This is a genomic window from Nitratireductor sp. StC3 (assembly GCF_003015025.1).
In the GTDB taxonomy this organism is placed as follows: domain Bacteria; phylum Pseudomonadota; class Alphaproteobacteria; order Rhizobiales; family Rhizobiaceae; genus Mangrovimarina; species Mangrovimarina alexandrii.
The window spans coordinates 1-55,963 of sequence record NZ_PYBP01000009.1 but is presented as its reverse complement, the minus strand read 5'-3'; the positions used below and the strand labels follow the sequence as shown (position 1 = coordinate 55,963).

Below are 55,963 nucleotides of genomic sequence, written 5' to 3'. Positions count from 1 at the left end.
GCTGCCAGATGAATGTCTACGATTCCCAGCGCATGTCCGATGCGCTGGCGGCTGACGGCTACGTGCCGACCAAGACGCTGGAGGAGGCCGATCTCGTCCTGCTCAACACCTGCCATATTCGCGAGAAGGCGGCCGAAAAGGTCTATTCCGAGCTCGGTCGCATCCGCAAGCTCAAGGACGAGCGGGCCCGCGACGGACGCGAGACGGTGATCGGCGTGGCCGGCTGCGTGGCCCAGGCCGAGGGCGAGGAGATCATTGCGCGCGCGCCCGTCGTCGACATCGTCATCGGACCGCAAACCTATCACCGCCTGCCCGACGCCGTGCGCAAGGCGCGCGCCGGCGGCAAGGTGGTGGAGACCGACTACGCGCTGGAGGATAAGTTCGAGCGCCTGCCGCAACTCCACAAGGGCGAGGTCAGGCGGCGCGGCGTCACCGCGTTTCTGACTGTGCAGGAAGGGTGCGACAAGTTCTGCACATTCTGCGTGGTGCCCTATACGCGCGGCGCCGAGGTGTCGCGTCCGGTGAGCCAGATCGTGGCCGAGGCCGAAAGGCTGGCCGAGGCCGGCGTGCGCGAGATCACCCTTTTGGGCCAGAACGTCAATGCCTGGCACGGCGAGGGCCCGGACGGCAGGCAATGGGGGCTGGGCGAATTGCTGTTCCGGCTGGCCGAGATTCCCGGTATTGCACGACTGCGCTATACGACCAGCCACCCGCGCGACATGGACGATGCGCTGATTGCGGCCCATCGCGACCTCGACGCGCTGATGCCCTATCTGCACCTGCCGGTGCAGACCGGCTCCGACACCATCCTCAAGGCGATGAACCGGCGCCATACCGCCGCCGACTATTTGCGCCTGGTCGACAGGATCAGGGCCGCCAGGCCAGACGTTGCGCTGTCGGGCGATTTCATCGTCGGCTTTCCGGGCGAGAGCGATGCCGATTTCGAGGCGACGATGCAGATCGTGCGCGATGTCACGTTCGTGCAGGCGTTTTCGTTCAAATATTCGCCCCGGCCCGGAACGCCGGGTGCCGAGATGGGCGATCAGGTCGCCGAAGCGGTCAAGGATGAAAGACTGCAGCGTCTGCAGGCCCTCCTCACCACCCAGCAGCGCGCCTTCGCCGACACGCTGGTCGGGCGCAGGACCGACGTGCTGATTGAGAAGCCGGGTCGCGCACCGGGCCAGTGGGCCGGTCGTTCGCCTTGGTTGATGCCGGTGATTCTTGATGAAAAGCCGGGCGAAATCGGCGACATTGTCGATGTGCGAATCACGCGCACGGGCACCAACAGCCTGTTTGCCGTGACCGCTTGACCGTAGACACGCGGCAAGCCAGGGAGACGCGTTTGAACGCCGGCACGACTTTGAAGGCGAGCCCGTCCGGGGCCTCCGACATGGCCCATATCGTCCTGACCTTCGACAACAACAAACACGCCAGCGCGCTCTACGGCCAGTTCGACGAGAACCTGGCCAGGCTGGAGAAGCAGCTTTCCGTCGATATCCGCTCGAAGGGCAACCAACTCTCCATCCGCGGCGCCGCCTCGGCCGCCGAGCAGGCGCGCCGCGCGCTCGATTATCTGTATGACCTGGCGCAGAAGGGTGTCGATCTGACGTCGTCCGAAGTCGACGGCGCGGTGCGCATGGCGGTTGCCGCCGACGACCAGTTGACGCTGCCGACCCTGGAAAAGAAGGGCAAGATGGCCGCCGCCCAGATAACCACCCGCAAGCGCACGATCTACGCGCGCACGCCCAACCAGGACGCCTATATGCGCGCGCTCGACCGCGCCGAGCTCGTCTTCGGCATCGGTCCGGCCGGAACCGGAAAGACCTATCTCGCCGTGGCGCACGCCGCCATGCTGCTCGAGCGCGGTCTCGTCGAGCGCGTCATCCTGTCGCGGCCTGCGGTCGAGGCGGGCGAGCGGCTGGGTTTCCTGCCCGGCGACATGAAGGAGAAGGTCGACCCCTATCTGCGCCCGCTTTACGACGCGCTCTACGACATGATGCCGGCCGACAAGGTCGAGCGCGCGCTCGCCGCCGGCGTGATCGAGATCGCCCCGCTCGCCTTCATGCGCGGGCGCACGCTCGCCCATTCGGCGATCATCCTCGACGAGGCACAGAACACGACGACCATGCAAATGAAGATGTTCCTGACCCGTCTGGGCGAGGGCGGGCGCATGATCGTCACCGGCGATCCGAGCCAGATCGACCTGCCGCACAACGCCAAGTCCGGCCTGGTCGAGGCCCTGCACGTGCTCGACGAGGTGCCGGGCATCGTCATGGTGCGGTTCGAGGACAAGGACGTCGTGCGCCATCCGCTCGTCGCCGAGATCGTGCGCGCCTACGACCGTCACAGCGTCGGGCGCGACCATCGCGGGGGCGACGTGTGAGCAACCTGTTGCCGGGCGGGGCCGCAAGCGACCCGCTCGCTGTCGAGGTGACGGTTGTCGTCGCCGCCGGCGCGTGGGCGTCTCCGGAAAAGCTCGAACCGCTGGTCGGTGCGGCGACGGGGGCGGTGATCGCCGAACTGGATCTGCGTTCCGGCACCAGCGAGCTCGGCGTCACCTTCACCGACGATGAGTCGATCCGTGCGCTCAATCGGCAATGGCGCGGCAAGGATAAGCCCACCAACGTGCTCTCCTTTCCGGCGTTTCCCGATCCGGCTCCGGACCGGATCCCGCCCATGTTGGGCGACATCGTGCTGGCGTTCGAGACGGTGCGTCGCGAGGCGGCACTGGACGAAAAGCCTTTCGATCACCATCTCACTCATCTTCTGGTTCATGGTCTGTTGCATCTTTTGGGGTATGATCATGAAACCGACGACGACGCGGACCATATGGAAGCGGCCGAAAGACGCGTTTTGGCGCGCCTTGGCATTGCCGATCCCTATGCCGCAACTGACCGGAGCGAATGACCGACTGCGATGAACCAGCGTGAACAAGCCGTCGCCGCGCCCGAGGCGGGCGACGATGCGGGCTCGGGCGAACCGCCCGAGGAAAGCTCGAGTACCGAGGCGCCGCCGCAAAATGGCGGCCGGGGCCTGGTCCAGAGATTTGTGAGCCTTATTCGCGGGCGCAACGGGTCGACCTTGCGCGAGGATCTGGCCGACGCGCTTGCCGAGGACCAGCACGACAGTGCTCCGTTTTCGCCGGGCGAACGTGCCATGTTGCACAACATTTTGCGCCTGCGAGAAGTGCGGGTGGAGGATGTCATGGTGCCGCGCGCCGACATCGAGGCGGTCGAACTGTCGACCACGCTTGGCGAGCTTCTGAAATTGTTCGAGGAATCGGGCCATTCGCGTATGCCCGTTTATGCCGACTCGCTCGACGATCCGCGCGGCATGGTCCATATCCGCGATGCCGTCACCCAGTTGACGCGCTCCGCGCGCCCGAAAAAGCCCCGCGGCGCCAAGCGTGTGGCCGCAAAGACGGCCGACCTCGATCTTGGCCAGGTCGACCTGTCGCGTACGATCGGCGATCTGAGCCTGACGCGACCGGTCCTTTTTGTGCCGCCCTCCATGCTCGCCTCCGATCTGATGAACCGCATGCGGGCTGCCCGCACCCAGATGGCGCTGGTCATCGATGAATATGGCGGCACGGACGGGTTGGTTTCGCTGGAGGACATCGTCGAGATGGTCGTCGGCGACATCGAGGACGAGCACGACGACGAAGAGCCGATGATCACCAAGGCCGGCGACGGCGTGTTCGTCGTCGACGCCCGTGCCGAGATCGACGACGTCGCCGAGGCCATCGGCGACGGCTTCGCCGCCGAGGACCACAGCGAGGATGTCGACACGATCGGCGGCATCATCTTCAACACGCTCGGCCGGGTACCGGCGCGCGGCGAGGTCGTCCAGGCCGTTCCCGGTTTCGAGTTTCACGTGCTCGACGCAGACCCGCGCCGTGTGAAACGCGTCCGCATCGTGCAGTTGCGTGTGCCCGGACGCAGGGTGCGCTCCCTCAGGGAACATCCGGCCGACGAAGCCTGACGCAGGTTGCCGCCCGCAACGTGTCCGGCGGATGCGCCGGGCGCGCGGCAGGCTTTCCGCCGGCGCCGGTTTCGGGCAAGCCGCGTTTGGCAGTCTGGGGCCGGATTGCTAAGTCTCGGCCCCCTGATTCGCTGACTGGAAAGCTGGATGACCGACCTTGCCGCGCGTGTGATCTTGCTGTGGGGCTGGCGGCGGGCGGTCGTCGCCCTCCTGGCCGGCGCCTGTGCCGTGCTTGCGCTGCCGCCCTACGACTTCTTCCCGGCCGGCTTCGTCTCTTTCACCGTGCTCGTCTGGCTGCTCGACGGCGTGGCGCCCGACCCCGGAGACCGTCTCCTGCGGCGGTTGCGCGGCGCCTTCGCCGTCGGCTGGTGGTTCGGTTTCGGCTATTTCGTGGCCGGGTTGTGGTGGGTCGGGCGCGCCCTTTTGGTGGATGCCGACAATTTCGCCTGGGCGCTGCCGATCGCCGTGCTTGGCCTGCCTGCCCTGCTCGCGTTCTTCTATGGCCTGGCCGCCGCGCTCGCGCGCCTGGCCTGGGCTGACGGCATCGGGCGCATCGTCGCGCTCGCCGCCGCCTTCGGCATCGCCGAATGGCTGCGCAGCTTCGTCCTGACCGGCTTTCCCTGGAACGCGGTCGGCTACGCGGCCATGCCGTTGCCGGTGCTGATGCAGTCGGTGGCGGTGGTGGGGTTGTTCGGCATGAACGCGCTCGCCGTCCTGGTCTTCGCCATACCGGCGCTCGCCGGCTTTCGGCGCCACCGCCTTGTCGGCGTCGCCGTGGCATTGCTTTTGATCGCAGCCCATATCGGTTACGGCCTCTTTCAGATTTACGGCACGGCGCCGGTCGAGGACGGGCGGCAGCTCCAGGTCCGTGTGGTCCAGCCTTCCGTGTCCCAAAGCGGCAAGTGGGACCCGCAGGAGCGCGCCCGCATCATGAAGTCCTTGCTCGACCTGTCGGCAAGGCCGCCCGCCGAGGGCCGGGAGCGGCCGGAGCTGATCGTATGGCCGGAGACGGCGCTGCCTTTTGTCATCACCGAAAGGCCCGACGCGCTGGCCGCGATCGGCACCATGCTGGAAACCGGTCAGACCTTGTTCCTCGGTGCGGTGCGTTCCGAGGCGGCAGCGTCGGCCCAGGATGCGCCGCGCTACTACAACGCCGTCGTGGCTATCAATGACGGCGGCGAGATCGTCGATGCCGTCGACAAGCTGCATCTGGTCCCCTTCGGCGAATATCTGCCCTTCCAGGAGTTGCTGGAGGGGTTTGGCTTCGAAACCGTGGCCGAGACGATCGGCGGCTTTTCGGCGGGCTCCGCGCGCCGGGCTCTGTCCGCGCCGGGTGGGATCGGCGCGTTGCCGATGATCTGCTACGAGATCATCTTCCCGGACCTGCTGGCCGGCTCGAGCGCACAAGCTGACATCATCGTTAACGTCACCAACGACGCCTGGTTTGGCGACACGGCCGGCCCCTATCAACATTTCCGCCAGGCACAGGTGCGCGCCGTGGAAGCCGGCATGCCGCTGATCAGGGCGGCAAACAACGGAATTTCGGCGATCGTCGACGAAAAAGGCCGGGTCGTCGATGCATTCGCGCTCGATACGGTCGGCGTTCTTGATGCAGCGCTTTTCGTTGCCGACGGGCGACACCAGAACACGATTAATGCCGGGCGCAATGGCTTATTGATTATATTGTTCTTTGCAACCTTAGCTTGTGGTATGAATATCAGTCAGCGGTTACGTTCCAATTGAGGTGCGAAAGTCGCTAAAGGCAGGCATGAATTGCCAAATCGCCCTCTCTCTCGCCGCCCGTGATTCTGGGGCCATGGGCATCTGGCGGGAATTCGTTGGAGCCAACCGAAAAGCCCGTGATAAACGGCGAGGACATCATGCCTGACAACAAGAAGAAGCCGAACCCGATCGATATTCATGTCGGGAGCCGCGTTCGTCTGCGGCGCAACATGCTGGGAATGAGCCAGGAAAAGCTTGGCGAAAGTCTCGGCGTGACATTTCAGCAAATCCAGAAATACGAAAAGGGAACCAACCGGGTCGGCGCCAGCCGGCTTCAAGCGATCGCATCGATCCTGAACGTTCCGGTAGCGTTTTTTTTCGAGGATGCGCCGGTCGAACATCTGCCGGGAAACAAGGGTTTTTCCGAAGATCGCTCGACCAGCTACGTCGTGGATTTTCTCAGCAGCGCGGAAGGGCTTCAGCTCAACCGCTCCTTCGTGAAGATCTCCGACGCCCGCGTGCGCCGCAAAGTGATCGACCTGGTCAAGGCCCTGGCTTCCGAAGACGAAGTGTAGCCACGGAGCAGGCCGAACCGGACGGGGCGACCGCGCCGAAAAGGCGCGGCGAGGCCAGGTATTTTTCCGTTGCGGGCGGCAAAAGCGATTGGTTTCTTGACGATGGCGCGCTCGTTTCGCTAACAGATGCCCCCGCGAAGTAGGCAATCCTGCCCTTCGTGTTCATTCCAGAGGGGACACCCGTGGCACGCCAGAACTATCTCTTTACCAGCGAATCCGTTTCCGAAGGTCACCCGGACAAGGTCTGTGACCGCATCTCGGACGAAATTGTCGATCTCGTCTACCGCGAAGCCAAAAAAGCCGGCATGGACCCGTGGAAGGTCCGCGTGGCCTGCGAAACCCTGGCCACGACCAATCGGGTCGTGATCGCTGGCGAGGTTCGCGTGCCCGAAACCCTGATCAAGAAGGACAAGGCCGGCGATGTTGTGATGGACGCCTCCGGCAATCCGGCCATCAACCCATCCAAATTCCGTTCGGCCGCGCGCCGGGCGATCCGTTCGATCGGTTACGAGCAGGACGGCTTCCATTGGAAGACGGCCAAGATCGATGTGCTGCTGCACGCCCAGTCGCCCGATATCGGCCAGGGCGTCGACAACGCCTCCGACAACCAGGGCCAGGAAGGCGCTGGCGACCAGGGCATCATGTTCGGCTATGCCTGCCGCGAAACGCCCGATCTCATGCCGGCGCCGATCTATTATTCGCACAAGATCCTCGAACTGCTGGCCGAGGCGCGCAAGTCCGGCGAGGGCGACGCCGCCAAACTCGGTCCGGACGCCAAGAGCCAGGTGACCGTGCGCTATATTGACGGCCGTCCCGCCGAGGTTACCCAGATCGTGCTGTCGACCCAGCATCTCGATCCGTCCTGGGACAACAAGAAAGTGCGCCAGGTCGTGGAGCCTTATATCCGCGAGGCGCTGTCGATCGGCGACCTGTCGATCGCCGACGACTGCAACTGGTATATCAACCCGACCGGCAAGTTCGTCATCGGCGGTCCCGACGGCGATGCCGGCCTGACCGGCCGCAAGATCATCGTCGACACCTATGGCGGCGCGGCTGCCCATGGCGGCGGCGCCTTCTCCGGCAAGGACACCACCAAGGTCGATCGTTCGGCGGCCTATGCGGCACGCTATCTGGCCAAGAACGTGGTCGCCGCCAAGCTCGCCGAGCGCTGCTCGATCCAGCTTTCCTACGCGATCGGCGTCGCCCAGCCGCTTTCGGTCTATGTCGATATGCAGGGTGCCGGAAAAGTGCCGGAGGAAGTGGTCGAAAAGGCGATTCGCCAGGTGATGGACTTGTCGCCGGGCGGCATTCGGCGTCATCTCGATTTGAACAAGCCGATCTACGCCAAGACGGCGGCCTATGGCCATTTCGGCCGCAAGGCCGGTCGCGACGGGTCGTTCTCCTGGGAGAAGACGGATCTCGTCAAGGCGTTGAAGGACGCTGTCGCCGACGAGGAACGCAAAGCCAAGATCGCCGCCTGAGGCGATATCGCGATGACGGAAGAGGGGCGCGGCAGCCGGGCCACCGAGGCCTTTTTCGGCCGGCGTCGCGGCAAGACCCTCCGGTCGCGGCAGGCGGCCCTCGTCGACCGCCTGCTGCCGCGTCTGGCCCTCGACCTTTCGGCCGAGGCGCCGCCGCCGGCTGAACTGTTCGACGCCGACATTGCCGAGATCAGGCTGGAGATCGGCTTCGGCGGCGGCGAACATCTCCTGCATGAGAGTGGGCGTTACCCGCAAACCGGCTTCATTGGCGTCGAGCCGTTCGTCAACGGCATGGCCAAATTGCTGTCGGCGCTGGATGAGAACCCACGGCATAATATTCGCGTTCATGACGACGATGCGACCGAATTGCTCGACTGGCTGCCGCCGGCGAGCCTCGCCGGCATCGACCTGCTTTATCCCGACCCGTGGCCCAAGCGCCGCCACTGGAAACGTCGCTTTGTCAGTTCAGCCAACCTCGACCGTTTCGCGCGGGTGCTGCGGCCGGGAGGGCGTTTCCGTTTCGCCTCCGACATCGACAGCTACGTCAACTGGACGCTGCTGCACTGCCGTGCCCATCCCGCCTTCGACTGGCAGGCGGCTTCGGCAGAGGACTGGCGTACGCCCTATGAAGGCTGGCCGGGCACGCGCTACGAGGCCAAGGCCGTGCGCGAGGGCCGCGTTCCGGCCTATCTGACCTTTACGCGGCGTTGAGCGCCGTCAAAGCCGTGCCTTCGTCGAGCGCGGCGTCGCAAGCAACAGGCTGGTCTCGCTGCCGGTGATGCCGGGTATCAGCCGGATGCGCCGCAGCACGGCGTCGAATTCGCTCAGCGTGGCCGTGCCGAGCTCGACCACCAGGTCCCAGCGCCCGTTGGTCGTGTGCACGGTGGCGACTTCGGCAAACCCGCCCAGCACCCGGATCACCCGGTCGGCGGCGTGCCCCTCGATTTCGATCATCATGATGCCGCGAATGCGCTGGTCGACCGCGTCGGCGCGCAGGATCACCGTATAGCCCAGTATTTCGCCGCTCCGCTCCAGGCGTTCTATATGGGCGCGCACGGTCGCCCGCGAGACGCCGAGTTCGATGGCGAGATCGGAGATGCTGCGCCGGGCGTCGTGCCGCAGCAAGGTGATCAATTTCTGATCTAACGTGCCCATATTTTGACCGAAATGAAAAAATTCTCTGCCGAAACGATAAAATATTCTGCAAAATATGCCAAATAAACCTGTTCACTCTGCCGGAATCCCGGGCTTCACTGCCAAGATGAGGCTTAGCGGGAGTTTTGGCGATGCGCTGCAGGATCGTGGGCGCGCCGGTCGAGGACGGCGCCGGCCGCATGGGCTGCGAGATGGGGCCGAGCGCGCTGCGCACGGCCGGCCTGCTGGCGGCGCTGCGCGAACTCGGCCACGAGGTGATTGACATGGGCGCCGCGCGCCGGGCGCCGACAAGGACGCTGCACCACGCCAATGCCGCGCTCAAGGCCCTGCCCGAGATCGCCGCCTGGACCGAAGGCCTCGGCGAGGCCGCCTATCTTGCCAGCGCCGACGCGATGCCGATCTTTCTCGGCGGCGATCATTCGATCTCCGCCGGCACGATGTCGGGCGTGGCGCGGCGGGCGGCCGAAAGCGGGCGCCCGCTCTTCGTGCTGTGGCTCGACGCCCACCCCGATTTCCACACGCTCGACACCACCGCCAGCGGCCATCTGCACGGGGTCCCGCTCGCCTATGCCAGCGGCCAGCCCGGTTTCGAAGGCTATTTCCCCGATTTGCCGGCGCCGGTCGATCCGGCGCGAATCTGCGCCTTCGGCCTGCGCAGTGTCGACCCGGCCGAACGCCGCGCGCTGACGGCCGCCGGCGTCACGGTACACGACATGCGCGCCATCGACGAGCACGGCGCCGCCCCGCTGATGCGCGACTTCATCGCCCGTGTCGCCGCCGGCAACGGTCTTTTGCATGTCAGCCTCGACGTCGATTTCCTCGATCCAGGCATCGCGCCTGCGGTCGGCACGACGGTGCCCGGCGGCGCCACCTTCCGCGAGGCGCATCTGGTGATGGAGATGCTGAGCGACAGCGGCCTGGTCACCAGCCTCGACCTGGTCGAACTCAACCCTTTCCTCGACGAGCGCGGCCGCACCGCCACCTTGCTTGTCGACCTGACCGCCAGCCTGCTCGGCCGCCGGATCATGGACCGGCCCACACGGAGCTTTTGACCATGGGATATGCCCCTTCCGACCTCGCGCTGGTGCCCTTCGTCAGCGTCGAAAACATGATGCGCATCGTGCACGCGACCGGCATCGAGCGCTTTCTGAGCGAACTGGCCGGCTATATCGAGGAGGATTTTCGCCGCTGGGAGCTGTTCGACAAGACCCCGCGCATCGCCTCGCATTCGCGCGAGGGCGTGATCGAGCTGATGCCGACCAGCGACGGCGAGGCCTACGGCTTCAAATATGTCAACGGCCATCCCAAGAACACCAGGGAAGGCCGCCAGACCGTGACGGCGTTCGGCGTCATGGCCGAGGTCGACACCGGCTATCCCGTCCTGATCACCGAAATGACCATCCTCACCGCGCTGCGCACGGCGGCGATGTCGGCGCTGGCCGCCCGTCATCTCGCGCCCGACGGCGCCGCCACCATGGCGCTGATCGGCAATGGCGCCCAGTCGGAGTTCCAGGCGCTCGCCTTCAAGGCGCTGGTCGGGGTCGAGCGGCTTCGGCTCTACGATATCGACAGCCAAGCCAGCCGTCGCTGCGCGCGCAACCTTGCCGGCCGCGGTCTCGACATCGCACTGTGCGGGGGCCCGCAAGAGGCGGTCGAGGGCGCCGACATCATCACCACCGTGACCGCCGACAAGCAATATGCGACCATCCTCACCGACAACATGGTCGGCCCCGGCATCCACATCAACGCGGTCGGCGGCGACTGTCCGGGCAAGACCGAGCTCCACCGCGACATTCTGATGCGCGCCTCGATCTTCGTCGAATATCCGCCGCAGACCCGGGTCGAGGGCGAGATCCAGCAGCTTTCAGCCGACCATCCCGTCACTGAATTGTGGCGGGTGATCGCCAGCCGAACTGCCGGCCGCACCGCGCGCGACGAGATCACGCTGTTCGATTCGGTCGGCTTCGCGGTCGAGGATTTTTCGGCTTTGCGCTACATGCGCGACCGTCTTTCCAGCTTGCCTTATTTCGACAGGCTCGACCTGCTCGCCGATCCCGACGATCCGCGCGACCTGTTCGGCATGCTGATGCGCGCCGAGCCGCAGGCCACCTGAGGCGCCGACCGGGACGGGACGGCGTCGCGGCCGCGCCGCTTGCCCTTGCATTTTGCCCCCGCGGGGACTATATCGGCTTCAAATTCTTGGTCGCGATGACGAAGAGTGGGTCCCGCCGGTCCCGCTCTTTTTTGTTACCGGTGGCCCTGTCGGAGACTTCATGACGCACGAAGAAAGCGCCGCAACACGGGATGATGACCGCCTGATCCGCGAAAGCGGTCTCGAGGCGCGTATTGCCGTGCTGATCTGGCCGCTGCTGCGCTCCATGGGCTTTCGCCTCGTGCGGGTGCGGCTTTCCGGCCAGAACGGCCTGACGCTGCAGATCATGGCCGAGCGCGAGGACGGCACCATGACGGTGGCGGATTGCGAGGAACTGAGCCGCGCGGTCTCGCCGGCGCTCGACGTCGAAGACCTGATCGACAAGGCCTACCACCTCGAAGTGTCCTCGCCCGGTATCGATCGGCCCCTGGTCAGGGTGGACGACTTTGCGGCCTGGCAGGGCCATCTCGCCAAGATCGAGACCGTCGTGATGGTCGCCGAGCGCAAACGGTTCCGTGGCCGCATCGCCGAGGCCGGCGCGGATGGGATCGTGTTGGAGCGCGACCAGGCCAGCTATGGCGACGAGCCCAGCGTGGCCATCCCCTACGACACGATCGCCGACGCCCGACTGATCCTGACCGACGAATTGATCCGCGACGCGCTGGCCAAGGACAAGCAGGCGCGCCAGGCGGCCAAAAAGCTGCGCGGCGACGAGGCCGGCGGCGACAACGACAATGACAACGAACCGCAGACATGACGAAAACGGATCGGCAGGACGCCGGTCCGCGTGAAGGGAGACTGAAATGGCAGTCAGTGCAAACCGTCTCGAACTGCTGCAGATCGCCGACGCTGTGGCGCGCGAGAAGTCGATCGACAAGGAGATCGTGCTCGACGCGATGGCCGACGCGATCCAGAAAGCCGCGCGCTCGCGCTACGGTCAGGAAACCAATATCCGCGCCGACATCAACCCGCAGACCGGCGAGATGAAGTTGCAGCGGCTGATGGAAGTCGTCGAGGCGGTCGAGGAATCGGCCCGCGAGATTTCCATTCAGGAGGCGCGCGAGCGCAATCCCGACGCCCAGGCCGGCGACTTCATCGCCGAGCAGCTGCCGCCGATGGATTTCGGCCGCATCGCCGCCCAGTCGGCCAAGCAGGTCATCGTGCAGAAGGTGCGCGAAGCCGAGCGTGACCGCCAGTACGACGAATACAAGGATCGTATCGGCGAGATCGTCAACGGCTCGGTCAAGCGCGTCGAATACGGCAACGTCATCGTCGATCTCGGCCGCGGCGAGGCCATCATCCGGCGCGACGAGCTGATCCCGCGCGAACTCTTCAAATATGGCGACCGCGTGCGCGCCTATGTCTACGACGTGCGCCGCGAGCAGCGCGGCCCGCAGATTTTCCTGTCGCGCACCCATCCGCAATTCATGGCCAAGCTGTTCACCATGGAAGTGCCGGAAATCTATGACGGCATCATCGAGATCAAGTCGGTGGCGCGCGATCCCGGCTCGCGGGCCAAGATCGCGGTGATCTCGCGCGATTCGTCGATCGACCCGGTCGGCGCCTGCGTCGGCATGCGCGGCAGCCGCGTGCAGGCGGTCGTCGGGGAACTGCAGGGCGAAAAGATCGACATCATTCCCTGGTCGCCCGACGCGGCATCCTTCATCGTCAATGCGCTGCAGCCGGCCGAGGTCGCCAAGGTCGTTCTCGACGAGGACGCCGAGCGCATCGAGGTCGTGGTGCCCGACGAGCAATTGTCGCTGGCCATCGGCCGGCGCGGCCAGAATGTGCGCCTCGCCTCGCAGCTCACAGGCTGGGATATCGACATCCTGACCGAGGAAGAGGAATCGCAGCGCCGGCAGAAGGAGTTCGTCGAACGCTCCAACCTGTTCATGGACGCGCTCAATGTCGACGAGATGGTCGGCCAGGTCCTGGCCTCGGAAGGCTTCACCTCGGTCGAGGAAGTGGCTTATGTCGAGGCTGACGAAATCTCCTCGATCGACGGTTTCGACGACGACACCGCCGCCGAGATCCAGGCCCGGGCGCGCGAATATCTGGAGCGTATCGAGGCCGAGAACGACGCCCGGCGCCGGGAGCTGGGCGTCTCCGACGATCTGCGCGAAATCCCCGGCGTGACCACCGCCATGATGGTGGCCTTTGGCGAGGACGGCGTCCAGTCGCTGGAGGACTTTGCCGGCTACGCCGTCGACGACCTGGTCGGCTGGAAGGAGCGCAAGGACGGCGAGACCAAGCTTTATCCAGGCATTCTCACCGATTTCGACGTGTCGCGCGAAGATGCCGAGCAGATGGTGGTCGTCGCCCGCATGAAGATGGGCTGGATCACCGAGGACGATCTTGCGCCGCCGGCCGAGGACGCCGAAGAGGCCGGCCAGGATGGAACGACGGAAGCTGCCGGCGCATGACCGCGCCGCGCCGCAACTGTGACGGGAGCGCTTTTTGGACTCGATGGGCGAGCGGACATGCATTGTGACGCGGTGCACGGCGGAGCCGGAGGATCTGATCCGGTTCGTCGCAGGGCCGGACATGTCCGTCGTTCCCGATCTGAAGCGCAACCTTCCCGGTCGCGGCTGCTGGGTGACCGCCGCACGGGCGCGGGTTGACGAGGCGGCTAGGAAGAATATCTTCCGCAAGGCGCTGAAGACGCCGGTCACTGCCGATCCGGACCTCGGCGCGCAGGTCGACAGATTGCTTGTGAAAGCCGCGCTTGGCGCGCTTGGGCTTGCGCGCAAGGCCGGGATCGTGGCATTGGGTGCGGCAAAGGTCGATGCCGCCATCCGGAGCGGGCGAGCGCTGTTTGCGCTACACGCATCCGAAGCCTCGGAAGACGGCATCCGCAAACTGAATCAGGCCCGGCGCGCGGTGTTGTTGGCCGGCGGCCCCGAAATCCCGGCGTTCAGGCTCTTTTCGGAAGCGGAAATGAGTTTGGCATTCGGTGGGGCAAATGTGATACATGCTGCCGTGCTCGGTGCGGAAACGAGCGCGGCGGCACAAAGGCGCGTTGTTGCGCTGGACCGGTACCGGGGCGGACACCCGGAAAGCCGCGAGACAGTTGACGGCGAGTCCGCGAGGACGGCGTCCCACAAGGATACGGAATGACGGATACGAAATCGGGCGACGACAAGACGCTGAGCATGAATACCAAGAAGACCCTGACCCTGAAGCGGCCGGGCGTCGAGCAGGGCACGGTACGCCAGAATTTCTCGCATGGGCGCACCAAGTCCGTGGTCGTCGAAACCAAGAAGCGCAAATTCTCCGTCCCCGGCGAGAAGCAGGAGCCGGCGGCGCCGGTCGCGCTCGCGCCGCGCGCCCAGCCGGCGCCCAAGCCCGCGCCCGCTCCGGTCGCCAAGGAACAGCCCAAGCCGGTCGCTGCCGAAGGACGCTCCGGTCTGGTGCTCAACGAGCTGTCGAGCGAGGAGATGGAGGCGCGCCGCCGCGCCCTCGAAGGCTCCAAGGCCCGCGAGGTCGAGGAACGACGTCGCGCCCAGGAGGAGGCCGCCCGCCGCGCCGAAGAGGATGAGCGCCGCCGCAAGGAGCGCGAGGAATCCGCGCGCCGTCAGGCCGAGGAGGAAACGCGCCTGAAGGCCGAGGCCGAAGCACGCAGCCGTGCCGAGGAAGAGGCGCGCCGCAGGGCGCCTGAACCCGCCCCGGCGCCCGACGCCGACGATGATCGCGATGCCAAGCGCAAGGCCAAGCCGTCGCTTCCGCCCAAGCGCATCGCCACGCCCGAACCGGCCCGGCCGGCCCGGCCGCGCGGCGGCGAGGATCGTCGCCGCGGCAAGCTGACGCTCAACAGCGCGCTTGCCGGCGACGAGGCGCGTGGCCGTTCGCTGTCGGCGATGCGTCGCCGCCAGGAGAAGTTCAAGCGTGCCCAGCACCAGGAGAGCCGCGAAAAGATCGCCCGCGAAGTGATCCTGCCGGAAACGATCACCATCCAGGAACTGGCCGGCCGTATGGCCGAGCGCGCCGTGGACGTGATCAAGTTCTTCATGAAGCAGGGGCAGATCCTCAAGCCCGGCGACGTCATCGACGCCGACACCGCCGAACTGGTCGCGGTCGAATTCGGCCATACGGTCAAGCGCGTTGCCGAATCCGACGTCGAGGAAGGCCTGTTCAACATTCCCGACAAGCCGGAAAACCGCGAAACGCGACCGCCCGTCGTCACCATCATGGGCCATGTCGACCACGGCAAGACGTCGCTGCTTGATGCCATCCGCCACGCCAACGTGGTTTCCGGCGAGGCCGGCGGCATCACCCAGCACATCGGTGCCTACCAGGTCGAGCAGGACGGGCAGAAGATCACCTTCATCGACACGCCCGGCCACGCCGCCTTCACCCAAATGCGCGCCCGCGGCGCGCAGGCGACCGATATTGCGGTCCTGGTCGTCGCCGCCGATGACAGCGTCATGCCGCAGACCGTCGAATCCATCAACCACGCCAAGGCGGCCGGCGTTCCGATCATCGTGGCGATCAACAAGATCGACAAGCCGGAGGCCGATCCGCAAAAGGTCCGCACCGAGCTGCTTCAGCACGAGGTGTTCGTGGAATCGATGGGTGGCGAGGTGCTCGATGTCGAGGTGTCCGCCGTCAAGGGCACCAATCTCGACAAGCTGCTCGAGGCGATCCTGCTGCAGGCCGAACTGCTCGACCTGAAGGCCGATCCGGAGCGGACCTCGGAGGGCGTCGTCATCGAGGCCAAGCTCGACAAGGGGCGCGGTCCGGTTGCCACCGTTCTGGTCCAGACCGGCAAGCTCTTGCCGGGCGACATCATCGTCGCCGGCAACGAATGGGGCAAGGTGCGCGCGCTCGTCAACGATCGCGGCGAGCAATTGTCCGAGGCGGGTCCGTCCATGCCTGTCGAGGTGCTCGGCCTGCAGGGCACGCCCCAGGCCGGTGATCGGTTCGCCACGGTGGAAAACGAGGCCCGCGCCCGCGAGATCTCGGAATACCGTCAGCGCAAGGCGCGCGAGATGGCTGTCGCCAAGCATGCCGGCCAGCGCGGCTCGCTCGAGCAGATGATGTCGCAATTGCAGTCGAGCGGACTCAAGGAGTTCCCGCTGCTGATCAAGGGCGACGTCCAGGGCTCGATCGAGGCGATCGTTGCTGCGCTCGACAAGCTCGGCACGGACGAGGTGCGCGCGCGCATCGTCCATTCGGGCGCCGGCGGCATCACCGAGAGCGACATCTCGCTTGCCGAAACCTCGAACGCGGCCATCATCGGCTTCAACGTGCGTGCCAACCGGCAGGCACGCGACGCCGCCGAGCAGGCCGGCATCGAAATCCGCTACTACAACATCATCTACAACCTCGTGGACGATGTGAAGGCGGCGATGTCGGGCCTGTTGTCGCCGGAACGTCGCGAGACCTTCCTGGGCAATGCCGAGATTCTCGAGATCTTCAACATCACCAAGGTCGGCAAGGTCGCCGGCTGCCGTGTCAGCGAAGGCAAGGTCGAGCGCGGCGCGGGCGTGCGCCTGATCCGCGACAATGTCGTCATCCACGAAGGCAAGCTGAAGACGCTGAAGCGTTTCAAGGACGAGGTCGCCGAAGTGCCCGCCGGCCAGGAATGTGGCATGGCCTTCGAGAATTACGAGGATATCCGCGCCGGCGACGTCATCGAATGCTTCCGCGTGGAAGAGGTGGCGCGCACGCTCTAACGGCGTTCCGGCGCGAAGCTGTCCGGCGGCGCGGCCCGCAAAGGCCGTCGTCGTCGGGATCCTCTGCGGGAGCCCGCCATGCTTGCACCACACATGCCGGATGAGGGCGGGATCGAAATCCGCTACCGCCTGACCGAGCAGGACTATCTTGCCATGATGGAGGCAAGGACGCGCTGGCGCACGGGGCGGTTCGGCCGTGCCGTGCTGTGGTCGGCGGTGCTTCTCAACATTGGTGTCGGGGCCTGGTTGCTGGTGGAGGCGCTTGTCGGCGCAGCGCCGCTTGCCGTCGAGCATTTTCTCAATCTCGGCCTGGCCGCGCTGATCGTCGCCTGGCTGTTTGTCTATCTGCCCTGGCTGCGCCGCAGGAATTTCCGCCGCATGAAGCTTGCCGACAAGCCCGTCCGCCTGGTTGCCGACCGCAAGGCGGTGTCGCTTCAGATCGGCGACGACGACAGCCGTACCGCGTGGCGCGACTTCGAGCGCGGCCAGCGCACGGCGGCGCATTTCTTCTTCTGGCTCAATCCCGCCATCGCGCTGATCGTGCCGCGGCGCGCCTTTCCCGACGATGCACTCGACGAGCGCTTCTGGCGCCTCGCCCAGGACGGAGTTTCCACGACCCATGGCTGAAAAACCGCCCTCCCAACGTCAGCTTCGCGTCGGCGAGCAGGTGCGCCACGCCCTTTCCGACGTGCTGCAGCGCGGCGAGGTGCGCGACGAGCTGATCGAAAATACCGTGATCTCGATCTCGCAGGTAAGCATGTCGCCGGACCTGAAAATCGCCACGGCCTTCGTTTCGCCGCTCGGCGTGACGGACAATCATGCGGTTATCAAGGCACTCGCGCGCAATGCGAAATTCATTCGGGGGCGTGTTTCGGGTGCACTCAGGCAATTGAAATATATGCCGGAATTCCGTTTCCGGCTCGATACGAGCTTCGACAACATGGCCAGGATCGACGAGTTGCTGCGCTCTCCCGAGGTTGCGCGCGATCTCGGCCATGACGAGGACGGCGAGGAATGAGGGGATCGGATTTGCGGCGTTTGGCGGTTTTGGTGGGGGCGGCGTAGGCGATGGCGCGGCGCGGCAAGAAAAAGGGGCGTCCCGTCTCCGGCTGGCTGGTGTTCGACAAGCCCGTCGGCATGGGCTCGACCGAGGCGGTCTCCAAGGTCAAATGGCTGTTCAAGGCCGACAAGGCCGGCCACGCCGGCACACTCGACCCGCTCGCCTCGGGCATGCTGCCGATCGCGCTCGGCGAGGCGACCAAGACCGTGCCCTACGTGATGGACGGGGCCAAGGTCTATCGCTTCACCATTGCCTGGGGCGAGGAACGTTCGACCGACGATCTTGAGGGCCATGTGACGGCCACGTCGGACCTACGTCCGAGCGAGGCCGAGATTCGCGCCCTGTTGCCCAACTATACTGGCGTCATCATGCAGGTGCCGCCGCAATTTTCCGCCGTCAAGATCGCCGGCGAACGCGCCTACGACATCGCCCGCGAGGGACAGGCCGTCGACATCCCCGCCCGCGAGGTGGAGATCGGCCGGCTCGATCTCATCGAACGCCCGGACGAACACAGCGCGGTTTTCGAGATCGAATGCGGCAAGGGCACCTATGTGCGTTCGCTCGCCCGCGATATGGGCCGCGACCTGGGCTGCCAGGGCCACATCGCCGTCCTGCGCCGGGTCGAGGTCGACCCCTTCGTCGCCGACGATCTGGTGACGCTGGAAGCGCTCGAGGCCGCGGCCGCCGCGGCCCGGCCGCAAGGCGAGCCGGCGGAGGACGGCCGCATCGCCGACCCGCGTCCCGACAAGGAGCGCTTCGCCGCGCTCGACGCGTTGCTGGTCGACACCGGCGCCGCGCTCGACTGCCTCCCCGAAATCGCCATCAGCGACGACGCCGCACAGCGCATCCGGCTCGGCAATCCGGTCATCATCCGCGGCCGCGACGCGCCGGTGGAGGCGCCGGAAGCCTATGCCACGGCGCGCGGCCGTCTGGTCGCGATCGGCGCCGTGGAGGCGGGCATGTTCAAACCGAAGCGGGTTTTCGCCGGTCGCTGAAACCTACCGGTGGCGGCCTGCCGTCGGCCGCCGGCGCATTTGCCCTTGCGACGGCGGCGATTTTTCCGCCTACTTGCCGCATGAGCGGGAAGACCAAGAGCAAGGCGAAATTCGTCTCGCGCCATCGCGCACCCGTCGGCGCGCCGCCGGGCACGCTGGTGCATGACGAGCGCGCCTCGCCGACCGGAATCCGCCTGACCGTGATTTCGGACGACCATGTCGAGGAAGTCGCCGACGCGTCGCTGGCGGCGATCGAAAAGGCCATGAAGTCGGGCAAGCGGCTGTGGGTCGACGTCACCGGCTTGGCCGATCTCGAGCTTTTGAGCGCGATCGGGGCGCTTTTCTCGATCGAGGAACTGGCTCTCGAGGATATCGCCAACACCAATCAGCGTCCCAAGGTCGACACCTACGAAAAGCACGCTTTGATCGTCGTGCATATGTTCGACGGCAAGAGCGTGGATTCCAAGGAACAGTTTGCGATCCTGTTCGACGGGCGCCATGTGGTGACCTTCCAGGAGCGTCCCGGCGATTGCCTCGAGCCTGTGCGCAAGCGGCTGCGCCAGCCGGCCGGGCGGATCCGTACGCGCGGGGCGGCCTATTTCGTCTACGCGATCCTCGACACGATCCTCGACGCCTATTTTCCCATGCTCGAGACGATCGGCGACGAGCTCGAGGATCTGGAGGACAAGATCACCAAGGACCCGCATCCGCGCGATGTCGGGCGCCTGCATCAGCTCAAGCGCGAACTGCTCGTCGTTAAGCGCGCGCTGTGGCCGGCGCGCGAGATGCTGTCGGCGATGAGCCGCGAGGAGCTCGGCCTTATTCCCAGCGAGGTGGGCTACTTCCTGCGCGACACCTACGACCACGCCATCCAGCTGATCGACATCGTCGAAACCTATCGCGAGCTCGCGACCGGGTTGCTGGACCTTTATCTGTCGAGCGTGTCGACCAAGATGAACGAGGTGATGAAGGTGCTCACCATCATCTCCACCATCTTCATTCCGCTTTCTTTCCTGGCCGGCATCTGGGGCATGAACTTCACGCCGGATTCGAGCTGGAACATGCCCGAATTGCGCTGGCGCTATGGTTATCCGGTCGCGCTGACGATCATGGTGCTGATCGCGGTCGGGCTGTTATATCTGTTCCGGCGCAAGCGCTGGCTGTAAGCGGATCGATTGAAAAACCAGAGGGACCGGCATGCGATACACGACCTGTTTTGGCCTCACAATGTTGTTTGCCATGCTTGCCGTCGGTGCGGCGCGCGCCTGCGGCGGTCCGCCCGTGTGCACGGTCGTTGACCCGACGGGTACGCCGCTCAACGTGCGCGAAGGACCCAACGGGCGCATCCTGTCGACGCTGAACAAGGGCGCCAAGGTGGAGATCGTCGCCCACCGCGACCACGACGGTACGCGCTGGGCGCTGGTCGGCAAATATGCCGAAGCCTGGGGCTGGGTGTTCGGCGCCTATCTCGATTGCACGGGCGAGGACGGGATCGGGCGTGTGTGCACCGTCGCCGATCCGACCGGCACGCCGCTCAACATCCGCGAACAGCCGAACGGCGCCATCCTCGGCACCTGGGCGAACGGCGTGCGCGTGCGGCCCTATGAGGAGCGGCTGCACAACGGCAAGACCTGGTACGCGGTCGAACGGCTTGCCGAAGACAATGCCGTCGGCTGGGTCTACGATCCCTATCTGCAATGCGAGGAGGACGAGGCGCATTGAATTTCGCGTGGTGATCCGGTCTCCGGGTGTGCGGGGTTGCGTGCTTGACAGGCTCCGGCCGCGGGCCGAAGATTTGTCGGGGCAGGCATGGGACGACGAAGATCGTCCGGCAGGGGAAGCGATCATGGCGAAAACATCGGACGTTCGCGCGCTGGCGTCAGCGGCGTTTCTCGCGGCAATGGCGGTATCCGCGCAGGCCGGACCGGTCGCGCCCCTCTCCGGGATCGGCTCGCCCGGTCTGCCGCTCGTCGCCGTTCAGGCCTGCGGCTGGTACGTCATCCTCGGCTGCCACAACCGTCATGCCGACGCCGCGGCGCTGGTCGAGGAACTCGGCGGCCCGTTCGCCGGAGGCGGGGCGGGGCTCCATGTCCTGCACACCGACGACTATCCGAATTTCCGCGACGGCTATTTCTGCGTCGGCGACGGCCCGTATGGGTCGCATGGCGACGCGGCCAGCATCGCCTGGAACGAGGCCGTGCCGGACGCCTATGTCAAGAACGGCTGCTGACGGCCGGCAGGGCGTCGCCGCTCTCGCCAGAGCCGCGCGGGCGTGAATTTGCGCTGGCAATCCGCGCGATTTTACACTATATGCGCCGCAGCATCGCGCTTGGCGCATGCACAAATGGCCCCCGCTGGACGACATCCTGGCCGTGGGCGACTTTTCCTGATCAAGAACAGAAAGGATGCACGATGTCGATTACCGCCGCGCGCAAGCAGGAATTGCTGACCGAATACGCGACCCAGAAGGACGATACCGGTTCTCCGGAAGTCCAGGTGGCGATTCTTTCGGAGCGCATCAAGAATCTGACCGAGCATTTCAAGACCCACGCCAAGGACAACCATTCCCGGCGCGGTTTGTTGAAACTGGTGTCGCAGCGTCGTTCTCTTCTCGACTATCTCAAGAAGAAGGATGTCGCCCGCTACCAGACCCTGATCGGAAAGCTCGGTCTGCGTCGCTGATGTTTAAACGGCGGGTCCCGCATGGGGTCCGCCGTTTTGAACATCATGGGCCGGACGTAAGAGGCCCGATCGGTTTCCGCCGCCAAGCAACGGCGCGAAACCGCCCATGGGCAGGTCATGGGGCAGGATTGCAGGACGCCCGGATTGCCGGACGTCGCGCTGTCTTGCCCATGGCTCGTCCGCAACGAAGCCAGACGGAAACGGTCCGCGCATTTGCGTCGCGGATCGACGTTTCTGCATATGAGAGACACACATGTTCAATCACCACAAAGTGGAAATCGAATGGGGCGGTCGTCCGCTCATCCTCGAAACCGGGAAGATCGCACGCCAGGCCGACGGTGCCGTGCTCGCCACCTATGGCGAAACGGTCGTGCTGGCGACCATCGTGTCGGCCAAGGAGCCGAAGCCGGGTTTCGATTTCTTCCCGCTGACCGTCAACTACCAGGAAAAGACCTTCGCCGCCGGCAAGATCCCGGGTGGCTTCTTCAAGCGTGAAGGCCGTCCGAGCGAGAAGGAGACGCTGACCTCGCGTCTGATCGACCGCCCGATCCGCCCGCTTTTCGTCGACGGCTACAAGAACGACACCCAGGTCGTTCTGACTGTCCTGCAGCACGATCTGGAAAACGATCCCGATATCGTCGCCATGGTCGCCGCCTCGGCCGCGCTCACCCTGTCGGGCGTGCCGTTCATGGGGCCGATCGGCGCGGCGCGCGTCGGGTATATCGGTGGCGAGTATGTGCTCAACCCGCATCTCGACGAGATGGAGGAATCCAAGCTCGACCTCGTCGTCGCCGGTACCGGTGAAGCCGTGTTGATGGTGGAATCGGAAGCTCAGGAATTGTCCGAGGACGCCATGCTCGGCGCGGTCATGTTCGGCCACAAGAATTACCAGGCGGTGATCGACGCGGTCATCAAGCTGGCCGAGGTCGCCGCCAAGGAGCCGCGCGAATTCAAGCCGACCGATCTTTCCGAGCTCGAAGCCGAGATGCTGAAGATCGCCGAGACCGAGCTGCGTGCGGCCTACAAGCTGACCGACAAGCAGGAGCGCTACAACGCCGTCGACGCCGTCAAGGCCAAGGTCAAGGCGGCTCTGCTGCCGGAAGGCGAGGAAGAGCCCAAATGGACCGGCGAGCAGATCGGCACCGTCTTCAAGGGCCTGCAGGCCAAGATCGTGCGCTGGAACATTCTCGACACGGGCAACCGCATCGACGGCCGCGACCTTGAGACCGTGCGCCCGATCGTCGCCGAAGTCGGCGTCCTGCCGCGCACCCACGGTTCGGCCGTGTTCACCCGCGGCGAAACCCAGGCCCTGGTCGTCGCCACGCTCGGCACCGGCGAGGACGAGCAGTTCATCGACGCACTGACGGGAACCTACAAGGAAGCCTTCCTGCTTCACTACAATTTCCCGCCTTATTCCGTCGGCGAGACCGGCCGCATGGGCTCGCCCGGTCGGCGCGAGATCGGTCACGGCAAGCTGGCTTGGCGCGCCGTGCATCCGTTGCTGCCGGCGCCCGATCAGTTCCCCTACACGCTGCGCGTCGTCTCCGAGATCACCGAATCCAACGGTTCCTCGTCCATGGCGACCGTCTGCGGCACCTCGCTGGCGCTGATGGATGCCGGCGTGCCGCTCGCCAAGCCGGTCGCCGGCATCGCGATGGGCCTGATCAAGGAAGACGAGCGTTTCGCGGTCCTGTCCGACATTCTCGGCGATGAGGATCATCTCGGCGACATGGACTTCAAGGTCGCCGGCACCGACGAAGGCATCACCTCGCTGCAGATGGACATCAAGATCGATGGCATCACCGAGGAGATCATGAAGGTGGCGCTCGGTCAGGCCAAGGGCGGTCGCCTGCACATTCTCGGCGAGATGTCCAAGGCGCTGTCGGAAAGCCGCGGCGAGCTCGGCGAATTCGCGCCGCGCATCGAGGTCGTGACCATCCCGACCGACAAGATCCGCGACGTGATCGGCGCCGGCGGCAAGGTGATCCGCGAGATCGTCGAAAAGACCGGTGCCAAGATCAACATCGACGATGACGGCACGGTCAAGATCGCCTCGTCCAACGCCAAGGAGATCGAGGCGGCGAAGAAGTGGATCCACACCATCGTCGCCGAGCCGGAAGTGGGCGAGATCTACGAGGGCACGGTCGTCAAGACCGCCGATTTCGGCGCCTTCGTCAATTTCTTCGGCCCGCGCGACGGCCTCGTGCACATCTCCCAGCTCGCCAATGAGCGTGTCGCCAAGACCACGGATGTGGTCAAGGAAGGCGACAAGGTGTTCGTGAAACTGATGGGCTTCGACGAGCGCGGCAAGGTGCGCCTGTCCATGAAGGTCGTCGACCAGGAGACCGGCAAGGAAGTTGCCAAGGAAAAGAAGAAGGAAGAGACCGAGGAAGCCGACGCCTGAGCGCCGGATCTCTGACGGACTTCACGGGCGCGCCTCGCAAGGGGCGCGCCCGTTTCCTTTCAAACGTCGACGCCTCCGGCCGCGCGCCAAGTGGGATCATGAGCGAAAACGCCACGAAAACGCTGTTTCATCCGTTCGAAAACGGAACCCTTCCCGTGCCGGGTGCCAAGCAGCGGGCGCTTTTTCTGGGAGCTGTGCCCGGCTTCCGGCTGCCGGACGGCTTTGCGGCCAACCTGCAAGCGGTGCAGGGATTTCGCCCGGATTTTCTCGCCTTGGACCGTCACGGCGTGGCGGTGACGCCCGAGCCGCAGGGGGATGGCTACGATCTGGCGCTGGTGCTGCTCGGTCGCCATCGCGGTCAGAACGAGGCTCGTATCGCCGAGGCCTATGCCCGCACGAAAAACGGCGGTCTCGTGCTGGTCGCCGGGGGCAAGAAGGATGGCGTCGACAGCCTGCGCAAGCGTCTCGGCAAGTTGATCGCCCTCGATGGCAGCCTGTCCAAGCATCACGGCATCGCCTTCTGGTTTGCCAGGGCGGAGGCGGCGGCACCCGTTATGGCCGAGTTGGCGTTTAGCGGGCGCGCTGTGACGGTCGACGGCCGCTTCCGGGCCGCGCCCGGCATGTTTTCACACGATCGCATCGATCCGGCCTCGCGCTTGCTGGCGGACCATCTTCCCCAGGATCTCGCTGGCCGGGCCGCCGATTTTGGCGCCGGCTGGGGCTATCTCGCGGCTGCGCTTCTGGAGCGCGCCGGACAGCACCTTTCCGGCCTCGATCTTTACGAAGCCGACCACGCGGCGCTGGAGGCGGCCAAGACCAATCTGGCGTCCCAGGCCGGGCGCACACCGCTTGGCTTTCACTGGCGGGATCTTTTGAGCGAACCCGTGCCGCGCCACTATGACGTCGTGGTGATGAACCCGCCCTTCCACCACGGGCGGGCGGCCGAACCGGCGATCGGAACGGGCATGATCCGGGCGGCGAGCGCTGCGCTCAAGCCGGGCGGGCGGCTTTTCCTCGTCGCCAATCGGGGCTTGCCTTACGAGACCGACCTGGCGGCGATGTTCGCCACCTCCGGTGAGACGCTGCGCGACACACGTTTCAAGCTGCTTTGGGCCCGCCGCTGACGGCTGGTCGGGCAAGCCGCGCTTCGGGCGGCATCCGGTGCCGCCGGCTCAGTGGACGGCGTGCCGAACCTCGACTGCCTCGTCCCCGCGCACCATCAAAGGTTGCGGCTTGCCGAACAGATAGCCCTGGAACACGTCGCAACCGGCCGCGCGCAGCAGGGTTGCCTGATCCTCGGTCTCCACGCCCTCGGCGATCGTGTCGACGCCCAGCGCGCGCGACAATCCGACAATGGTCGACACCACCGCGCCGCCATTGTTGCGGTCGATGCGCGAGACGAAGGAGCGGTCGATCTTGAGCTTCTGGAACGAGAAATCGATCAGATAGGACAGGTTCGAATATCCGGTCCCGAAATCATCGACGGCCACCGTCAGGCCCATGGCGGTGAATTCGCGCAGGATTTCGGCGGCGCGCGTGCGATCCTGCATCATCGCGGTTTCGGTGACTTCGAGCTCCAGCCGCGACGGCGGCAGACCGGTGTCCTCCAGCACCCGTCTAACCAGGCTGGCGAAATCCTTGGTCATGAACTGCACCGGCGAGATGTTGACGGCAACGAAGCAACCGTCCGGCAAAGCGTGCGCGTCCGTGCAGGCCTTGCGCAGCACCCACTCGCCGATCGGGCCGATGATTCCGGTCTCTTCCGCGATCGGAATGAATTCGGTCGGCGAAATCATGCCGCGAGCCGGGTGGGTCCAGCGGATCAGGGCTTCGTAGCCGACTACGCGGCCTTTCATGTGATCGAATTGCGGCTGGTAGTGGAGATCGAAATCGCCACGGTCGAAGGCGGTGCTCAACTCCGCTTCGATCCACTGCCGGTAGTCGGCCACCTGTCCCATTTCCGGCTGGAACACCGCCCAGTTGCCCATGCCATTGGCGCGCGCGTGCTGCAGCGCCAGGTTGGAGCGGCGCAACAAGACGATCGGGTCGTCACCGTCCTTTGGAACGGCCACGACGCCCACCGACAGGTTCAGCGACTGCAGATGCGAAGGCAGCTGATAGGGTTCCGTCATCTTTTCGATCAGCGCGTCGATCCTCGTGCCGATCTCTCCATCGACCAGGCTGTCGGGCACCAGGGCGGCGAATTCTCCAGCCCCGATGCGCCCGATTTCGGCGCCCTCCGGCAGGCAGGCCTTCAGCCGCTGCGCAAAGGCGCGGATGACCTGGTCGCCCTGGCTGTAGCCGATGGCATCGTTGATTTGCTTGAAACGGTCGATGTCGAGATCGATCAGGAAAACGGGTTCGCCCAGCCTGGTGCTGGTCGCCACGGCCTCGGCGGTCTTGCCGATCAGTGCGTTGCGGGAATGAAAGCCGGTCAGTTTGTCGATCTGCGTTTCCCGGAACACGTAACCGGCCGATTCGTCGACACCGGCGAAGAAGGACAGCGCCGCCCCGGCCGCCGCCAGCGCACATAACGCCGCCACGCTCGCGCCGACGATCTCCGGCGGCAGGCCGGCCAGGTTTCCGCCGAGCCCCGACCGCAATGCCCACAGGCCGATAATGAAGCTGCCCAGACCCGAGCTCGCTATCGTTATCATCCTGAAGATCGGTGACCGGTTCGGATCCGGTGCGTCACGCATGGCAAATCCCTCACTCGCCATGTACCAAAGCACAGGCGCATTAAGGTTCGTTGCGTGACTTCGTTCGAATTTTAGCGAAATCGTGTCGCAGGCGCGCTCATTCGGACTTCTTGAGTTCCTCGAGGCTCGGCATCGACACGATATGATAGCCGGAATCGACGTGATGGATTTCCCCCGTCACGCCGGCGGAGAGATCGGACAACAGATAGAGCGCCGAATTGCCCACCTGGTCGATGTCGACACTGCGCCGCAGCGGGGAATTGCGCTGCTGAAAGGCGAACATGTGGCGGGCGTCGGCGACGCCTGCCCCGGCGAGCGTACGCACCGGTCCGGCCGACAGCGCGTTGACGCGGATGCCGCGCGGGCCGAAATCGGTTGCCAGATAGCGCACGCTCGCTTCCAGCCCCGCCTTGGCCACGCCCATGACGTTGTAATTGGGCATGACGCGCGTCGAACCCGCATAGGTCAGCGTCAGCATCGCGCCGTCATCGTTCATCATCGCCGCGGCACGGCGCGCGACCTCGGTAAAGGAAAAGCACGAAATCACCATGGTGCGGGTGAAATTGGCGCGCGTGGTGTCGGCGTAGAGACCCTTGAGCTCGTTCTTGTCGGAAAACCCGATCGCATGCACGATGAAATCGAGTGTGCCCCATTCCGATTTCAGCGTGTCGAACACGGCCTCGACCGAGCTTTCGTCCTCGACGTCGCAGGGAAGAACCAGCTTCACGCCGGCCTGTTCGGCGAGCGGCTTGACCCGCCGACCGAATGCCTCGCCCTGATAGGTGAACGCCATTTCGGCGCCGTGCTCGAACGCCTTTTTGGCGATGCCCCAGGCGATCGAGTGATCATTGGCCACGCCCATGACGAGGCCGCGCTTGCCCTTCATCAGCCCTTCCATGTGCGCGCTCCTACCCGGAATGCCGCTGGAAGACGAGGGTCGCGTTGGTGCCGCCGAAGCCGAACGAGTTCGAAAGCACGGTGTCGATCCTGGCGTTGTCGATGCGTTCGCGCACGATCGGAGCGCCTTCGAATTCCGGATCGAGCGTGTCGATATGCGCGCTTTTGCCGATAAAACCTGCCTGCATCATCAGGATCGAATAGATCGATTCCTGCACGCCGGCCGCGCCCAGAGAATGGCCGGTGAGCGATTTTGTCGACGCGATGTGCGGCATCTTGTCTCCGAAAACCTCGCCGATCGCGGCGATCTCTCGCGAATCGCCGACCGGCGTCGAGGTGCCGTGCGTGTTGATGTAGTCGACATCGCCCTCGACGGTCGCCAGTGCCTGGCGCATGCAGCGTACCGCGCCCTCGCCGGAGGGGGCGACCATGTCGAACCCGTCCGACGTCGCGCCGTAACCGACCAGTTCGGCATAGATCTTGGCGCCGCGCGCCTTGGCGTGTTCCAGCTCTTCGAGAACCAGCACGCCGGCGCCGCCGGCGATCACGAACCCGTCGCGGGTAACGTCATAGGCGCGCGAGGCGGTGGCCGCCTGGTCGTTGAATTTGGAGGACATCGCGCCCATGGCGTCGAACAGGTTGGACATTGTCCAATCCAGATCCTCGTGTCCGCCCGCGAACACGATATCCTGCTTCCCCCACTGGATGAGCTCGGCCGCGTTGCCGATGCAGTGCGCCGAGGTCGAGCAGGCCGAAGAGATCGAATAATTCACGCCATGGATCTTGAACCAGGTCGCAAGCGTCGCCGAGGCGGTCGAAGACATCGCCTTCGGTACCGCGAACGGGCCGATGCGCTTGGGGCTGTTGTTCTTTTCCGTGATCGCGGCCGCTTCCACGATGGTGCGCGTCGACGGGCCGCCGGAGCCCATGATGATGCCGGTGCGCTCGTTGGTGATGTCGGTTTCGGCCAGGCCGGAATCGGCGATCGCCTGTTGCATGGCGACATGGTTCCAGGCGCCGCCCTTGGACAGGAAGCGCATCGCGCGCCGGTCGACCAGTTCGGCGGGGTCGAGCGTGGGGGCTCCCCAGACCTGGCAGCGGAAGCCGTGCTCGGCGAATTCATCCGAAAAGCTGATCCCCGAGCGCGCATCGCGCAGCGAGGCTTCGACCTCGCCGGCATCGTTGCCGATTGACGAGACGATACCGAGTCCGGTTACGACGACACGCTTCATGTCGTTCTCCCTGGAATTGTTCAACGGGCCATATCAGGCCGGGCTAAGTTAGGCTTCCTGCTTGGCCAGGCCGACCTTCAGGTCGGAGGCCGTGTAGATCGTTTCGCCGTCCGCCTTCAGCCAGCCGTCGGCGATGCCCAGCACCAGTCGGCCGCGCATGACGCGTTTGAAGTCGACGCCGAATTCGACCCGTTTGACGTCCGGCGTCACCATGCCCTTGAACTTGACCTCGCCGGTGGACAGCGCCATGCCCTTGCCCGGCTCGCCGAGCCAGCCCAGGAAAAAACCCGTCATCTGCCACATCGCGTCCAGGCCGAGGCAGCCCGGCATCACCGGATTGCCGATGAAGTGGCACGGGAAGAACCAGAGATCGGGCTTGATGTCCAGTTCCGCGCGGATCATGCCTTTGCCGTATTCGCCGCCGGCCTCATCGATCTCGGTGATCCGGTCGAACATCAGCATGGGCGGCGCCGGAAGCTGGGCGTTGCCCGGTCCGAAAAGCTCGCCCCGCGCGCACGCCAGGAGCTCTTCGTAGCCGTAGCTGGATTTCCGCTCTGCCATTAAACCCTTCCCGCTTTGCCAATATGGCCGGCCGCCAGTGCCCGCCCGCTTCTACGTCCGGTCGTTGTGACCGACCGCAAGAAACCTATGCCTGCGCTTATCGCGATGTGCTGCACGGGTCAATGTGCCGCTATTGATCTGGATTTAAGGAGAAGTTATATCCTGAAGTGTGAATTTGACGCCGGACCCGGTGCGCTGGGGGCGTGCGTGGGCAAGGCGCCCCGAAACGAGGTGAAATGCTGGACACATTGTCTCTGGCGAAGAGGAAGGTGCGCACGGCCGGCTTGCGGCCGACGCGGCAGCGTGTCGCGCTTGCAGACCTCCTGTTTGCCAAGGGCGACCGGCACCTGTCGGCCGAAGAACTGCATGAGGAAGCGGTAGCCGCCGGCGTTCCCGTCTCCCTGGCGACCGTCTACAACACGCTGCATCAGTTCACCGAAGCCGGCATGCTGCGCATCCTCGCCGTTGAGGGCGCCAAGACCTATTTCGATACCAACACCTCCGACCACCATCACTATTTCATCGAGGGCGAGAGCCGCGTCGTCGATATCCCCTCCGGGCCGGTCACCGTGCATAACTTGCCCGAGCCGCCCGAGGGCATGGAAATCGTGAATGTGGATATCGTCGTGCGGCTGCGGCCCAGGCGTTACGGCTGAACCGACCACCGCTTTCCGGTATTTTTTGGCAATGCCATGGCTGCCGTGAGGCGTGCCAGCTCGTGGTCCGCAAGACCGTGTCGGGCCGTCCGCCGCCGGTTCGGCGGGGCGAGGCGCCCGCATGTTGCTTGAGGCTCTCGGACCTGACCCGCGCTGTCGCCGAGCGCCCGGTTGGGCTGGCCTCAGTCCTCGATGGTTTCTCCGGGATAGGCACCCCAGACTTGTTGCTGGCGCACCCAGCCGGTGTGGCCGTCGAAATCCATCCGGCACCAGTCGCCGTTGCAGGTGCGGATTTCGCCGACCGCGCCTGGTTCCACGAGCGCGACCGTGCGCGCGTCGTCATAGGGCTCCTTACGCAGGGCGATTTCCGCCGCCTTGCCGCGCTGCCAGGGGGCGGCGATCCCTGTGCGACGGCCCGACAGCAGCGAGCCGCTGATCCAGCCTTCGACGCCTTCCGAATCGCGCACCCGGCGCCAATTGTCGTATTCTTGGATAATCTCCATCGGCAGGCCGCTGCGCAGATAGAGCCAGTCGACGGCATAGCTGCGACCGGGCCCGATCCGCAGATTGACCCGACTCGCCTTGAGGCTCACGAAGCGCGGCAGCGGCAGGCCGCTTGGCCCGCGGGCGACGGGTTGCGAGGCGCCGGCCGTCCAGGCGGGCGTGGCGGACATGAAGGATGCGGTTGCCGTTGCCAGGAGAGCAGCCCCAACGGCCAGGCCAAGCGACACGAAACGCGACACGGTCAGTCCCTGAATTTCGAACTTCTCGCGGCTGCAAAGCATGCCGGCAAGGTCCGGTTTTTCTTTGTCTTCAACGGGCCCAGTTGTTACACAGGGCCGGGTCGATCACGCTGGCCAGTATCGCCCGTCTTGGTTAAAGAGGTCTCAACAGGATCCGGAACGAGGAAACGATGGCGGGCAGGAAAAAGCCTCTCGTGGTGATCACGCGCAAATTGCCGGATCCGGTGGAAACGCGCATGCGCGAATTGTTCGATGCGCGGCTGATCGTCGAGGACAGGCCGATGACGCAACCCGAACTGGTCGCTGCGGTGCGCGAGGCCGAGGTTCTGGTGCCCACCATCACCGACCGCATCGACGCGGCGCTGATCGCCCAGGCCGGCGAGGGGCTGAAACTGATCGCCAATTTCGGCAATGGCGTCGACCATATCGATGTCGAGGCCGCGGCGCAGAAGCAGATCACCGTCACCAACACGCCCAACGTGCTGACCGAAGACACGGCCGACATGACCATGGGCCTGATCCTGACCGTGCCGCGGCGCCTGATCGAGGGCGCGGGCGTGCTGAAGGGAGACGGCAAATGGAGTGGCTGGTCGCCGACCTGGATGCTCGGGCACCGTATCTGGGGCAAGCGGCTCGGCATTATCGGCATGGGCCGGATCGGAACGGCCGTGGCGCGGCGCGCCAAAGCCTTCGGGCTGTCCATCCACTATCACAACCGACACCGGGTCGCGCCCGCGATCGAGGACGAGTTGGAGGCGACCTATTGGGAAAGCCTCGACCAGATGCTGGCCCGCATGGACATCATCTCCGTCAATTGTCCCTCCACGCCCGCCACGTTCCATCTGCTGTCGGCGCGGCGCCTGGCGCTGATGCAGCCCGGCTCCTATATCGTCAACACGGCGCGCGGCGAGATCATCGACGAGAGCGCGATGATCGACATGATCCGTGAGGGCAGGCTTGCCGGTGCCGGCCTCGACGTGTTCGAACATGAGCCGGCGGTCAATCCGAAGCTCGTCAAGCTTGCCGAAAAAGGCAAGGTCGTTTTATTGCCGCATATGGGATCGGCCACGATCGAGGGCCGTATCGACATGGGCGACAAGGTGATCATCAATATACGCACGTTTTTCGACGGTCATCGCCCGCCCGACCGGGTGCTTCCGGGCCGGCTGTGAGCAAGCGAAGCCTGCTGCCCGGCGCGGACGCGGCTTAGCTCTGGTCGTCCAGAGCCTGGAGCGTACCGTCGTTTGCGACCGTGACAATGCGGTCGCTGAACGCGGAAAATTGCTCCGGATCGAGCCGCACCGCGACCGGCGGCTCCCAGCCCATCTCGCGCGCCACGACCAGTCCCAGAAGCAGGATCGCGTCGGCCTCGCCGATGATCAGCGCCGCCGGCGCCACGCCGGCCCTGACAAGCTCCAGAAGCACGGACGAGGCCGATGACGAGCCGATCGTCGCCGGCACGAACAACACTTTCGCAGCCACGACTGCACCATGTTGCGGGTGGCGCACGTCGATGATCCTGCCGTCGCGCGGATCGACCCCGCCCCAGAAGCTGATCGGAGCCTGCAGGACGAGCGCGGGGCCCTGGCCGGGCGCGCCGGGAACCAGCACCTCGCCCTTCGCCTGCACCGTCAACCCTGTGGCTCCGACAGCACCGGCCGCCCGCTGACTGCGCTTTCCACGCAATCGGCAAGCGAGCCGTACAGTGTCGCGTACCCGGTATTTCCCGGCGCGTAATGCGCGAATTTGCCGGAATTGGTCATCAACACACCCCCCTTGATGTCCGCCAAAATCGGCGTGACCACGACGCACGTGTCGGCCACGATCGTCACGCCTGCCTCTTCCAGCGAGGTCCGCCGCCGCTGATCCCCGAGTGCTTCCAGAACGTGCCGGGCGGTGCAGGCGAACAGCGGCACCTGCAGGCGGCGCCCCGCAATAAGGCTTTCGAGCCGGTCGAACTCGGCCAGCGACAAATGCGGGCTGCCGATCGCGACCGCGTCGATGCGGTCGGCGCGCGCGGCGGTCGAAAGCCGCCGGCGGCTGTCGGCAACCATCGCCGCGGTCACGACGATGCGCGTTTCCGGCTCCAGGCCACCGGTGGCGGTGGCGAGATCGGGCGCTTCCGGCGTCAGGCCGACAATATGGAACAGCCCGACCGCGCCGGATGAGGCGGCCGCCGCGCCGAAGGCTTTGAGCGCGTCCTCGTCGGGGGCGCCGCGCACTCCGGTGAGCACGCCGACGGCGTTGCCGACCAGCCGGCCGTAGAGGCTGCCCAGCACCGGCCATGCCGTATCGTCGGCGAAAAACCGGTCCGACAGTCCCGAAACGTCGACCACCACCCGGGCGCGGCGGTTCTCAGCCTGGTGCAGGCCGCAATCGGGCGCGCGCCCGGCCACCGCGCAGGCAATGTCGAGGAAGTCGCCGTAGCGGTTGGTGCGCGCGCCCAGAACGGAATTGCAAAACACCACCGCGTTCGATTCGCCCCAGGCGACGTCCTCGCCGCGCGCCGGACGATGCCCGGCCTGATACGGCGCGCAGGTCCAGCTCGGTTCGCAGCCGAGCGCCACATAGGCCCGCATCATCCGCTGCGCCATGCCGCGCTGCGGTTCGGCCAGTCGCACCGTGCAGCCGCCGGCGAGATCGAGCGCGCCGACATTGAGCGTCGCCCGCACGGCGACCCGTGCGCCCTCGGTGACGAGTTTTTCGGCGAAGAGCGTGCCCGAATCCCCGTGATAGAGGCCGCCGTCAATATGGGCCGATGTGATCGGCAGCAGCCGGCGCGCGCCGAGAAGCCGTGCGCTTTCGGCAACGATGCGCATCGCCATCGCCTTGCCGTCCCGTCCGGCCGCGAGCGCGCGTTCGTCGTCTGCCAGCATCACGTTCATGTCTGGCTCCGGCCGTATTTCATGGTCTCGAACCGGGCGCCGAGCCCGTCATACAAAAGCAGCCTCCCCACGAGCGGCTCGCCGATCCCGGTGATCAGCTTGATCACCTCCATTGCCTGCAGCGTGCCGATCACGCCCGTTAGCGCCCCCACGATGCCGGCCTCCGCGCAGGACGGCACCATGTCCGCAGGCGGCGGTTCGGGAAAAAGGTCGCGATAGGAGGGCAGGGGCGCGCCGTCGGCGCCGTGCGCATAGGGTTTGAGCACCGTCAGCGAGCCGTCGAAACGTCCGACGGCGCCGGTAACCAGCGGTTTGCCCGCCGCCGCGCAGGCGTCGGCCACCGCATAGCGGGTCTCGAAATTGTCGGACCCGTCGGTGACGATGTCGTAGCCGGCGACCAGCTCGGCGGCACCGGTGGCGGTCAGGCGCAGCCGGTGCTTTTCCACCGCCACGTGCGGGTTGATCGACGCGATCGTGTCGGCGGCGCTGTCCACCTTGGCCCTGTCGAGCGCGTCGGTGCGATGGATGATCTGCCGTTGCAGGTTTGACAAAGACACGATGTCGTCGTCGACGATCCCGAGTGTGCCGACGCCGGCGGCGGCGAGATAGCTGAGCGCGGGCGCGCCCAGCCCGCCCGCGCCGATGACGAGCACCCGCGCGCGTTTCAGCCTCTGCTGGCCTGCGCCGCCGATCTCCGGCAGGACGATGTGACGCGCATAACGTTCCAGCTCGCTGTCGCTCAGGGGCCGTGTCGTGGCCTTGTCCATGCCTGTCCGCCTTTTTAACCTGTCGCGTGTCGTGACCGGCCGCCCTCTCGCGCCGGCGCGCCGTAACGCTACGTCAACATGGCCGGAAATGCGACCGGGTGTCAGCCGCGACCGCCGGCGGTGAGCGTGCCGCCGGAAACCGACACGAACTGGGCTCGTTCGGCGATCGCCGAAAACAGTTCCGGCTCGGTGCCGGTCATGAAGACCTGGCCGTTGAGATCGTGCAGGATGTCGAACAGGGCGGCGCGGCGGCGATGGTCGAAATGGGCCGCGATCTCGTCGAGCAGCAGCACCGGTGCCATGCCGGCCATCTCGCCGGTCAGCCGCGCATGCGACAGCACGATGCCGACCAGCAAGGCTTTTTGCTCGCCGGTCGATGACAGCGCCGCCGGCATGTTCTTGGGTCGATGGCGGACCAGGAGGTCGGCGCGGTGCGGCCCATCAAGGGCCCGGCCGGCGGCGCGGTCGCGCTCGCGCTCGGTGGCCAGCCGGTGGCGAAACAGTTCCTCGGCCTCGATTGCCGGGCGGTCGGCGAGCATCTCCTCCACGAAGCCCGACAAGGCCAGATCGGCGCGCGGAAAGGTGTCGCCGTCGGGCGCGCGTTCGATCATGGCGCTCAACAGTCGCACCATTTCGACACGCGCGGCCGCGATCGCCGTGCCGGTCTCGGCCATCTGCGCCTCGATCGCGGCGAACCAGGTCTGGTCGCGCGCATTCTCGGCAAACAGCCGGTTGCGTCCGCGCATCGCCTTTTCAAAGGCGAGCGCGCGGCGCCCGTGCGCGGGATCGATGGTCAGCACGAGCCGGTCGAGGAAGCGACGCCGGTCCGCGGTCGGACCGGTGAACAGCCCGTCCATGGCGGGGGTCAGCCACATGACCCGCAGCCATTCCTGCATGGCGTCGGCCGAGCGCGCCGGCGCGCCGTTGATGCGCACGCGCCGGCCGGTTTCGGCCTCGCCGTTTTCCGTTCCGCCGGCACCGGTGCCGATCTCGACCGGTCCGTCCGGCCAGTCCAGCCTGGCATGGAGCGCGAAACCGCCCGACGCTCCCTCGCGTGTCATGTCGCCATAGGTCGCCCGGCGCAGGCCGCGCCCCGGCGCGAACAGCGATATCGCCTCCAGGAGGTTGGTCTTGCCGGCCCCGTTTTCCCCGGTCAGCACCACCGCGCCATTGTCGAACCTAGCGCTGAGGGCGGCGTAATTGCGAAAATCGGTAAGTGTAAGCTTACCTATTCGGATCTGGGGCGGTTTGTCCGTCACGGTCGCCGGATCGCGGGCGGCGTTCCGGTCACACCCGCATGGGCATGAGCACGTACAGGGCCTGCTCGTCGGCCATATCGTGAATGAGCGTCGGCGATCCCGCGTCGGCCAGCAGGAACTTGGCTTCGCTGCCGCTCAACTGGCCGGCGACGTCGAGCAGATAGCGCGCGTTGAACCCGATCTCGATCGGGTCGGCGTCGTAGTCGGCGGCGATTTCCTCGACCGCGCTGCCGGAGTCCGGATTGTTGACGGTCAACGTCACCTGGCCGTCCGAAATCGCCAGCTTGACCGCGCGGCCGCGTTCCGACGAGATGGTCGAGACACGGTCGACGGCATCGGCGAAGCTTTGCCGGTCGATGACGAGTTTTTTGTCGTTGCCGGTCGGGATGACGCGCTGATAGTCGGGAAAGGTGCCGTCGATCAGCTTGGAGGTCAGGATGACGCTTCCGATGGTGAAGCGGATCTTGGTTTCCGACAGTTCGACCGCCACCTTGACGCCGGGGGCGTCGACCAGCTTCTGCAGCTCGTTCACCGTCTTGCGCGGAATGATGATGCCGGGCATGCCTTCCGAGCCGGCCGGCGCCTCCATGTCGGCGCGCGCCAGGCGGTGCCCGTCGGTCGCCACCGCGCGCAGCACCAGCGCGCCGGCGCTTTCCAGCGTGTGCAGGAAGATGCCGTTGAGATAATAGCGGGTTTCTTCCGTGGAGATCGCAAACTGGGTCCTGTCGACCAGGCCCTTGAGCGCCTCGGACTCGATGCGGAAAATGTGCGAGAACGACCCCGCCGTCAGCTCCGGGAAGTCGGATTGCGGCAGGCATTGCAGCCGGAAGTTGGACCGCCCGGCGATCACCGACATCGAGCGTCCGTCTTCGTCGGTCTTCAGCATGACTTCGGCGCCGTCGGGCAACTTGCGTACGATGTCGTAGAGCAGATGGGCGGGCACCGTCGTCGCGCCGGCCTGTTCGACCTGGGCGGCGGTCGCCTCGGTGACCTCGATGTCGAGGTCGGTCGCCTTCATCTCCAGCACGGCGCCCTCGGCCCTGAGCAGAACGTTCGACAGGATCGGAATGGTGTTGCGGCGTTCGACCACGCGATGGACGTGGTTGAGCGACTTCAGGAGGTTTGAACGTTCGAGTGTGACACGCATGACTTCGAGGTCTCATACCGGGCGGGCTTCGCGGGAAGCGCAGAAGGAAACGGCCCGCAACGGGCCGGAATCAAACCAAAATGACAGGAAAATTCCGGCAAACGCAAGCCCGCGCGCCGGCCGAACGCTCGACCGGCGCGTATTCTTCGGGGATAACGGGTCCGCGAACCGCAAAGCCGGCGGCCGGGCCCTGAATCCGGTCAGGCCTGGTCGCTGATCAGTCGGCGCAGAAGCTCCAGCTCCTGGGCCAGCGTGTTGTCGTCGCCCGACAATTGCTCGATCTTGCGCACCGCGTGCAACACAGTCGTATGATCACGGCCGCCGAAGCGCCGGCCGATCTCCGGCAGCGAGCGCGGCGTCATGACTTTTGACAGATACATGGCGACCTGCCGCGGCTTGACGATGGTGCGGGTACGCCGGTTGGACAGCAATTCCGTCTTCGAAACGTTGTAATGGCGCGCCACGATGCGCTGGATGTCCTCGATGCGCACCCGTTTCGGGTCGCCCGGACGGAACATATGGCCCAGAAGCTCGTCGATGCGTTCGATCGACAATTGCGGCTCGAAGGAGCGGCGGAACAGCAACTGGTTGAAGGCGCCCTCAAGCTCGCGCCCGGAGCCGGTAACGGCGCGCGCGACATGTTCGAGGATCTCTTCGGGGATCGTTAGCGTCTGGTCTTCCGTGCGTGCGGCCTCCAGGCGCTGCTGAAGCATGCGCAGGCGCATGTCCATGTCGGGCGCGGCCATTTCCAGCGAAACCCCGCCCTGCAGCCTGGAGCGCACGCGCGGCTCGAGCGATTCCAGCTCCGAGGCCGGCCGGTCCGCGGCCACCACGACCTGCTTGGCACTATCAAGCAACATGTTGATAAGATGGCAGAATTCATGCTGGATCGATTTGCCTTGCAGGAACTGCATGTCGTCGATGATCAGCAGATCGATGTCGCGCAATTGCTCTTTCAGCGTCAGCGCGTTGTTGTCGCGGATCGCGGTCGCGAACCGCCACATGAAATATTCCGCGGTCAGGTAGACCACCCGCGACTGCGGGTTGCGCGCCAGCGCCTCGGCGGCGATCGCCTGCAGGAGATGCGTCTTGCCGAGACCGACGGAGGCGTGGAGGAAGAGCGGATTGAAGCGCAGCGACGCGGTCGGGTTTTCCGCGACGGTGCGGGCGGCCGCGAAGGCGACGCGATTGGGTGGTCCCTCGATGAACGACTCGAACGTGTAGCGGCTGTCGAGCGGCGAGCCGAGAACGTTTTGTCCCCGCGCGGACTCGACCGCGGGACGGCGCGGCTGGCTCGGCCTTTTCTGGCTGATCGTTCCGCTCGCCAGCGCCGTGCCCGCGGCGTGCGATGCCGGGCCGGCATCGGTCGTTTCGCTCTCGCTGGGCCGCGTGTTGCGTGTGGCGGTGCGCACAACGATCTCCAGGCGCAGCAGGCCGGGCTCTTCGCGCCGCCACAACTCCGTGATCAGGTCGAGATAATGGCTGTTGATCCAGGAGCGCAGAAAGGCGGTGGGCACGGACAGGCGGACAAGCCCGCGGGACGCCTCGGCGAGCTTCATGCGCCCGAACCAGCTTGAATAGACCTCCATGCCGAGCTGCGCGCGCAACTGCACCCGGATGCGTTCGAAAATCTCGGAAGCGGACGAACCGGTTTTCATATCATGAACGTCCCCGCCTGCCCTCACGAAAGGAAGCCCCGCCTTGACCTCCGTTCCCATGCCGCCCTGCATCCCAACTTTCCTTTTCATAACGATATGCATTCCCGTCGCGCGCAGGCCCTGGCCGCGAGCGTCCACGTTCTGACGCAACGGCGCATCGCACCGCCCGCCACTTCACTCGAATACAACCGACCGCATCTGGTCAGCCCACCCCCTTTACGTCCCAGCGCGCGGACGCGCGGAGACTGCTTGAACATAGGCCGCAAAGTTCCCCGTGCCGGCGGAAGATGCCGGTCCGTTCCTCGTCACTCCTCGACCTGAAACACGCCGGACTGGCGGCGTGACGAAAGGCAAAAACCTATCGCTCGCGAGAGATGTTTCCCGCGCTGAAAACGGTAGATTTTCTGGGTATTGAGGCCCGAGGGCCTTGTCCCTTCCGATGGGTGGACATTACAAAATGTGACGGCTGAAGGGCAAGGCCGCGGGTAAGGGTTTTTTAATTTGTAGGGCGGTTGGGGCCATGTCCCCGATGGAACGAATCAAGGGGCGGCGCCCCTAAACCGTTTTGAATCAAACCCTTTTCTCGGACCGTTTCTTTCGTGGCCGGCTACATAAAAAATCTATTTTTTTTCGCTTGACACAATTTCGGCAAAGCCGGTCCACCGCACATGTGGAGAAGCTGTGTATGACCTCTGGTAAGGTATTGATTTAAAAAGATATTACCTGTGGATCGAGCCTGAGTCGCCGCGGCTCGTCAAAGGGTCGTCCAGCGTCAAAACCGCCTGTGCCGGCAAAGCAATTGACGCGAATTTTTCACGCCGCGTTTGCCCGTAACGGACAAGTGCTTGGCAGTAAAACAAAAAAGCCCGGCTCAGACGGCCGGGCATTCCTGCAACTAGACGGGGCGGCTGTGCCCGATGCTGCCTTCAGGCTGAAAGCGCCTTCACGCGCTGCGCCAGACGCGACACTTTGCGCGAGGCGGTGTTGCGGTGCAGGACGCCTTTGGTCGCCGCCCGCATCAACTCGGGCTGAACGGCCTTGAGCGCCGTTTCAGCAGCGCTCTTGTCGCCGGTAGCCAGCGCCTCTTCAACCTTGCGCACGAAATTGCGCACGCGCGAGCGACGGCTCTTGTTGATCTCGGTCCGGCGCGCGAGCTTGCGCGTGGCCTTTTTGGCCGAAGTGGTATTGGCCATGGTGCCTCTCTGGTTATCCTGACGTTCGTGCCGCGCCCGCAAAGCCGGTAGGCACGAAAACAATCGGGCGGCCGCAGGGCCGCCTCTGTTGGCGCGGCTTATAGTGCAGCTTTTTTCCCACGTCAACGCCCTTTGATGGCAGGCGCCCGTGTCAGCGATTGCGGAAGTTCGGCGTGCGTTTTTCCGCGAAAGCCGCCATGCCTTCCGTCTGGTCCTCGAGCGCGAACATCGAATGGAACACCCGCCGCTCGAAGCGCAGTCCTTCCGAAAGCGTGGTCTCGTAGGAGCGGTTGACGGCTTCCTTGGCCATCATCACCGCCGGCAGCGAGAAGGAGGCGATCTTGCCGGCCGCCGCCAGCGCCTCCTCGAGTAGGTCGCCCGTCGGCACCACCCGCGAGACCAGGCCCGCGCGTTCGGCTTCGGCGGCGTCCATCATCCGCCCGGTCAGGCACATATCCATCGCCTTGGCCTTGCCGACAAAGCGTGTCAACCGTTGGGAACCGCCCATGCCGGGCATGACGCCGAGCGTGATCTCCGGCTGGCCGAATTTCGCGTTTTCGGCGGCGATGATGAAATCGCACATCATCGCCAATTCACAGCCGCCGCCGAGCGCATAGCCGGAAACGGCCGCCACGATCGGCTTGCGGATCCGCGTCAGCGCCTCCCAACCGGCGAAGAAGTCGCTCATGAAGGCGTCGACGAATTCCATCGACTGCATCTGTTTGATGTCGGCTCCGGCCGCGAAGGCCTTTTCCGACCCCGTGATCACGATCGCGCCGATGCCGGCATCGGCCTCGAAGGAGTCGAGCGCCGCGATCACCTCCGCCAACACCGTGGTGTTGAGCGCGTTGAGCGCCTTCGGCCGGTTCAGCGTGATGAGGCCGACCCGCGCGCGCGTTTCGACCAGGATCGTTTCATAGGCCATCGGGTATCTCCTCCGGTTTTGCGAGCATGTGCTCTAGCCTAGCGCTGGCACGCGGGGCAATAAAAAGTCGAGCGGCCCGACTGCACGGTGCGCAAGACGACGCTGTCGCAATCCGGCTGGACGCACGGCTCGCCTTCGCGGTCGTAGACGGCGAAACGGTGCTGGAAATAACCGAGTGCCCCGTCGGCATGGACGTAATCGCGCAGCGACGAGCCTCCGGCCTCGATGGCGTCCGCGATCACCGCGCGGACCGCCGCGGCGAGCCGGTCGCAGGCCGCCGTCGCACCGCCATGCTTGTTCACGATCGACCCGGCCGCGCGGTCGGGCGCGAGCCCCGCTCGCCACAGGGCCTCGCACACATAGATGTTGCCGAGCCCGGCGATCAGGCGCTGGTCGAGCAGGGCGGCCTTCAGCGGTGCGCGCCGGTTGTGAAACAGGGTCGCGAGCAGGGCGCCGTCGAGCCTGTTTCCGGTCGGTTCGGCGCCGAGCTTGCCGATCAGCGGATGCGCGGCCAGTTCCCCTTCCTCGGCGAAAGCCATGAAGCCGAAACGGCGCGGGTCGTTGAAGACGATCCGGGCGTTTGCGCCGGTCTTCGGCGCGAGATGGAAGACGACGTGGTCATGCGCGGCATTCTTGGAGCGGGCATGGTGGAAGCGGCCGGGCGAGTCGCCATCGGGCCCGTCCGTCTCGATGCGCCAGGAGCCCGACATGCCCAGATGGCTGATCAGGGTCAGGCCGTCGTCGAGATGGGCGAGGAGGTATTTGGCGCGCCGCGACAGGCCGTCGACCCGCCGCCCGGTCAGCCGGCCGGCGAAGTCGGCGGGAAACGGGAACCGCAGGTCGGGCCGCCGCTGTTCGACCGACAGGATACGCGCGCCCTCCATCACCGGGGCGAGCCCGCGGCGCACCGTCTCGACTTCGGGCAGCTCAGGCATGGGCGTGCAGCTCGGGCAGGAAAGAGTGGCCGTACGGGCCGGCCGGCAAGCCCAGATGCGCGGCGATCGTCTCGCCGATATCGGCGAAGCTGGTGCGCACCCCGAGCGCCGCCGGTGCCAGGCCGGGGCCGGTGCCGAACACGGGTACGCGCTCGCGCGTGTGGTCGGTGCCGGGCCAGGTCGGGTCGCAGCCATGATCGGCCGTCAGGATCAGAAGGTCGCCCTCGGCGAGCCGCGACAGCGCTTCGGGCAAGCGGGCGTCGAATGCCTCAAGCGCGGCGGCGTAACCGGCGACGTCGCGCCGGTGGCCGAACAACATGTCGAAATCGACGAAATTCGCGAACACCAGGTCGCCGGCGACGGCATCGTCCATCGCCGTCAGCGCGGCGTCGAACAGCGCCATATTGCCGGCCGCCTTGCGCACCTCGCTCACGCCGCGATGGGCGAAGATATCGCCGATCTTGCCGATGCCGATCACACGGCCGCCGGCCTCGGTCACCCGGTCGAGCAGCGTCGGCTCGACGGGCGGAACCGCATAGTCGCGCCGATTGGCGGTGCGGACAAAATCGGCCGGCGTCTCGCCGATAAAAGGCCGCGCGATCACGCGGCCGATATTGAGCGGGTCGACCAGTCGCCGGACAGTGGCGCACAGCTTGTAAAGCCGTTCGAGGCCGAAATGGGTTTCATGCGCGGCGATCTGGAACACCGAATCCGCCGAGGTGTAGCAGATCGGCTTGCCCGAGCGGATATGGTCCTCGCCGAGCTTTGCGATGATCTCCGTGCCCGAGGCGTGGCAATTGCCCAAAATCCCCGGCAGGCCGGTTTCGCGCAGGATCGCCGCCACGAGGTCGTCGGGAAAGCTCGGCGTTGTGTCGGGGAAATAACCCCACGCGAACGGTACGGGCAGGCCGGCGATCTCCCAATGGCCCGACGGGGTGTCCTTGCCCTTGGAGACCTCCTGCGCGGCGCCGAAAAATCCGCCCGCCCCATGCCGGCTGGGCGCCTTTCCGTTCGGGGCGGTCGCCGTCTCGGCGGCCAGGGCAAGGCCGAGCTCGGTCATGTTGGGAAGGGCGAGGGGACCGCGGCGTAGTCCCGCCCGATCGGCCATTCCGTCTGCAGCCGCTTGCGCGATATGCGCGAAAGTGTTGGCGCCCTCGTCGCCGAAATCGGCGGCATCCGGCGCGCCGCCTATGCCGAAGGAGTCGAGCACGAACAAAAAGGCGCGCGCCATGGCTGAACATCCTTACACATTGGTTCCAACGACACTTAGAATTGAAGCGGTGAATTGGCAATTCGGAAACCAAACGGCAAGGTCGCCATGCGATAGGGGACACATAGCGGCAGCGAGGCGGAGATGGCGATGAGGCGGACGACGTTGGCGGGGTTGGCCGTGGCCGCGACGATCGCGCTGGGGTCGTCGCCCGCGCAGGCCGGCTGGAAGGAAGAGGTCGGCACCTTGCGGATCGGCATGCTGGCGCGTCCCGGCGCCGGCGCGGCGGTGCCGGGCGCATCGGCGATCGAGCGCGCCTTCTCGAAAGCCCTGGGCATTCCCGTCGACATCTTCGTTGCGCGCGATTTCGCCGCCCTGATCGACGCGCATGCCAATGCGCGTGTGCACTACGCGGTCTACTCGGCTTTGGCCTACGCGCTGGCCTGGCGTCGTTGCAACTGTGTGGAGCCGCTGGCCGCGCCGATCTCGCGGGACGGTGCCACCGGCATTCGCGCCCAGCTGATCGTCGCGCCGGGCGTGGTCGAGCGGCCGACGCCGCCGCGCATCGCCTATGTGCCGGGCAGTCTGGCGTCGGATCTGTTGCCGCGCCTGGCCTCGACGGGCGGCGCCGACGAGGCGGAGATCGCGGACGAACGACGCGTCGCCGTGAAAAGCGCGGCCGAGGCCGAGCGCCGCTTCATCGCCGGCAAGGTCGATGGCCTTTTCGGTTGGGCGTATGAGCGCGTCGGCGGCGCAACCGGCGGTACGGTCGACCGACTTGTGAAGGCCGGCCTCGCTGCGGATGGTTTCGATATCGCGTGGACCTCGGCGCCGATACGCTATGGTCCGCACGCGATCCGCACCGACCTGCCGGATGAGCTCAAACAGGCGCTGGCGCGATTTCTGACCAGCCTGAAGCAGCAGCAGCCCGACATCTACGATCTTGTGGAGGAAGAGCGCCAGGGCGGGTTTCTGCGGGTGTCCCAGTCCGACTATCGAAGCGTGCTGGGCCTGATGGAACTCGTTGCGCCCCTGCCGTCTCCTGCCGCCGCGCCGCCCGCTGCCAAATCATCTGGGCACCCGGCCGGCCTGTGAGCCGGAGCGAGCCGCCGTCCTTCAGCAGTCGACGCATTTGACCTGCTGGCTCATGCGGGGCCGCAAATAATATTGCTCGCCCATGCTGATCTTGTCGAAGGCGGCGGCCAGGCCGATCGTGGCCTTCTTTTCGGCGTTCCAGGTCAGGACCGGCTTGTAGTCCAGTTCCGCTTCGCCGCGAATGAGAAAGGTACCCCTGACCTTGAGGTCCTCGGGCACGGTCGTCGTCGTACCGGCCGTCAGGTGGTCGCTCGCGGTGCCGTTGATCATCTTGCGCGACCAGGCGACCTTGACCTTGGGCGTGTCCTCGTCGGTGATTTCGATCCCGGTGACGTAGATTGAGGGCGCGGTGCGGTTATAGGGCTGGATCACCGAACCGCCGATCTTCATGATGGCGTCGATCTCGGCTTCGGTGACCTGCTGTTGCTGGGTGACGAGGTCGGCGATCATCGAGGCGATGCGGCCGGTCTTCTTGTTGGCTTCGATCGCCTGCGAGGTCTCCATGGTCATGAAATAAAGCCCGATCAGGATCGGCACGACAAAGGCGAACTCCAGTGCGGCTGCGGCGCGCCGGTCGCGCCACAGGCCGACCAACGTCGCCTTGCAAAGCACACTCCGATACGAAAATCCGTTTCGCCCTAACATCGCTTCTATCCCTTTTTGCTCGCGCGGCGCACCTCGTGCTGCCACGGCGGCATCAATCGTCGAACGGCTCGTTCTGCCAGGTGGCCGTCGCGAAATGCAGCGTCTTGCCGTCCTTCAGATTCGACATCGATTTGCGCATGAAGTCGGTCATAACCGGCCAGCGATAGAAAACTCTGAGCATGTTCTTGCTCAGCGACGGGCCGGGATCGACGTCGAAATCGCTGGTGTCGATATCCTTGTCCGCGGTCAGCTTGATGCGCACCTTGGCCGCTTCCTCGAAGGTGGCGAATTCGCGCAGATCTACTTCCAGGCCGGGACAGCCGGCCGCGACGATGATTTCGATCTGGTCGCAGATTTTCTGCTTGAGCACGGCCTCGTTCAGGCCGGCTGCCTTGATCTGGCCGGTGCGCACCTGACGCGCGACATTGTCGGTCGCGGTCGTCAGAACTTGCTGGCCGGCAAACGAGATGCAGCTTTCCAGAATTGCGAAGACAAGCATGGAAAACGGCAGCGCCAGCGCCACGAACTCGACGGCGACGGCGCCGTCGCGACTGCGCGCAAATCGGCCGACAAGGCCTCTGCGTTTCCTTGTCGTCGCGGCCTGACGCCCTGCCGACTTATGCTGTGTCATTGCCAACTCCTGCCAACCCCAATTGCAGTCGTGCAAAGACGTCTAGCGCATGGCGGTTGAATTCCCGTTTTGGCAACCAGGAAAATTATCCACGCCCCGTTTACCGATGCTTTACCCGCAGCCGAAACCGGGCGGGATCCGTTGGCTTCGCCCCGTTTCCGGGGGGCTGAGGCGGTTGGTGCGCTACTGGCTGGCGCCCATCTCGCTTTCGGACAGGCGTTCGGCATCGCTCTTGTAGGAGCTCTCGCAATAGGGCGTGCACGACAGCGTCTGAACCTCGGCGCGGCGATAGACGCGCACGGATTTGGTGTCCTGGCGGGCCACGTAGATCTGTTCGTCGACGATCGGGGCCCCGTCCAGGTCGAGGACGACGATATTGGTGACGCCGAATCCGCGCCCCGTCAGCACGAGCGTGGTGGCATCCTGGACCGAGGCGTCCGCGATTTGCGGATTGCCGACCACGATCGTGTCCGCCGGCCGGGCCAGCTTGACGATCTTGGCCTCGTTCATGAGGATACGGATGCCCGCTTCGGCCAGCGCAGGCGCGGCCCCGGCTGCCAGCGACAGCGCCGCCAACGTGCCGATAAGGACATGTCGTGCCGGGAATTTCGATGTCGACGCCATGGGGTCTCTCCGCCTCGTGCTTGCCGAAAGATGAACCGTATTGGTGAATCTTCGGTTAAGCGCGGCCGCGAACCTGGCGGGACTGCCCTTTTGGTCCCCGGTGACGAGATACCCCGCTCGCGTGCGCGAGTCTTTCACGATCCCGGTGAGGTCGTATTCGCGGCGTCGAGCCGACGGCGCGCGTCCCCGTCGCCGTCAAGCAGGCTCCAAGTAAAGGAGCTCCCCGCCTCAAGTAGGGAACGGCGACCACGCGCATTGTGCCGGTGCTCGGGCGACCGCCGTTTCGGATCGAATCGAGGCGGGCGGCAAAGCATACAATGCGCGGGTTTTGCTTATGCCAAATTTAACCAACAGGGGCGGTCGCAAGGGTTAGGGTTTCGGTAAGTCTGTTTCTTAAGCCGATCGAAACAGCTTCCCCGTAGTGTCTGGCCATCCGATCAACGCACGAAGAAATGTTGACGGGCTGTGCTGTAACACGTGGAGTAGGAGCTCTCGAATGTCTAAGCTTTTTGCACGTTTCGTGAAAGACGAATCCGGCGCGACCGCTATCGAATACGGTCTGATCGCCGCCCTCATCGCCGTGGCCATCATGGCCGGCGCCGGTGCCCTCGGCACGTCGCTGGACAAGCAGTTCACGGAAATCTCCAAGGAACTCGACTATACGGCCGACTAGTCGCCGCCTTCGGGCCGTCAAATGCCCGATCTAGCCGAGGGGCCGCTTGTCGAGCGGCCCCTTTGCTTTGCGCGGTTTCGGGTTTCACACTTGTTTAAGCGCGCTGGGTCTATCCTGGACCATACCAACCGGTGAGGCGATCATGATTGAAGCGGCGATCTTCGTCATCTTTCCGTTCTGCATGGCTTTCGCGGCCGTTTCCGACATGCTGTCGATGACGATCGCCAACCGCGTGCCGGTCTTGCTTGTCGCCGCCTTCGCCGTTCTGGCCCCGCTGACCGGCATGGCCTGGCCCGAGTTCGGCATGCATTTCGCCGCCATGGCTGCGGTGCTCGCCGTCACCTTCGCCCTGTTTGCCGTCGGCGGCATGGGCGGCGGCGATGCCAAGCTGCTCGCGGCCACGGCATTGTGGATGGGGTTCGACATGAACCTGCTTTATTATCTCACCGTTTCGGCGATGTTCGGCGGCCTGCTCACATTTTTCATCCTCCTTTATCGCCGCTCGCTTTTCGCCGACATCACGGTCAACAATCTGATCCTGCGCAATTTTGCCGACCGCGACGCCGGCGTTCCCTATGGGATCGCGCTCGGCCTCGGCGGTCTGGCCGCCTATCTGCACTCGCCCCTGATGGTCTGGGCGCTCGCCCAGGTCTAGGCGGTTAGGCACTGCGATCCGTAAACCTTGAATTAAGGACGATCGTAAGCATTGCATTAACCCTAATTTGACGATTGCTCCCGCATTGTCGCCGCCGGTGGACGTAAATCGCCGGGTAAAGGTGCGGGTTGATGAACACTTCACGCTTGATCATTTTGGGTGTTGCCGTCGTCGCGGCCGGTGTTGCCGGTTATATCGCGAAGAACCTGGCGACGGCGCCGGCGCCGATCGTGGTTGCGGACGCGGTGCCGCGCGAACCGGCGGTCCGCATGACCGAGGTGCTGGTGTTGTCGGAGGACCTGCCGGTCGGTCAACCGCTGGAAAACCAGATGCGCTGGCAGGACTGGCCGTCCGAGGCGGTCAGCGATGGTTTCATAACGCGTGAAGCCGAAGGCGACGCCCAGGAAACGCTGAAAGGGGCGATTGCCCGCCTGCCGATATATGCCGGCGAACCGGTGCGGCGCTCCAAACTGATCGGCGCCGGTCAAAGCTTCATGTCCGCGATCCTGCCATCCGGCAAGCGCGCGATCGCCACCCAGATTTCTGCCGACACCTCGGCTGGTGGTTTCATCCTGCCCAACGACTTTGTCGACGTGATCATGACGCGCCGCGCCGAGAGCGGCGGCACCCAGGGTTTCGTCACCGAAACCATCCTGAAGAATATCCGGGTCCTGGCCATCGATCAGACGATCACCGAGGACGAGGAAGGCCGTAAGGTCAAGGTCGGTGAGACGGCGACCCTCGAACTGACGGCCCAGCAGGCCGAAATCATCACCGTGGCCCAGCAGCTCGCCGACAGGCTGACGCTGGCGCTGCGTTCGATCAAGGATGCCCAGGAAAAACCGACCGGTGAGGCCGACTATCTGGTGTCCGGCAATGGCCGGCGCGGCACGGTTCGGCTGATCAAATCGGGCGAAGTCTCTGAAGTTGGAGCGCGCAAATGACGTCGCATATTCGCAAGCTGCCGGAAAAGGGTCTCAAGGCTCCGATCGCCACGGGGATCGCGACGTGCCTGTTCGCGATGGCGGCGGTCGGCCTGCCCGCCGTACCCGGTTTCGGATCGGGCGAGGCGGCCGCTGGCCAGGTCAAGGTGCGCTCGACCAGTTCGACGAGCCAGCGCATCAAGCTCGGTCTCAACAAGTCTGTCGTTATCGATCTGCCGCAGGACGCCTACGACATCCTGGTGGCAAATCCGACGGTTGCCGACGCCGTGACGCGTACCGCGCGACGCATCTATCTGTTCGGCAAGCAGGTGGGCGAAACCAATATTTATGTCTTCGGCGCCAATGGCGAACAGATCGCGAGCCTGGACCTGGCGATCGAGCGCGACGTGGCCGGGCTTGAGGATTATCTCGAACGGTTCATCCCGAATTCCGACATCACCGTCGAGCTTTTGAACGACAACGTCGTCCTGACAGGAACGGTCGAGACACCGCTCGACGCCTCGCGCGCCGCCCGGCTGGCGCAGATTTTCGTCACCGGCGGTGAAGCGACGACAGGTCAATATGCCCAGACCGCAGCCGCGCCGACCGATGGCGGCGGTGTCGACATCAACAACCCCGACGCCGAGCGGCGCGTCAGCCAGATCGTCAACCTGTTGAAGATCGTCGGCGAGGATCAGGTCACGCTCAAGGTGACCGTTGCCGAAGTCAGCCGCGTTGTCATGAAACAACTCGGCGTCAACATCATGGGTTCCGGCACCTCCAACGGCATTTCCTGGGGCGCGATCGGCGAGAATATTTCCGGTCTTGGCAAGCATCTGACCGGATCGCAGCTCAGCCTCGGCACGGCCTTCGGGTCGAGCACGCTCGACGCCTATCTCAACGCCATGGAACAGGCTGGCGTGATGAAGACGCTCGCCGAACCGACGCTGACGGCGATCTCCGGCGAGAAGGCCGAATTCCGGGTCGGTGGCGAGTTCAACCTGGTCGTGGGCCAGGAGGTCGATTCGGAGACCGGTGGCATTTCCTACGATATCGAGAAGCTGGAATACGGGATCGGGCTGGAATTCCTTCCCGTCGTGCTGTCGCCCGGCCGCATCAGCCTGAAGGTCCGCACCTCGGTCTCCGAGCCGACGACGGAAGGATCGGTCCCGCTTGGCACCGGTGGCAGGCGGACCGCCACCAATCTCTTGTCGATCCGCAAGCGGCTTGCCGACACGACCGTGGAACTGCCGTCGGGCGGCTCGATGATGATCGCCGGCCTCGTTCGCGACGATATCCGCCAGGCGACATCGGGACTGCCCGGCCTGTCGAAGCTGCCTGTATTGGGCACGCTGTTCCGCAGCCGCGACTTCGTCCGCAACGAATCCGAACTCGTCATCATCGTCACGCCCTATCTGGCGCGCCCGGTGGCCCGCCAGCAGCTTGCCCGCCCGGACGACAATTTCAACGCCGCCAGCGATGGCGCCGGCATGTTTCTGGGCCGTGTCAATCGCGTCTACGGCACGATGAAGACCAACAAGCCCAAGGGCCGCTACCACGGTGTGGTCGGCTACATCTACAAATGATCGCGAGGAACGGCACGATGCGTAGTGCACTCTCCTGTCTGCCCCAGGCCGCACGCCCGTCGCGGCGTGCCGCCACCGTTCTTGCCGCGATCGCGGCGGCCGCGCTGCTTGGCGGTTGCGCCAAGCGCGATTCGATCACGGTCGGTTCGGTGCCGGACGACTACCGGACCAATCACCCCATCATCATCTCCGAACAGGACGAGGTGCTCGACCTGCCCGTCGGCCTGTCCGAGCATGGCATGACCCGGATCCATCGTGCGGCCGTTGACGGCTATGTCGCCAATTACGATCGCGGTGCTGGCGCCGTGATAAGCATCATGGTCCCGGCCAATTCCGCCAACGCGGCCTCGGCAAGCGCGGCTGCCTATGAGATCGCCGACTATATGCAGCGCAAGGGCATCCCGGCCGGGCGCATCGTCACCGTGCCCTACGATGCGGGCGCCCCCGACCAGACAGCCCCGATCCGTCTCGTGCATGGCCGCATGAAGGCCCATGTCGGCCAATGCGGCCGTTGGCCCGACGACGTGCTCAAGACGAGCGAGAACAAGCACTACACGAATTTCGGCTGCGCCTATCAGAACAATCTGGCTGCCCAACTGGCCAATCCGGCAGACCTTCTGGGACCGCGGGCCCCCACCGAGATAGACGCCGCCAATCGCGGGGTGGCGATCGAGGACTACCAGAGCCGTGAAACCGAATGGGCCCCGGTCACCCAGTACTGACGAGCCGGAAGCGAGGCGAGGACGATGAACAATCTGGCTTATGACAGCGAAGGCGAGCTGGACGAAGCGGTGACGGACGGCGAAGTGGCGCAGCTCAATGCGTTGCGTCCCATCCCGCGGATATCGATCCAGGCTTTCTGCGAAACCGAGAGTGTGGCCAAACCGATTGAGCGCGCCGGCGACGACCGGCGTATGGCCAAGGCCCATCTCACGGTTCACATGGGTGGGCTTGAGGCCGCACTCGAATATTACGCGGCCGCGCCGACGCCGAACCTGATCGTTCTGGAATCCCGCGACGAGCCCAAGGAAATGCTGGAATCGCTGCAGCGACTGGCCGATGTGTGCGATCCTTCGACCAAGGTCATCATCATCGGCCATTACAACGATGTGTGGCTGTATCGCGAACTGATCCGCGCCGGCATATCGGAATATGTCGTGGCTCCGGTTTCGCTGGCCGATGTGGTCGCGATCATTTCTCAGATTTTCGTCGACCCCGAGGCCGAGCCGCTCGGCAAATCGATCGCTTTCGTCGGCGCCAAGGGCGGGGTCGGTTCCTCGACGATTGCCCATAATGTCGGCTGGATGGTGTCGTCGACGTTCAGTTCCGAAGTCGTCGTGGCTGATCTCGACCTGCCGTTCGGCACGGCGAATATCAATTTCGACCAGGATCCGGCTCAGGGCATCGCGGAGGCCGTGTTTTCGCCCGAGCGCATCGACGAGGTCTATCTCGACCGTTTGCTAGCCCAATGTTCGGAACATCTCTCCCTGCTGGCCGCGCCGTCCACGCTCGACAGGGCCTATGATTTCGATTCCGACGCCTTCGCCCAGATCATCGACATCGCCCAGCGCAGCGCGCCGCTTCTGATCCTCGACGTCCCGCACGGGTGGAACGGCTGGACGCGCAAGACGCTGGTCCAGGCCGACGACATCGTCATAACCGCGTCGCCGGAACTGGCGAATCTGCGCAACACCAAGAACCTCGTCGACACGCTCAAGAAGCTGCGGCCGAACGATAAGCCCCCCTATCTGGTCATCAATCAGGCCGGCATGCCCAAGCGGCCCGAGATCTCGGCGGAGGATTTTGCCGAACCGCTCGACTTGGTGCCACTGGCGACGATCCCGTTCGAGGCGCAGCTTTTCGGCAATGCGGCCAATAATGGCCGGATGCTCGGCGAGATGGATGCGCAGCACATGATCGTGAAATCGATCTCCGAAATCGCGCATGTGCTGACCGGTCGAAGCGAAATAAAGACCAAGACCAAAACTGGCCTGGCCGGAATGCTCGCCAAGCTGAAGGCACGGAAGTAGCCACGAAATTGCGAAATTGGTGCGTGGGACATGTTTGGAAGACGTGGTAGCGAAGGTTCGTTGAGGGAAGAGCCGGTCAGCCGGCCGGTTGCCCCCCCGCCGGCGGCGCCGGACGATGCCGACCGTCCCGCAGCCCAGCCGCGCGCGGCCGCGCCGCAACCGCCCGCGCCGCCGCGCCGGGCGGTCGAGCCGCCTCCGGCGCCCAAGCCGGCCGCGCGCCAGGAGCGCGAGCACACGGAAAACTATTACGACACCAAGAGCCAGGTTTTTTCCGCGCTCATCGACACGATCGACCTGTCGCAGCTCGCCAAGCTCGAACCGGAGACGGCGCGCGAGGAAATCCGCGATATCGTCAACGACATCATCGCGATCAAGAATTTTGCGATGTCGATCTCCGAGCAGGAGGAACTGCTCGAGGATATCTGCAACGACGTTCTGGGCTATGGGCCGCTGGAGCCGTTGCTGGCGCGCGACGAAATCGCCGACATCATGGTCAACGGCGCCAAGCACGTTTATATCGAGGTCGAAGGCAAGGTCGAGCAGACCAAGGTCCGCTTCCGCGACAATCAGCAACTCCTCAATATCTGCCAGCGCATCGTCAGCCAGGTCGGCCGGCGCGTCGACGAATCGAGCCCGATCTGCGATGCGCGCCTGCCCGACGGCAGCCGCGTCAACGTCATCGCGCCGCCGCTCGCCATCGACGGAACGGCGCTGACCATCCGCAAATTCAAGAAGGACAAGCTGACGCTCGATCAGCTGGTGAAATTCGGCGCCATCTCGCAGGAAGGCGCCGATGTCCTGAAAATCATCGGCCGCGTGCGCTGCAACGTCATCATCTCCGGCGGGACGGGCTCGGGTAAGACGACCCTGCTCAACTGCCTGACCAACTATATCGACCGCGACGAGCGCATCATCACCTGCGAGGATTCCGCCGAACTCCAGCTGCAGCAGCCGCACGTCGTGCGCCTGGAGACGCGGCCGCCCAATCTCGAGGGGGAGGGCGAAATCACCATGCGCGAGCTGGTCAAGAACTGCCTGCGTATGCGCCCCGAACGCATCATCGTGGGCGAGGTCCGCGGGTCCGAGGTGTTCGACCTGCTGCAGGCGATGAACACCGGCCATGACGGATCGATGGGCACCATTCACTCCAATTCGCCGCGCGAATGTCTCAACCGTATCGAATCGATGATCGCCATGGGAGGGTTTTCGCTGCCCCAGCGCACGGTACGCGAGATCATCGTCGGCTCCGTCGACGTCATCATCCAGGCCGCCCGTCTGCGCGACGGTTCGCGCCGCATCACCCACATCACCGAGGTGATCGGCATGGAGGGCGACGTCATCGTGACGCAGGACCTGGTGCTCTACAACATCAGCGGCGAAGACCAGAACGGGCGCATCGTCGGCAATCACACCTCGACCGGCGTCGGTCGGCCGAATTTCTGGGATCGGGCCCGCTACTACGGCGAGGAAGCGCGGCTGGCCAACGCGCTGGAAGCCATGGAAAAGCAGGTCGGCTGACGTGAACGCGGTGAGGAAATAGGCCGATGTTCGGACTTGATACGACCGTTCTGGCGGTGATCCTGCTCGCCGGCCTCAGCGCCGGCGCGGTCGCCTATGCGTTCATGTTCAACACCATCGCCAACGAGCGCAAGGCAGGGCGGCGGCTGGAAACGATCAAGAAGGCGGAGACCGACCGCAATGTGGTCAAGGCCTCGCGTGATCGTATGGCCGAAGCGGCCAAGCGGCGCAAATCGGTCCAGGATTCGCTCAAGGATCTGGACGAGAAGCAGCGGGCGAAGGACACCCGCACGCGCAAGCCGCCGCTGAAGGGCCAGATCAAGCAGGCCGGCCTCAATATGCCGGTGCAGCGGTTTTACGTCATCTCGGCCTTTAGCGGCCTGTTCTTCGCGATCGTGGCGTTTTTCGCCGGCGCGCCACTGTGGGCGGTCCCCGGGGCGCTGCTTGCCGGCGCCATCGGCGTGCCCCGCTGGGGACTGGCCTATTTGCGCGCGCGACGGGTCAAGGCCTTTCTCGAGGAGCTGCCCAATGCGCTCGACATCATCGTACGCTCGGTGAAATCCGGTCTGCCGATCAACGATGGCGTGCGGTTGATCGCAAACGAGTCACAGGAGCCGGTGCGCGGCGAATTCCGTCGCGTCGTCGAGGCCCAGCAAATGGGTCTTTCGCTGCCCGAGGCGACGCTGCGCATGGCCGAAACCATGCCGTGCCCGGAGGCCGGCTTCTTCGGCATCGTCATCCAGATCCAGAGCCAGGCCGGCGGCAATCTGTCCGAAGCGCTGGGCAATCTCTCGCGGGTCCTGCGCGACCGCAAGCGGATGCGGGCGAAGGTCTCGGCCCTGTCGATGGAGGCCAAGGCTTCGGCGGCCATTATCGGCGCGCTGCCCTTCATCGTGGCTTTCCTCGTCTATCTGACCAGCCCGAATTACATCATGCCGCTCTTCACCACCTCGACCGGACACATGGTGCTCGGCGTATCGCTGCTGTGGATGTCGGTCGGGATCTTCGTGATGAAGAAGATGATGAATTTCGACATTTGAAGACGGCGCATTTCGAAAAGGCCGACCCATGACCGACCAGATCGTCAACGCGATATTCGAACCGGCCTTCCTCGTCGGGCTGCTGGTTGCGGTTGCCGTCTTCGCGACCGTGTTCACGGCCATGCCGGCGCTGGGTGGGAGCGAGCTCAAAACGCGCATGAAGACGGTCGCGCTGGAGCGCGACGAATTGCGGGCCAAGCAGCGCGCGCGTCTCGCCGCCGAGGCGGACCGGCGCCGCAAGGGCTTGCGCGAGGAACAGTCGCGCGGCATGCGCGATATTGTCGAGCGGCTCGATTTGAAGCGGGCCCTGGTCGATCAGGCGACCCTGTCGAAGCTGCGCATGGCCGGGTTTCGCGGCGAAAATCCGCTGACGCGCTTCCTGTTTTTTCGGCTGGTTTTGCCCGTGGTCGGGCTGGTGCTCGGCGGCTTGTATATCTTCGTGCTCGGCGGCATGGCCGACCAGCCGATGCTGGTCAAGGTGTTCATCGTCATCGCCGCCGCCTACGCCGGCTTCTACGCCCCGATCATCTATGTCAACAACCGCGCCACCAAGCGCAAGCAGTCGATCCAGAAAGCATGGCCCGACGCGCTCGACCTGATGCTGATCTGCGTGGAATCGGGCATGTCGATCGAGGCGGCCTTCCGGCGCGTGGCCGAGGAAATCGGTGTGCAGTCCGTCGAGCTCGCCGAGGAGTTCGTGCTCACCAATGCCGAGCTGTCCTTCCTGCAAGAGCGCCGTCAGGCCTACGAAAACCTTGCCGGCCGCACCGGGCTCGAGGCGGTCAAGAGCGTCAGCCAGGCTCTGATCCAGGCCGAACGCTACGGCACGCCGGTTGCTCACGCGCTCAGGGTTCTGGCCCAGGAAAGCCGAGAGATGCGCATGAACGCGGCCGAAAAGAAGGCGGCCGCGCTGCCGCCCAAGCTCACCGTGCCGATGATCCTGTTCTTTCTGCCGGTCCTGTTCGCCGTCATCCTCGGCCCCGCCATTATGCAGTTCTCCGAACAGGGCGTATTCGGCGACAAGAAGCAATCGTCCAGCGACCGATAGCGCCGCGCGGGACCGGCCTCTTTACAAAGCAACAAACGCCCCGGCGACAATCGCGCGGGGCGTTTTGCATGGTGCTTGCGGGCGGCGGTTCAGCGATCGACGGCGATATAGCCCATATGGGTTCCCATGCCGCGATTGGTGCGCCGCAGCACCGGGGCCTCGCGATAGTTGGGGCGTGCGCGCACCGGCTTGGGCGGCTTGGCGGGGCTGTCCTTGATGCCCCACATCTTCTTGAAACCCTTCCAGGATTTTTTGGACATGTCGCCCGGCCGGTAGTCGCTGTCGACGCCGAAGCACCGGGCGATGCAGGTCACCACCGTGGTGGACACCTCGCCGACGGCGGTGCCGATCGCCAGGCCGACCGAGGAGATGATCTTGGCGCGGGTGCGCGCCGGGGTGCCGATCGCCTTGAGTTCCCGACCCAGTTTCTCGGTGCCGGTCTCGCGCTGGAGATTGGCGCCGTCCCGCGCCGCGGCGGGGCCTGTCATCGCGGCGCCGATGCCGACCACAAGCGCGGCAGCGAGGAGAATGGAGAGCAGTTTTGCGAACATTTTTTGGTCCCTTCCTTTTGAACTGCGAACAAGCGTTGCGTTAACTTGGTCGCGGGAAGGGACGAAAAGGTTCGAAACTTTTTTCAGGGCCGGTCTGGCGGCCGAAAAGCTGGTTGTCGGCGGCGCGTTTGCCGCGCGCCGGTGGTCAGGCGGCTAAGGCTGGGCGAAGGGGTCTAGGCTCAGGACCTATTAATTCCTTTTGAGATGTGATTCACGGTCTTTGAGAAGGAGGCCGTGATGGGTGATTTGTTTCTGCTGAGCGAGGGCCAGATGGCGCGGATATCGCCGTACTTCC

55 protein-coding genes (1 of these 55 cut by a window edge) are annotated in these 55,963 nt (G+C 65.0%); 35 read left to right on the top strand and 20 right to left on the bottom strand.

Going from position 1 to position 55,963, the window contains the following annotated elements:
* The 8 genes from miaB to C7T96_RS17440 form a co-directional block, all read left to right on the top strand.
* Positions 1-1,310, top strand: the 3' portion of a protein-coding gene (gene miaB, locus C7T96_RS17475; protein WP_106572541.1) for a tRNA (N6-isopentenyl adenosine(37)-C2)-methylthiotransferase MiaB. 88 nt of this gene lie to the left of the window's left edge; the window shows 1,310 of its 1,398 coding nt (coding positions 89-1,398); its start codon lies off the left edge, out of view; it ends in the stop codon at positions 1,308-1,310.
* A gap of 80 nt (positions 1,311-1,390) precedes the next feature.
* Positions 1,391-2,383 (top strand): PhoH family protein, encoded by a 993-nt coding sequence (locus tag C7T96_RS17470; protein WP_106572684.1) that lies wholly within the window; start codon positions 1,391-1,393, stop codon positions 2,381-2,383.
* Positions 2,384-2,391: 8 nt separating this feature from the next.
* Positions 2,392-2,907: an rRNA maturation RNase YbeY gene (gene ybeY, locus C7T96_RS17465; RefSeq protein ID WP_106572683.1), complete on the top strand. Its 516-nt coding sequence runs from the start codon at positions 2,392-2,394 to the stop codon at positions 2,905-2,907.
* Positions 2,908-2,916: 9 nt separating this feature from the next.
* Positions 2,917-3,981 (top strand): hemolysin family protein, encoded by a 1,065-nt coding sequence (locus C7T96_RS17460; RefSeq protein WP_106572540.1) that lies wholly within the window; start codon positions 2,917-2,919, stop codon positions 3,979-3,981.
* A 147-nt stretch (positions 3,982-4,128) separates the two neighbouring features.
* Complete coding sequence (gene lnt / locus C7T96_RS17455) at positions 4,129-5,724, top strand: apolipoprotein N-acyltransferase (protein ID WP_106572539.1); 1,596 nt, start codon at positions 4,129-4,131, stop codon at positions 5,722-5,724.
* Positions 5,725-5,861: 137 nt separating this feature from the next.
* Entirely contained in the window at positions 5,862-6,278 is a 417-nt protein-coding gene (locus C7T96_RS17450; protein WP_106572682.1) for a helix-turn-helix domain-containing protein, read from the top strand.
* A gap of 182 nt (positions 6,279-6,460) precedes the next feature.
* Positions 6,461-7,759 carry a methionine adenosyltransferase gene (gene metK / locus C7T96_RS17445; RefSeq protein ID WP_106572538.1) on the top strand — a complete coding sequence of 433 codons (1,299 nt, stop codon included), beginning with the start codon at positions 6,461-6,463 and terminating at the stop codon, positions 7,757-7,759.
* Between the two features lie 12 nt (positions 7,760-7,771).
* Positions 7,772-8,470 (top strand): tRNA (guanine(46)-N(7))-methyltransferase TrmB, encoded by a 699-nt coding sequence (locus C7T96_RS17440; RefSeq protein WP_106572537.1) that lies wholly within the window; start codon positions 7,772-7,774, stop codon positions 8,468-8,470.
* Positions 8,471-8,476: 6 nt separating this feature from the next.
* Here C7T96_RS17440 and C7T96_RS17435 read toward each other — a convergent pair whose 3' ends face one another.
* Entirely contained in the window at positions 8,477-8,914 is a 438-nt protein-coding gene (locus C7T96_RS17435; protein ID WP_106572536.1) for an Lrp/AsnC family transcriptional regulator, read from the bottom strand.
* Positions 8,915-9,045: 131 nt separating this feature from the next.
* Between C7T96_RS17435 and rocF the strand changes: the two genes are divergently transcribed.
* The 15 genes from rocF (at position 9,046) to C7T96_RS17360 (ending at position 25,006) form a co-directional block, all read left to right on the top strand.
* Entirely contained in the window at positions 9,046-9,966 is a 921-nt protein-coding gene (rocF, locus tag C7T96_RS17430) for an arginase (RefSeq protein WP_106572535.1), read from the top strand.
* A gap of 2 nt (positions 9,967-9,968) precedes the next feature.
* Positions 9,969-11,027 (top strand): ornithine cyclodeaminase, encoded by a 1,059-nt coding sequence (locus C7T96_RS17425; RefSeq protein ID WP_106572534.1) that lies wholly within the window; start codon positions 9,969-9,971, stop codon positions 11,025-11,027.
* Positions 11,028-11,187: 160 nt separating this feature from the next.
* Positions 11,188-11,823: a ribosome maturation factor RimP gene (rimP, locus tag C7T96_RS17420; RefSeq protein WP_106572533.1), complete on the top strand. Its 636-nt coding sequence runs from the start codon at positions 11,188-11,190 to the stop codon at positions 11,821-11,823.
* Positions 11,824-11,869: 46 nt separating this feature from the next.
* Positions 11,870-13,489, top strand: a complete 1,620-nt coding sequence (gene nusA, locus C7T96_RS17415) for a transcription termination factor NusA (RefSeq protein ID WP_106572532.1) — start codon at positions 11,870-11,872, stop codon at positions 13,487-13,489.
* A gap of 43 nt (positions 13,490-13,532) precedes the next feature.
* Positions 13,533-14,183: an RNA-binding protein gene (locus C7T96_RS17410; RefSeq protein WP_106572531.1), complete on the top strand. Its 651-nt coding sequence runs from the start codon at positions 13,533-13,535 to the stop codon at positions 14,181-14,183.
* Positions 14,180-16,741 (top strand): translation initiation factor IF-2, encoded by a 2,562-nt coding sequence (infB, locus tag C7T96_RS17405; RefSeq protein WP_106572530.1) that lies wholly within the window; start codon positions 14,180-14,182, stop codon positions 16,739-16,741. Before C7T96_RS17410 ends, infB begins: the two co-directional genes overlap by 4 nt.
* Before the next feature lie 78 nt (positions 16,742-16,819).
* A complete protein-coding gene (locus C7T96_RS17400; RefSeq protein ID WP_127600184.1) occupies positions 16,820-17,368 on the top strand; it encodes a YcxB family protein in 549 nt (182 codons plus the stop codon).
* Complete coding sequence (gene rbfA, locus C7T96_RS17395) at positions 17,361-17,759, top strand: 30S ribosome-binding factor RbfA (protein ID WP_106572528.1); 399 nt, start codon at positions 17,361-17,363, stop codon at positions 17,757-17,759. The genes C7T96_RS17400 and rbfA overlap by 8 nt, the downstream gene beginning before the upstream one ends.
* Positions 17,760-17,809: 50 nt before the next feature.
* A complete protein-coding gene (gene truB, locus C7T96_RS17390) occupies positions 17,810-18,796 on the top strand; it encodes a tRNA pseudouridine(55) synthase TruB (protein WP_106572527.1) in 987 nt (328 codons plus the stop codon).
* Between the two features lie 80 nt (positions 18,797-18,876).
* The gene (gene corA, locus C7T96_RS17385; protein ID WP_106572526.1) at positions 18,877-19,962 is read left to right on the top strand and encodes a magnesium/cobalt transporter CorA; all 1,086 of its coding nucleotides are present in this window, start codon (positions 18,877-18,879) and stop codon (positions 19,960-19,962) included.
* A 115-nt stretch (positions 19,963-20,077) separates the two neighbouring features.
* Entirely contained in the window at positions 20,078-20,518 is a 441-nt protein-coding gene (locus tag C7T96_RS24220; RefSeq protein ID WP_199190506.1) for an SH3 domain-containing protein, read from the top strand.
* Positions 20,519-20,642: 124 nt separating this feature from the next.
* A complete protein-coding gene (locus C7T96_RS17375) occupies positions 20,643-21,026 on the top strand; it encodes a hypothetical protein (protein WP_106572525.1) in 384 nt (127 codons plus the stop codon).
* An 80-nt stretch (positions 21,027-21,106) separates the two neighbouring features.
* Positions 21,107-21,478 (top strand): 30S ribosomal protein S15, encoded by a 372-nt coding sequence (gene rpsO, locus C7T96_RS17370; RefSeq protein ID WP_275069017.1) that lies wholly within the window; start codon positions 21,107-21,109, stop codon positions 21,476-21,478.
* Between the two features lie 253 nt (positions 21,479-21,731).
* Positions 21,732-23,882, top strand: a complete 2,151-nt coding sequence (pnp, locus tag C7T96_RS17365; protein ID WP_106572523.1) for a polyribonucleotide nucleotidyltransferase — start codon at positions 21,732-21,734, stop codon at positions 23,880-23,882.
* A gap of 98 nt (positions 23,883-23,980) precedes the next feature.
* Positions 23,981-25,006, top strand: a complete 1,026-nt coding sequence (locus C7T96_RS17360; protein ID WP_106572522.1) for a class I SAM-dependent methyltransferase — start codon at positions 23,981-23,983, stop codon at positions 25,004-25,006.
* Between the two features lie 48 nt (positions 25,007-25,054).
* On the opposite strand, the gene C7T96_RS17355 is transcribed toward C7T96_RS17360, so the two are convergent.
* From C7T96_RS17355 to fabA, 4 genes are all read right to left on the bottom strand, one after another.
* The gene (locus C7T96_RS17355; protein WP_106572521.1) at positions 25,055-26,581 is read right to left on the bottom strand and encodes a bifunctional diguanylate cyclase/phosphodiesterase; all 1,527 of its coding nucleotides are present in this window, start codon (positions 26,579-26,581) and stop codon (positions 25,055-25,057) included.
* Between the two features lie 97 nt (positions 26,582-26,678).
* Positions 26,679-27,479, bottom strand: coding sequence for an enoyl-ACP reductase FabI (gene fabI / locus C7T96_RS17350; protein ID WP_106572520.1), 801 nt, complete (start codon positions 27,477-27,479; stop codon positions 26,679-26,681).
* A 10-nt stretch (positions 27,480-27,489) separates the two neighbouring features.
* Positions 27,490-28,710 carry a beta-ketoacyl-ACP synthase I gene (fabB, locus tag C7T96_RS17345; RefSeq protein WP_106572519.1) on the bottom strand — a complete coding sequence of 407 codons (1,221 nt, stop codon included), beginning with the start codon at positions 28,708-28,710 and terminating at the stop codon, positions 27,490-27,492.
* 48 nt (positions 28,711-28,758) lie between these two features.
* A complete protein-coding gene (gene fabA, locus C7T96_RS17340) occupies positions 28,759-29,271 on the bottom strand; it encodes a 3-hydroxyacyl-[acyl-carrier-protein] dehydratase FabA (RefSeq protein ID WP_106572518.1) in 513 nt (170 codons plus the stop codon).
* Between the two features lie 236 nt (positions 29,272-29,507).
* On the opposite strand from fabA, the gene irrA reads away from it, so the two are divergent.
* Entirely contained in the window at positions 29,508-29,927 is a 420-nt protein-coding gene (gene irrA, locus C7T96_RS17335; protein WP_106572517.1) for an iron response transcriptional regulator IrrA, read from the top strand.
* Positions 29,928-30,109: 182 nt separating this feature from the next.
* Here the strand turns inward: irrA and C7T96_RS17330 are convergent, their stop codons facing one another.
* Positions 30,110-30,670: an SH3 domain-containing protein gene (locus tag C7T96_RS17330; protein ID WP_164749926.1), complete on the bottom strand. Its 561-nt coding sequence runs from the start codon at positions 30,668-30,670 to the stop codon at positions 30,110-30,112.
* A gap of 170 nt (positions 30,671-30,840) precedes the next feature.
* Here C7T96_RS17330 and C7T96_RS17325 point away from each other — a divergent pair, with 170 nt between their 5' ends.
* Positions 30,841-31,842 carry a D-glycerate dehydrogenase gene (locus tag C7T96_RS17325; RefSeq protein WP_106572515.1) on the top strand — a complete coding sequence of 334 codons (1,002 nt, stop codon included), beginning with the start codon at positions 30,841-30,843 and terminating at the stop codon, positions 31,840-31,842.
* Positions 31,843-31,876: 34 nt separating this feature from the next.
* On the opposite strand, the gene C7T96_RS17320 is transcribed toward C7T96_RS17325, so the two are convergent.
* The 10 genes from C7T96_RS17320 to C7T96_RS17275 form a co-directional block, all read right to left on the bottom strand.
* The gene (locus C7T96_RS17320; protein WP_245414164.1) at positions 31,877-32,305 is read right to left on the bottom strand and encodes a DUF126 domain-containing protein; all 429 of its coding nucleotides are present in this window, start codon (positions 32,303-32,305) and stop codon (positions 31,877-31,879) included.
* Positions 32,302-33,555, bottom strand: coding sequence for an aconitase X catalytic domain-containing protein (locus tag C7T96_RS17315; protein WP_106572514.1), 1,254 nt, complete (start codon positions 33,553-33,555; stop codon positions 32,302-32,304). Before C7T96_RS17315 ends, C7T96_RS17320 begins: the two co-directional genes overlap by 4 nt.
* Positions 33,552-34,322: a molybdopterin-synthase adenylyltransferase MoeB gene (locus C7T96_RS17310; RefSeq protein ID WP_106572513.1), complete on the bottom strand. Its 771-nt coding sequence runs from the start codon at positions 34,320-34,322 to the stop codon at positions 33,552-33,554. The genes C7T96_RS17315 and C7T96_RS17310 overlap by 4 nt, the downstream gene beginning before the upstream one ends.
* A 101-nt stretch (positions 34,323-34,423) precedes the next feature.
* The gene (gene recF, locus C7T96_RS17305) at positions 34,424-35,581 is read right to left on the bottom strand and encodes a DNA replication/repair protein RecF (RefSeq protein ID WP_238719939.1); all 1,158 of its coding nucleotides are present in this window, start codon (positions 35,579-35,581) and stop codon (positions 34,424-34,426) included.
* Positions 35,582-35,609: 28 nt separating this feature from the next.
* The gene (gene dnaN / locus C7T96_RS17300) at positions 35,610-36,728 is read right to left on the bottom strand and encodes a DNA polymerase III subunit beta (RefSeq protein ID WP_106572512.1); all 1,119 of its coding nucleotides are present in this window, start codon (positions 36,726-36,728) and stop codon (positions 35,610-35,612) included.
* A gap of 200 nt (positions 36,729-36,928) precedes the next feature.
* Positions 36,929-38,458, bottom strand: coding sequence for a chromosomal replication initiator protein DnaA (gene dnaA / locus C7T96_RS17295; protein WP_106572511.1), 1,530 nt, complete (start codon positions 38,456-38,458; stop codon positions 36,929-36,931).
* A gap of 854 nt (positions 38,459-39,312) precedes the next feature.
* On the bottom strand, positions 39,313-39,579 hold the full coding sequence (rpsT, locus tag C7T96_RS17290) for a 30S ribosomal protein S20 (protein WP_106572510.1): 267 nt from the start codon (positions 39,577-39,579) through the stop codon (positions 39,313-39,315).
* A 151-nt stretch (positions 39,580-39,730) separates the two neighbouring features.
* Complete coding sequence (locus C7T96_RS17285) at positions 39,731-40,504, bottom strand: enoyl-CoA hydratase (protein ID WP_106572509.1); 774 nt, start codon at positions 40,502-40,504, stop codon at positions 39,731-39,733.
* A gap of 38 nt (positions 40,505-40,542) precedes the next feature.
* A complete protein-coding gene (gene mutM, locus C7T96_RS17280; RefSeq protein WP_106572508.1) occupies positions 40,543-41,439 on the bottom strand; it encodes a bifunctional DNA-formamidopyrimidine glycosylase/DNA-(apurinic or apyrimidinic site) lyase in 897 nt (298 codons plus the stop codon).
* A complete protein-coding gene (locus tag C7T96_RS17275) occupies positions 41,432-42,670 on the bottom strand; it encodes a phosphopentomutase (RefSeq protein WP_106572507.1) in 1,239 nt (412 codons plus the stop codon). Before C7T96_RS17275 ends, mutM begins: the two co-directional genes overlap by 8 nt.
* A gap of 129 nt (positions 42,671-42,799) precedes the next feature.
* On the opposite strand from C7T96_RS17275, the gene C7T96_RS17270 reads away from it, so the two are divergent.
* On the top strand, positions 42,800-43,744 hold the full coding sequence (locus C7T96_RS17270) for a PhnD/SsuA/transferrin family substrate-binding protein (protein WP_158264404.1): 945 nt from the start codon (positions 42,800-42,802) through the stop codon (positions 43,742-43,744).
* A gap of 21 nt (positions 43,745-43,765) precedes the next feature.
* Here the strand turns inward: C7T96_RS17270 and C7T96_RS17265 are convergent, their stop codons facing one another.
* The 3 genes from C7T96_RS17265 to C7T96_RS17255 form a co-directional block, all read right to left on the bottom strand.
* The gene (locus tag C7T96_RS17265) at positions 43,766-44,338 is read right to left on the bottom strand and encodes a TadE/TadG family type IV pilus assembly protein (RefSeq protein WP_238719940.1); all 573 of its coding nucleotides are present in this window, start codon (positions 44,336-44,338) and stop codon (positions 43,766-43,768) included.
* 103 nt (positions 44,339-44,441) lie between these two features.
* Entirely contained in the window at positions 44,442-45,020 is a 579-nt protein-coding gene (locus C7T96_RS17260) for a TadE/TadG family type IV pilus assembly protein (protein ID WP_106572505.1), read from the bottom strand.
* A gap of 183 nt (positions 45,021-45,203) precedes the next feature.
* Entirely contained in the window at positions 45,204-45,644 is a 441-nt protein-coding gene (locus C7T96_RS17255) for a pilus assembly protein N-terminal domain-containing protein (RefSeq protein WP_106572504.1), read from the bottom strand.
* Between the two features lie 496 nt (positions 45,645-46,140).
* On the opposite strand from C7T96_RS17255, the gene C7T96_RS17250 reads away from it, so the two are divergent.
* The 9 genes from C7T96_RS17250 (at position 46,141) to C7T96_RS17210 (ending at position 55,117) form a co-directional block, all read left to right on the top strand.
* The gene (locus C7T96_RS17250) at positions 46,141-46,317 is read left to right on the top strand and encodes a Flp family type IVb pilin (RefSeq protein WP_106572503.1); all 177 of its coding nucleotides are present in this window, start codon (positions 46,141-46,143) and stop codon (positions 46,315-46,317) included.
* Between the two features lie 142 nt (positions 46,318-46,459).
* On the top strand, positions 46,460-46,972 hold the full coding sequence (locus C7T96_RS17245) for a prepilin peptidase (protein WP_106572502.1): 513 nt from the start codon (positions 46,460-46,462) through the stop codon (positions 46,970-46,972).
* A gap of 131 nt (positions 46,973-47,103) precedes the next feature.
* Positions 47,104-47,916, top strand: coding sequence for a Flp pilus assembly protein CpaB (cpaB, locus tag C7T96_RS17240; protein WP_106572501.1), 813 nt, complete (start codon positions 47,104-47,106; stop codon positions 47,914-47,916).
* Positions 47,913-49,481: a type II and III secretion system protein family protein gene (locus C7T96_RS17235; RefSeq protein ID WP_106572500.1), complete on the top strand. Its 1,569-nt coding sequence runs from the start codon at positions 47,913-47,915 to the stop codon at positions 49,479-49,481. Before cpaB ends, C7T96_RS17235 begins: the two co-directional genes overlap by 4 nt.
* A 17-nt stretch (positions 49,482-49,498) precedes the next feature.
* Positions 49,499-50,203, top strand: coding sequence for a CpaD family pilus assembly lipoprotein (locus C7T96_RS17230; RefSeq protein ID WP_106572499.1), 705 nt, complete (start codon positions 49,499-49,501; stop codon positions 50,201-50,203).
* Between the two features lie 24 nt (positions 50,204-50,227).
* Complete coding sequence (locus C7T96_RS17225) at positions 50,228-51,511, top strand: CpaE family protein (protein WP_106572498.1); 1,284 nt, start codon at positions 50,228-50,230, stop codon at positions 51,509-51,511.
* A 30-nt stretch (positions 51,512-51,541) separates the two neighbouring features.
* Positions 51,542-53,029 (top strand): CpaF family protein, encoded by a 1,488-nt coding sequence (locus C7T96_RS17220; RefSeq protein WP_106572497.1) that lies wholly within the window; start codon positions 51,542-51,544, stop codon positions 53,027-53,029.
* A 26-nt stretch (positions 53,030-53,055) separates the two neighbouring features.
* Complete coding sequence (locus tag C7T96_RS17215) at positions 53,056-54,069, top strand: type II secretion system F family protein (protein WP_106572496.1); 1,014 nt, start codon at positions 53,056-53,058, stop codon at positions 54,067-54,069.
* A 28-nt stretch (positions 54,070-54,097) separates the two neighbouring features.
* Positions 54,098-55,117, top strand: a complete 1,020-nt coding sequence (locus tag C7T96_RS17210) for a type II secretion system F family protein (protein WP_106572495.1) — start codon at positions 54,098-54,100, stop codon at positions 55,115-55,117.
* 89 nt (positions 55,118-55,206) lie between these two features.
* On the opposite strand, the gene C7T96_RS17205 is transcribed toward C7T96_RS17210, so the two are convergent.
* Positions 55,207-55,668 carry a hypothetical protein gene (locus tag C7T96_RS17205; protein ID WP_106572494.1) on the bottom strand — a complete coding sequence of 154 codons (462 nt, stop codon included), beginning with the start codon at positions 55,666-55,668 and terminating at the stop codon, positions 55,207-55,209.
* Positions 55,669-55,963: the final 295 nt, after the last annotated feature.

Excerpts from the sequence above, each read along its gene's own strand:
- C7T96_RS17470 (WP_106572684.1), top strand. The coding sequence starts at position 1,391 with ATGGCCCATATCGTCCTGACCTTCGACAACAACAAACACGCCAGCGCG.
- C7T96_RS17460 (WP_106572540.1), top strand. The coding sequence starts at position 2,917 with ATGAACCAGCGTGAACAAGCCGTCGCCGCGCCCGAGGCGGGCGACGAT.
- lnt (WP_106572539.1), top strand. The coding sequence starts at position 4,129 with ATGACCGACCTTGCCGCGCGTGTGATCTTGCTGTGGGGCTGGCGGCGG.
- C7T96_RS17450 (WP_106572682.1), top strand. The coding sequence starts at position 5,862 with ATGCCTGACAACAAGAAGAAGCCGAACCCGATCGATATTCATGTCGGG.
- C7T96_RS17440 (WP_106572537.1), top strand. The coding sequence starts at position 7,772 with ATGACGGAAGAGGGGCGCGGCAGCCGGGCCACCGAGGCCTTTTTCGGC.
- C7T96_RS17435 (WP_106572536.1), bottom strand. The coding sequence starts at position 8,914 with ATGGGCACGTTAGATCAGAAATTGATCACCTTGCTGCGGCACGACGCC.
- rocF (WP_106572535.1), top strand. The coding sequence starts at position 9,046 with ATGCGCTGCAGGATCGTGGGCGCGCCGGTCGAGGACGGCGCCGGCCGC.
- C7T96_RS17425 (WP_106572534.1), top strand. The coding sequence starts at position 9,969 with ATGGGATATGCCCCTTCCGACCTCGCGCTGGTGCCCTTCGTCAGCGTC.
- rimP (WP_106572533.1), top strand. The coding sequence starts at position 11,188 with ATGACGCACGAAGAAAGCGCCGCAACACGGGATGATGACCGCCTGATC.
- nusA (WP_106572532.1), top strand. The coding sequence starts at position 11,870 with ATGGCAGTCAGTGCAAACCGTCTCGAACTGCTGCAGATCGCCGACGCT.
- C7T96_RS17410 (WP_106572531.1), top strand. The coding sequence starts at position 13,533 with ATGGGCGAGCGGACATGCATTGTGACGCGGTGCACGGCGGAGCCGGAG.
- infB (WP_106572530.1), top strand. The coding sequence starts at position 14,180 with ATGACGGATACGAAATCGGGCGACGACAAGACGCTGAGCATGAATACC.
- C7T96_RS17400 (WP_127600184.1), top strand. The coding sequence starts at position 16,820 with ATGCTTGCACCACACATGCCGGATGAGGGCGGGATCGAAATCCGCTAC.
- rbfA (WP_106572528.1), top strand. The coding sequence starts at position 17,361 with ATGGCTGAAAAACCGCCCTCCCAACGTCAGCTTCGCGTCGGCGAGCAG.
- truB (WP_106572527.1), top strand. The coding sequence starts at position 17,810 with ATGGCGCGGCGCGGCAAGAAAAAGGGGCGTCCCGTCTCCGGCTGGCTG.
- corA (WP_106572526.1), top strand. The coding sequence starts at position 18,877 with ATGAGCGGGAAGACCAAGAGCAAGGCGAAATTCGTCTCGCGCCATCGC.
- C7T96_RS17375 (WP_106572525.1), top strand. The coding sequence starts at position 20,643 with ATGGCGAAAACATCGGACGTTCGCGCGCTGGCGTCAGCGGCGTTTCTC.
- rpsO (WP_275069017.1), top strand. The coding sequence starts at position 21,107 with ATGCGCCGCAGCATCGCGCTTGGCGCATGCACAAATGGCCCCCGCTGG.
- pnp (WP_106572523.1), top strand. The coding sequence starts at position 21,732 with ATGTTCAATCACCACAAAGTGGAAATCGAATGGGGCGGTCGTCCGCTC.
- C7T96_RS17360 (WP_106572522.1), top strand. The coding sequence starts at position 23,981 with ATGAGCGAAAACGCCACGAAAACGCTGTTTCATCCGTTCGAAAACGGA.
- C7T96_RS17355 (WP_106572521.1), bottom strand. The coding sequence starts at position 26,581 with ATGCGTGACGCACCGGATCCGAACCGGTCACCGATCTTCAGGATGATA.
- fabI (WP_106572520.1), bottom strand. The coding sequence starts at position 27,479 with ATGGAAGGGCTGATGAAGGGCAAGCGCGGCCTCGTCATGGGCGTGGCC.
- fabB (WP_106572519.1), bottom strand. The coding sequence starts at position 28,710 with ATGAAGCGTGTCGTCGTAACCGGACTCGGTATCGTCTCGTCAATCGGC.
- fabA (WP_106572518.1), bottom strand. The coding sequence starts at position 29,271 with ATGGCAGAGCGGAAATCCAGCTACGGCTACGAAGAGCTCCTGGCGTGC.
- irrA (WP_106572517.1), top strand. The coding sequence starts at position 29,508 with ATGCTGGACACATTGTCTCTGGCGAAGAGGAAGGTGCGCACGGCCGGC.
- C7T96_RS17325 (WP_106572515.1), top strand. The coding sequence starts at position 30,841 with ATGGCGGGCAGGAAAAAGCCTCTCGTGGTGATCACGCGCAAATTGCCG.
- C7T96_RS17315 (WP_106572514.1), bottom strand. The coding sequence starts at position 33,555 with ATGAACGTGATGCTGGCAGACGACGAACGCGCGCTCGCGGCCGGACGG.
- C7T96_RS17310 (WP_106572513.1), bottom strand. The coding sequence starts at position 34,322 with ATGGACAAGGCCACGACACGGCCCCTGAGCGACAGCGAGCTGGAACGT.
- dnaN (WP_106572512.1), bottom strand. The coding sequence starts at position 36,728 with ATGCGTGTCACACTCGAACGTTCAAACCTCCTGAAGTCGCTCAACCAC.
- dnaA (WP_106572511.1), bottom strand. The coding sequence starts at position 38,458 with ATGCAGGGCGGCATGGGAACGGAGGTCAAGGCGGGGCTTCCTTTCGTG.
- rpsT (WP_106572510.1), bottom strand. The coding sequence starts at position 39,579 with ATGGCCAATACCACTTCGGCCAAAAAGGCCACGCGCAAGCTCGCGCGC.
- C7T96_RS17285 (WP_106572509.1), bottom strand. The coding sequence starts at position 40,504 with ATGGCCTATGAAACGATCCTGGTCGAAACGCGCGCGCGGGTCGGCCTC.
- mutM (WP_106572508.1), bottom strand. The coding sequence starts at position 41,439 with ATGCCTGAGCTGCCCGAAGTCGAGACGGTGCGCCGCGGGCTCGCCCCG.
- C7T96_RS17275 (WP_106572507.1), bottom strand. The coding sequence starts at position 42,670 with ATGGCGCGCGCCTTTTTGTTCGTGCTCGACTCCTTCGGCATAGGCGGC.
- C7T96_RS17270 (WP_158264404.1), top strand. The coding sequence starts at position 42,800 with ATGAGGCGGACGACGTTGGCGGGGTTGGCCGTGGCCGCGACGATCGCG.
- C7T96_RS17260 (WP_106572505.1), bottom strand. The coding sequence starts at position 45,020 with ATGACACAGCATAAGTCGGCAGGGCGTCAGGCCGCGACGACAAGGAAA.
- C7T96_RS17255 (WP_106572504.1), bottom strand. The coding sequence starts at position 45,644 with ATGGCGTCGACATCGAAATTCCCGGCACGACATGTCCTTATCGGCACG.
- C7T96_RS17250 (WP_106572503.1), top strand. The coding sequence starts at position 46,141 with ATGTCTAAGCTTTTTGCACGTTTCGTGAAAGACGAATCCGGCGCGACC.
- C7T96_RS17245 (WP_106572502.1), top strand. The coding sequence starts at position 46,460 with ATGATTGAAGCGGCGATCTTCGTCATCTTTCCGTTCTGCATGGCTTTC.
- cpaB (WP_106572501.1), top strand. The coding sequence starts at position 47,104 with ATGAACACTTCACGCTTGATCATTTTGGGTGTTGCCGTCGTCGCGGCC.
- C7T96_RS17235 (WP_106572500.1), top strand. The coding sequence starts at position 47,913 with ATGACGTCGCATATTCGCAAGCTGCCGGAAAAGGGTCTCAAGGCTCCG.
- C7T96_RS17230 (WP_106572499.1), top strand. The coding sequence starts at position 49,499 with ATGCGTAGTGCACTCTCCTGTCTGCCCCAGGCCGCACGCCCGTCGCGG.
- C7T96_RS17225 (WP_106572498.1), top strand. The coding sequence starts at position 50,228 with ATGAACAATCTGGCTTATGACAGCGAAGGCGAGCTGGACGAAGCGGTG.
- C7T96_RS17220 (WP_106572497.1), top strand. The coding sequence starts at position 51,542 with ATGTTTGGAAGACGTGGTAGCGAAGGTTCGTTGAGGGAAGAGCCGGTC.
- C7T96_RS17215 (WP_106572496.1), top strand. The coding sequence starts at position 53,056 with ATGTTCGGACTTGATACGACCGTTCTGGCGGTGATCCTGCTCGCCGGC.
- C7T96_RS17210 (WP_106572495.1), top strand. The coding sequence starts at position 54,098 with ATGACCGACCAGATCGTCAACGCGATATTCGAACCGGCCTTCCTCGTC.
- C7T96_RS17205 (WP_106572494.1), bottom strand. The coding sequence starts at position 55,668 with ATGTTCGCAAAACTGCTCTCCATTCTCCTCGCTGCCGCGCTTGTGGTC.